The organism is Solirubrobacter ginsenosidimutans (genome assembly GCF_027587205.1).
This window is the reverse complement of sequence record NZ_JAPDOD010000046.1, coordinates 1-55,969: the sequence shown is the minus strand read 5'-3', so window position 1 is coordinate 55,969 and position 55,969 is coordinate 1. Positions and strand designations below refer to the sequence as shown.

55 protein-coding genes, 1 pseudogene and 1 riboswitch (1 of these 57 cut by a window edge) are annotated in these 55,969 nt (G+C 71.3%); of the genes and pseudogenes, 18 read left to right on the top strand and 38 right to left on the bottom strand.

Going from position 1 to position 55,969, the window contains the following annotated elements:
- On the top strand, window positions 1–497 hold the 3' portion of the coding sequence (locus OM076_RS34310; protein WP_270044674.1) for a hypothetical protein. Its footprint begins 262 nt before the window's first position; only the last 497 of its 759 coding nucleotides appear in the window; the start codon falls outside the window, past its left edge; the stop codon is at window positions 495–497.
- Here OM076_RS34310 and OM076_RS34305 read toward each other — a convergent pair.
- The 3 genes from OM076_RS34305 to OM076_RS34295 are packed head-to-tail and all read right to left on the bottom strand — an operon-like array spanning window position 412 to window position 2,875.
- Entirely contained in the window at window positions 412–1,419 is a 1,008-nt protein-coding gene (locus OM076_RS34305) for an alpha/beta hydrolase (RefSeq protein ID WP_270044673.1), read from the bottom strand. The two genes, OM076_RS34310 and OM076_RS34305, sit on opposite strands and share 86 nt — an antisense overlap.
- A complete protein-coding gene (gene glpX, locus OM076_RS34300; protein WP_270044672.1) occupies window positions 1,416–2,420 on the bottom strand; it encodes a class II fructose-bisphosphatase in 1,005 nt (334 codons plus the stop codon). Before glpX ends, OM076_RS34305 begins: the two co-directional genes overlap by 4 nt.
- The gene (locus OM076_RS34295) at window positions 2,417–2,875 is read right to left on the bottom strand and encodes a hypothetical protein (protein WP_270044671.1); all 459 of its coding nucleotides are present in this window, start codon (window positions 2,873–2,875) and stop codon (window positions 2,417–2,419) included. Before OM076_RS34295 ends, glpX begins: the two co-directional genes overlap by 4 nt.
- Window positions 2,876–2,904: 29 nt before the next feature.
- Between OM076_RS34295 and OM076_RS34290 the strand changes: the two genes are divergently transcribed.
- The 6 genes from OM076_RS34290 (at window position 2,905) to OM076_RS34265 (ending at window position 10,709) form a co-directional block, all read left to right on the top strand.
- Entirely contained in the window at window positions 2,905–3,471 is a 567-nt protein-coding gene (locus tag OM076_RS34290) for a DNA-3-methyladenine glycosylase I (protein ID WP_270044670.1), read from the top strand.
- Entirely contained in the window at window positions 3,458–4,174 is a 717-nt protein-coding gene (locus OM076_RS34285) for a dihydrofolate reductase family protein (RefSeq protein ID WP_270044669.1), read from the top strand. The genes OM076_RS34290 and OM076_RS34285 overlap by 14 nt, the downstream gene beginning before the upstream one ends.
- Before the next feature lie 10 nt (window positions 4,175–4,184).
- Complete coding sequence (locus OM076_RS34280) at window positions 4,185–5,744, top strand: Ig-like domain-containing protein (RefSeq protein WP_270044668.1); 1,560 nt, start codon at window positions 4,185–4,187, stop codon at window positions 5,742–5,744.
- A 10-nt stretch (window positions 5,745–5,754) separates the two neighbouring features.
- Window positions 5,755–6,513, top strand: a complete 759-nt coding sequence (locus OM076_RS34275; RefSeq protein ID WP_270044667.1) for an SDR family NAD(P)-dependent oxidoreductase — start codon at window positions 5,755–5,757, stop codon at window positions 6,511–6,513.
- Between the two features lie 96 nt (window positions 6,514–6,609).
- Window positions 6,610–8,898, top strand: coding sequence for an endopeptidase La (lon, locus tag OM076_RS34270; protein ID WP_270044666.1), 2,289 nt, complete (start codon window positions 6,610–6,612; stop codon window positions 8,896–8,898).
- 92 nt (window positions 8,899–8,990) lie between these two features.
- A complete protein-coding gene (locus tag OM076_RS34265) occupies window positions 8,991–10,709 on the top strand; it encodes an ABC transporter ATP-binding protein (protein WP_272598767.1) in 1,719 nt (572 codons plus the stop codon).
- A gap of 13 nt (window positions 10,710–10,722) precedes the next feature.
- Here OM076_RS34265 and OM076_RS34260 read toward each other — a convergent pair whose 3' ends face one another.
- Window positions 10,723–12,603 carry a hypothetical protein gene (locus tag OM076_RS34260; RefSeq protein ID WP_270044664.1) on the bottom strand — a complete coding sequence of 627 codons (1,881 nt, stop codon included), beginning with the start codon at window positions 12,601–12,603 and terminating at the stop codon, window positions 10,723–10,725.
- Window positions 12,600–13,922: an ATP-binding protein gene (locus tag OM076_RS34255; RefSeq protein ID WP_270044663.1), complete on the bottom strand. Its 1,323-nt coding sequence runs from the start codon at window positions 13,920–13,922 to the stop codon at window positions 12,600–12,602. Before OM076_RS34255 ends, OM076_RS34260 begins: the two co-directional genes overlap by 4 nt.
- A gap of 85 nt (window positions 13,923–14,007) precedes the next feature.
- On the opposite strand from OM076_RS34255, the gene OM076_RS34250 reads away from it, so the two are divergent.
- Window positions 14,008–14,400 carry a Het-E N-terminal domain-containing protein gene (locus OM076_RS34250; RefSeq protein ID WP_270044662.1) on the top strand — a complete coding sequence of 131 codons (393 nt, stop codon included), beginning with the start codon at window positions 14,008–14,010 and terminating at the stop codon, window positions 14,398–14,400.
- 10 nt (window positions 14,401–14,410) lie between these two features.
- Here OM076_RS34250 and OM076_RS34245 read toward each other — a convergent pair whose 3' ends face one another.
- Entirely contained in the window at window positions 14,411–17,221 is a 2,811-nt protein-coding gene (locus OM076_RS34245) for a LamG-like jellyroll fold domain-containing protein (protein WP_270044661.1), read from the bottom strand.
- A gap of 138 nt (window positions 17,222–17,359) precedes the next feature.
- On the opposite strand from OM076_RS34245, the gene OM076_RS34240 reads away from it, so the two are divergent.
- On the top strand, window positions 17,360–18,079 hold the full coding sequence (locus OM076_RS34240) for a hypothetical protein (protein ID WP_270044660.1): 720 nt from the start codon (window positions 17,360–17,362) through the stop codon (window positions 18,077–18,079).
- Here OM076_RS34240 and OM076_RS34235 read toward each other — a convergent pair.
- From OM076_RS34235 to OM076_RS34215, 5 genes are all read right to left on the bottom strand, one after another.
- Window positions 18,076–18,990, bottom strand: coding sequence for a fructosamine kinase family protein (locus OM076_RS34235; RefSeq protein ID WP_270044659.1), 915 nt, complete (start codon window positions 18,988–18,990; stop codon window positions 18,076–18,078). The genes OM076_RS34240 and OM076_RS34235 overlap by 4 nt on opposite strands.
- Window positions 18,987–19,433 carry a low molecular weight protein-tyrosine-phosphatase gene (locus OM076_RS34230; protein WP_372518114.1) on the bottom strand — a complete coding sequence of 149 codons (447 nt, stop codon included), beginning with the start codon at window positions 19,431–19,433 and terminating at the stop codon, window positions 18,987–18,989. Before OM076_RS34230 ends, OM076_RS34235 begins: the two co-directional genes overlap by 4 nt.
- Before the next feature lie 119 nt (window positions 19,434–19,552).
- On the bottom strand, window positions 19,553–20,407 hold the full coding sequence (locus OM076_RS34225) for a carbohydrate kinase family protein (protein ID WP_270044657.1): 855 nt from the start codon (window positions 20,405–20,407) through the stop codon (window positions 19,553–19,555).
- A 64-nt stretch (window positions 20,408–20,471) separates the two neighbouring features.
- Window positions 20,472–21,353 carry a pseudouridine-5'-phosphate glycosidase gene (locus tag OM076_RS34220; RefSeq protein WP_270044656.1) on the bottom strand — a complete coding sequence of 294 codons (882 nt, stop codon included), beginning with the start codon at window positions 21,351–21,353 and terminating at the stop codon, window positions 20,472–20,474.
- Window positions 21,354–21,503: 150 nt separating this feature from the next.
- Window positions 21,504–22,103, bottom strand: a complete 600-nt coding sequence (locus OM076_RS34215; protein WP_270044655.1) for a PadR family transcriptional regulator — start codon at window positions 22,101–22,103, stop codon at window positions 21,504–21,506.
- Window positions 22,104–22,314: 211 nt separating this feature from the next.
- Here OM076_RS34215 and OM076_RS34210 point away from each other — a divergent pair, with 211 nt between their 5' ends.
- Window positions 22,315–23,688 carry an ABC1 kinase family protein gene (locus OM076_RS34210; RefSeq protein ID WP_270044654.1) on the top strand — a complete coding sequence of 458 codons (1,374 nt, stop codon included), beginning with the start codon at window positions 22,315–22,317 and terminating at the stop codon, window positions 23,686–23,688.
- A gap of 38 nt (window positions 23,689–23,726) precedes the next feature.
- Entirely contained in the window at window positions 23,727–24,185 is a 459-nt protein-coding gene (locus OM076_RS34205; RefSeq protein ID WP_270044653.1) for a hypothetical protein, read from the top strand.
- Here the strand turns inward: OM076_RS34205 and OM076_RS34200 are convergent.
- On the bottom strand, window positions 24,166–24,492 hold the full coding sequence (locus OM076_RS34200; protein WP_270044652.1) for an ArsR/SmtB family transcription factor: 327 nt from the start codon (window positions 24,490–24,492) through the stop codon (window positions 24,166–24,168). The two genes, OM076_RS34205 and OM076_RS34200, sit on opposite strands and share 20 nt — an antisense overlap.
- 39 nt (window positions 24,493–24,531) lie before the next feature.
- Here OM076_RS34200 and OM076_RS34195 point away from each other — a divergent pair, with 39 nt between their 5' ends.
- Entirely contained in the window at window positions 24,532–25,503 is a 972-nt protein-coding gene (locus OM076_RS34195) for a DMT family transporter (protein WP_270044651.1), read from the top strand.
- Here OM076_RS34195 and OM076_RS45520 read toward each other — a convergent pair.
- The 3 genes from OM076_RS45520 to OM076_RS34185 form a co-directional block, all read right to left on the bottom strand.
- Window positions 25,428–25,610, bottom strand: coding sequence for a hypothetical protein (locus OM076_RS45520; RefSeq protein ID WP_272598762.1), 183 nt, complete (start codon window positions 25,608–25,610; stop codon window positions 25,428–25,430). The genes OM076_RS34195 and OM076_RS45520 overlap by 76 nt on opposite strands.
- Before the next feature lie 120 nt (window positions 25,611–25,730).
- Entirely contained in the window at window positions 25,731–26,366 is a 636-nt protein-coding gene (locus OM076_RS34190; protein ID WP_270044650.1) for a metallopeptidase family protein, read from the bottom strand.
- A gap of 9 nt (window positions 26,367–26,375) precedes the next feature.
- The gene (locus OM076_RS34185) at window positions 26,376–27,533 is read right to left on the bottom strand and encodes an acyl-CoA dehydrogenase family protein (protein WP_270044649.1); all 1,158 of its coding nucleotides are present in this window, start codon (window positions 27,531–27,533) and stop codon (window positions 26,376–26,378) included.
- Between the two features lie 49 nt (window positions 27,534–27,582).
- Between OM076_RS34185 and OM076_RS34180 the strand changes: the two genes are divergently transcribed.
- Window positions 27,583–27,798: a DUF6458 family protein gene (locus tag OM076_RS34180; protein ID WP_270044648.1), complete on the top strand. Its 216-nt coding sequence runs from the start codon at window positions 27,583–27,585 to the stop codon at window positions 27,796–27,798.
- Between the two features lie 5 nt (window positions 27,799–27,803).
- Here OM076_RS34180 and OM076_RS34175 read toward each other — a convergent pair whose 3' ends face one another.
- A complete protein-coding gene (locus tag OM076_RS34175) occupies window positions 27,804–28,454 on the bottom strand; it encodes a peptidoglycan-binding domain-containing protein (RefSeq protein WP_270044647.1) in 651 nt (216 codons plus the stop codon).
- A gap of 118 nt (window positions 28,455–28,572) precedes the next feature.
- Window positions 28,573–28,742: riboswitch (cyclic di-AMP (ydaO/yuaA leader) on the bottom strand.
- Window positions 28,743–28,795: 53 nt separating this feature from the next.
- On the opposite strand from OM076_RS34175, the gene OM076_RS34170 reads away from it, so the two are divergent.
- A complete protein-coding gene (locus tag OM076_RS34170) occupies window positions 28,796–29,977 on the top strand; it encodes an amino acid deaminase/aldolase (protein WP_270044646.1) in 1,182 nt (393 codons plus the stop codon).
- Here OM076_RS34170 and OM076_RS34165 read toward each other — a convergent pair.
- Entirely contained in the window at window positions 29,974–30,435 is a 462-nt protein-coding gene (locus OM076_RS34165) for a cupin domain-containing protein (protein ID WP_270044645.1), read from the bottom strand. The genes OM076_RS34170 and OM076_RS34165 overlap by 4 nt on opposite strands.
- Before the next feature lie 4 nt (window positions 30,436–30,439).
- Window positions 30,440–31,699, bottom strand: coding sequence for a D-arabinono-1,4-lactone oxidase (locus tag OM076_RS34160; RefSeq protein ID WP_270044644.1), 1,260 nt, complete (start codon window positions 31,697–31,699; stop codon window positions 30,440–30,442).
- A 25-nt stretch (window positions 31,700–31,724) separates the two neighbouring features.
- Between OM076_RS34160 and OM076_RS34155 the strand changes: the two genes are divergently transcribed.
- Both OM076_RS34155 and OM076_RS34150 read left to right on the top strand, forming a co-directional pair.
- On the top strand, window positions 31,725–32,051 hold the full coding sequence (locus OM076_RS34155; RefSeq protein WP_270044643.1) for a rhodanese-like domain-containing protein: 327 nt from the start codon (window positions 31,725–31,727) through the stop codon (window positions 32,049–32,051).
- Entirely contained in the window at window positions 32,029–33,867 is a 1,839-nt protein-coding gene (locus OM076_RS34150; RefSeq protein WP_270044642.1) for a PQQ-dependent sugar dehydrogenase, read from the top strand. The genes OM076_RS34155 and OM076_RS34150 overlap by 23 nt, the downstream gene beginning before the upstream one ends.
- Here the strand turns inward: OM076_RS34150 and OM076_RS34145 are convergent.
- The gene (locus OM076_RS34145) at window positions 33,864–35,201 is read right to left on the bottom strand and encodes a DUF2252 domain-containing protein (protein ID WP_270044641.1); all 1,338 of its coding nucleotides are present in this window, start codon (window positions 35,199–35,201) and stop codon (window positions 33,864–33,866) included. The genes OM076_RS34150 and OM076_RS34145 overlap by 4 nt on opposite strands.
- A gap of 179 nt (window positions 35,202–35,380) precedes the next feature.
- The gene (locus OM076_RS34140) at window positions 35,381–36,898 is read right to left on the bottom strand and encodes an NAD(P)/FAD-dependent oxidoreductase (RefSeq protein WP_270044640.1); all 1,518 of its coding nucleotides are present in this window, start codon (window positions 36,896–36,898) and stop codon (window positions 35,381–35,383) included.
- A 100-nt stretch (window positions 36,899–36,998) separates the two neighbouring features.
- Between OM076_RS34140 and OM076_RS34135 the strand changes: the two genes are divergently transcribed.
- Entirely contained in the window at window positions 36,999–37,697 is a 699-nt protein-coding gene (locus OM076_RS34135) for a response regulator transcription factor (RefSeq protein WP_270044639.1), read from the top strand.
- Window positions 37,694–39,247: a sensor histidine kinase gene (locus OM076_RS34130; protein ID WP_270044638.1), complete on the top strand. Its 1,554-nt coding sequence runs from the start codon at window positions 37,694–37,696 to the stop codon at window positions 39,245–39,247. The genes OM076_RS34135 and OM076_RS34130 overlap by 4 nt, the downstream gene beginning before the upstream one ends.
- On the opposite strand, the gene OM076_RS34125 is transcribed toward OM076_RS34130, so the two are convergent.
- From OM076_RS34125 to OM076_RS34040, 18 genes and pseudogenes are all read right to left on the bottom strand, one after another.
- Window positions 39,192–40,712 carry a glycosyltransferase family 39 protein gene (locus OM076_RS34125; protein WP_270044637.1) on the bottom strand — a complete coding sequence of 507 codons (1,521 nt, stop codon included), beginning with the start codon at window positions 40,710–40,712 and terminating at the stop codon, window positions 39,192–39,194. The two genes, OM076_RS34130 and OM076_RS34125, sit on opposite strands and share 56 nt — an antisense overlap.
- A gap of 48 nt (window positions 40,713–40,760) precedes the next feature.
- A complete protein-coding gene (locus OM076_RS34120; protein WP_270044636.1) occupies window positions 40,761–42,233 on the bottom strand; it encodes a hypothetical protein in 1,473 nt (490 codons plus the stop codon).
- A 9-nt stretch (window positions 42,234–42,242) separates the two neighbouring features.
- Entirely contained in the window at window positions 42,243–43,067 is an 825-nt protein-coding gene (locus OM076_RS34115) for an alpha-glutamyl/putrescinyl thymine pyrophosphorylase clade 3 protein (RefSeq protein ID WP_270044635.1), read from the bottom strand.
- Window positions 43,068–43,188: 121 nt separating this feature from the next.
- Window positions 43,189–44,382: a cytochrome P450 gene (locus OM076_RS34110; RefSeq protein WP_270044634.1), complete on the bottom strand. Its 1,194-nt coding sequence runs from the start codon at window positions 44,380–44,382 to the stop codon at window positions 43,189–43,191.
- The gene (locus OM076_RS34105) at window positions 44,375–45,709 is read right to left on the bottom strand and encodes a sensor histidine kinase (protein WP_270044633.1); all 1,335 of its coding nucleotides are present in this window, start codon (window positions 45,707–45,709) and stop codon (window positions 44,375–44,377) included. Before OM076_RS34105 ends, OM076_RS34110 begins: the two co-directional genes overlap by 8 nt.
- Window positions 45,706–46,395 (bottom strand): response regulator transcription factor, encoded by a 690-nt coding sequence (locus tag OM076_RS34100; RefSeq protein ID WP_270044632.1) that lies wholly within the window; start codon window positions 46,393–46,395, stop codon window positions 45,706–45,708. The genes OM076_RS34105 and OM076_RS34100 overlap by 4 nt, the downstream gene beginning before the upstream one ends.
- A 128-nt stretch (window positions 46,396–46,523) precedes the next feature.
- Window positions 46,524–47,243, bottom strand: coding sequence for a glycosyltransferase family 2 protein (locus OM076_RS34095; RefSeq protein ID WP_270044631.1), 720 nt, complete (start codon window positions 47,241–47,243; stop codon window positions 46,524–46,526).
- 603 nt (window positions 47,244–47,846) lie between these two features.
- Window positions 47,847–49,016: an ABC transporter permease gene (locus OM076_RS34090; RefSeq protein ID WP_270044630.1), complete on the bottom strand. Its 1,170-nt coding sequence runs from the start codon at window positions 49,014–49,016 to the stop codon at window positions 47,847–47,849.
- Window positions 49,013–49,726 (bottom strand): ABC transporter ATP-binding protein, encoded by a 714-nt coding sequence (locus OM076_RS34085; RefSeq protein ID WP_270044629.1) that lies wholly within the window; start codon window positions 49,724–49,726, stop codon window positions 49,013–49,015. The genes OM076_RS34090 and OM076_RS34085 overlap by 4 nt, the downstream gene beginning before the upstream one ends.
- Window positions 49,723–50,745, bottom strand: coding sequence for a peptidoglycan-binding protein (locus OM076_RS34080; protein WP_270044628.1), 1,023 nt, complete (start codon window positions 50,743–50,745; stop codon window positions 49,723–49,725). Before OM076_RS34080 ends, OM076_RS34085 begins: the two co-directional genes overlap by 4 nt.
- Window positions 50,745–51,278: a hypothetical protein gene (locus tag OM076_RS34075; RefSeq protein WP_270044627.1), complete on the bottom strand. Its 534-nt coding sequence runs from the start codon at window positions 51,276–51,278 to the stop codon at window positions 50,745–50,747. Before OM076_RS34075 ends, OM076_RS34080 begins: the two co-directional genes overlap by 1 nt.
- A 45-nt stretch (window positions 51,279–51,323) precedes the next feature.
- Window positions 51,324–52,661, bottom strand: a complete 1,338-nt coding sequence (locus tag OM076_RS34070) for a sensor histidine kinase (protein WP_270044626.1) — start codon at window positions 52,659–52,661, stop codon at window positions 51,324–51,326.
- A complete protein-coding gene (locus OM076_RS34065) occupies window positions 52,658–53,320 on the bottom strand; it encodes a response regulator transcription factor (protein WP_270044625.1) in 663 nt (220 codons plus the stop codon). Before OM076_RS34065 ends, OM076_RS34070 begins: the two co-directional genes overlap by 4 nt.
- A 45-nt stretch (window positions 53,321–53,365) precedes the next feature.
- A complete protein-coding gene (locus OM076_RS34060) occupies window positions 53,366–53,755 on the bottom strand; it encodes a DUF2203 domain-containing protein (protein WP_270044624.1) in 390 nt (129 codons plus the stop codon).
- A gap of 65 nt (window positions 53,756–53,820) precedes the next feature.
- Window positions 53,821–54,324 (bottom strand): GNAT family N-acetyltransferase, encoded by a 504-nt coding sequence (locus OM076_RS34055; RefSeq protein ID WP_270044623.1) that lies wholly within the window; start codon window positions 54,322–54,324, stop codon window positions 53,821–53,823.
- Window positions 54,321–54,794, bottom strand: coding sequence for a hypothetical protein (locus tag OM076_RS34050; protein ID WP_270044622.1), 474 nt, complete (start codon window positions 54,792–54,794; stop codon window positions 54,321–54,323). The genes OM076_RS34055 and OM076_RS34050 overlap by 4 nt, the downstream gene beginning before the upstream one ends.
- Window positions 54,794–55,150, bottom strand: a complete 357-nt coding sequence (locus tag OM076_RS34045; RefSeq protein ID WP_270044621.1) for a hypothetical protein — start codon at window positions 55,148–55,150, stop codon at window positions 54,794–54,796. The genes OM076_RS34050 and OM076_RS34045 overlap by 1 nt, the downstream gene beginning before the upstream one ends.
- A pseudogene (locus OM076_RS34040) lies at window positions 55,147–55,969 on the bottom strand (hypothetical protein); the annotation flags it as partial. The gene OM076_RS34045 and the pseudogene OM076_RS34040, both read right to left, overlap by 4 nt.

The window sequence follows — 55,969 nt, the reverse complement described above, 5'->3', positions numbered from 1 at the left end:
TGATCGCCCGCCCGCTCGTGCTCCTGCGCTTCCACGCGCCCGAGTACGACATCTCGGGCGACCGCGGGATCGTGCAGTGGCGGATCCAGGACGGCCTGCTCGTCTCCAAGCGCAACGAGGGCTACCTCGAGATCGACGTCAAGCGGATGGAGTCCGACCGCCAGGGCTACGCGCGGGTGCACGTCGAGGTCGAGATCGCGAACTTCTATCCGGCGATCGCGACGTGGGTGGCGCGCTGGGTCTACGTCCAGACCCAGTCGCGGATCCACGTGCTGGTGACGCACGGGTTCCTGCGCTCGCTGGCCAAGCTGCAGCTCGAGGAGTCCGCGGTCGGGCGCTACGCCAACCGCGACGGCACGAGCAAGCGGCCGGTCAACGTCGGCGACACGCCTTGGCAGGGCGTCGCCGCGCTCACCGTGATCGTAGGAGTGCTCGTGTCATCCCTGCGACTTCGACGAGCGCGTCGCGCGAAGAAGGGCTGGCGCCGGTGGAGTTGATGAAGCCGTGGAAGAGGCCGGGGAAGCGGCGCTGCACGGTCTTGACGCCGAGCTCGCGCAGCTTCTCGGCGTAGGCCTCGCCCTCGTCGCGCAGGGGGTCGAAGCCGGCCGTGACGATCAGGCACGGCGCTGAGTCCTTGAGGTCCGGGTGCAGGATCGGCGACCGCAGTGGGTCGCTCGGATCGCTGCCTTCCGGCATGAAGTGCCCCGTGTACCAGGTCATCAGCTCGTCGGTGAGGAAGAAGCCCTTGCCGAACATGTGGCGTGACGGGCGCTCCTGCGTGCCGTCGACGACCGGGTAGATCAGCAGCGCCAGCTCCGGGTCGAACTCGATCGCGACCGTCGCGGCGAGGTTGCCGCCGGCGCTGTCGCCGGCGACGGCGACGTGCTCGTAGCGGCTCGCCGCCCACCGGAACGCGGTGCGCGCGTCGTCGACGTAGCCCGGGAACGGCGTCTCGGGCGCCTTGCGGTACTCGACCGCGAGCACGTCGACGCCCGCGTGGCGGCAGAGCATCCGGCAGGGCGAGTCGTGGGTGTCGAGGTCGCCGACCACGAAGCCGCCGCCGTGCAGGTACACCAGCAGCGGCTTCTCGCCGGGCTCGGCGGAGACATATTTGCGCGCCGGGAGGCCTTCGACCGTCAGTTCCTCGACCGCGCCCACGGGCACCGTGCGCGTGCCGCGCGCGAGGAACGCCTCCTCGCGCGTGAGCCGGCGCGCCTGCTCCACGGTCAGCGTCTCGTCCCACACCGGCTCGCCCAGGTACTCGCGCAGCGCCAGCATCAGCTGCACGTCGGGCTCCAGCCGCTGGCCGTCGATGACGATCGGCGGCCGGCGCGACAGCCGCCGCTGGACGCGGGGAGAGAGCCGTCCCAGACGCTGGGCGACGACCGTCTCGACGCTGGCCGGTGCCCTCGCCTTCATCCCAGCCGGTAGCCCGTCAGCTCGCGCAGCTTGGTTCGGTCGTGGCGGGAGGCGATCCGGCGCACCGTCCCCGAGCGCGAGCGCATCACGAGCGACTCGGTGGTCGCGCCGCGCGTGCCCTCGTAGTGCACGCCCGCGAGCATGTCGCCGTCGGTCACGCCGGTGGCGCTGAAGAAGCAGTTCTCGCCCTTGACCAGGTCATCGTGGGTCATCACCTTGTCCACGTCATACCCCGCCGCCGCGGCTTTCTGGCGTTCCTCGTCGCCCTGCGGGCGCAGGCGCCCGATCATCCCGCCGCCGTAGCACTTCAGTGCCGCGGCGGTGATCACGCCCTCCGGCGTGCCGCCGATCCCCCACAGCAGGTCCACGGAGCGGTCCGGCGCGGCGGCCATCAGCGCGCCGGCGACGTCGCCGTCGGTGATCAGCCGCACCCGCGCGCCCGCGTCGCGGATCGCCTTGATCCCTTCCTCGTGGCGCGGACGGTCGAGCACGACGACCATCACGTCGCGCACCTCGACGCCGCGGCGCTCGGCGATCAGCTCGACGGTCTTGCCGAGCGGGCGGTCGAAGTCCAGCAGGTCGACCAACCCGTCGCCGGCCGCCATCTTCTCCATGTAGAACACAGGACCCGGGTCCCACATCGTCCCGCGCTCGGACAGCGCGATCACGGCCACGGCGTTGGGCCGGCCCTGGGCGGTGAGGCGGGTGCCGTCGAGCGGGTCGACCGCGATGTCGACGTGCGGCGGGGTGCCGTCGCCGACGATCTCGCCGTTGGCGAGCATCGGGGCCTCGTCCTTCTCGCCCTCGCCGATCACCACGACGCCATCCATGTGGATCGTGTGCAGGACGGCGTGCATGCCGTCGACGGCGGCCTGGTCGGCGGCCTCCTTGTCGCCCATGCCGACGTAGCGGGCGGCCTGCAGGGCGGCGGCCTCGGTCACGCGCACGAGCTCGAGCGCGAGGTTGCGGTCCGGCGGCATGTCTTCGCGTGGGGCGGTCATAGGACTCCTGGGGGCTTTCGTGGTCGTTCGGTGCCGCCCGCGCGCATGGCCCCGCCGACGATGATCGCCGCGATGCCCAGCAGCGCGACGAACCACCCGTACTTCAGCGAGATCTGACCCGAAGGTTCCCCGGGCCGGTCGACGAGGCCGACGTAGAGCACGAGCACAAGGGCGATCATCCCCACCACGGCGGTCATCTCACCGCGCGGCCACGAGAGCTGGTGATCGCGCAGGATGATCCAGGCCAGGATCAGCGGCGCGAGCGCCGCGGCGAGCAGCAGCCAGCGCAGGATCGGGTGCGCCTCCCAGCAGGAGAACGTCCCGCTCGCGCCGTCGAGGTTGGCGTTGCGATTGTCCGGATTGGTGCCGTACCACGGCAGGAACACACCGATGGCGAGCAAGAGGCCGCCGAGCACGGCGAGGAGTTCCCCGCGTCCGAGGCGGCTGAGGTTCATCCAATCGCGAGCCTATAACGTGCCGCGACGTGAGCGACGCACTGGCCGAAGGCCCCGACGGACTCCTGCGCTGCGCCTGGTCGGTCTCCGCGGCCGAGTACATCGCCTACCACGACGAGGAGTGGGGCCGGCCGGTGAAGACCGACCAGGGCCTGTACGAGCGGATGACGCTGGAGGCCTTCCAGTCCGGTTTGGCGTGGATCACGATCCTGCGCAAGCGCGAGAACTTCCGCGCGGCGTTCGCGGGGTTCGAGATCTCGCGGGTGGCGGAGTTCGGCGAGGATGACGTGGCGCGGCTGATGGCCGATGCGGGGATCGTCCGCAATCGCCTGAAGATCGAGGCGGCGATCGCGAATGCGCGGGCGGCGCTGGACGTGAACCTGACCGACCTGATCTGGTCCTTCGCGCCCGAGCCGCGGCCGTCGCGGCGCCGCGGCCTGGCGGAGCTCGCGGCGTCGACGCCCGAGTCCAAGGCACTGGCCAAGGCGTTGAAGAAGGAGGGCTTCCGCTTCGTCGGCCCCACCACCGCCTACGCGATGATGCAGGCCTGCGGACTGGTCGATGACCACTTCGAGGGCTGCCATGTCGTCCTTTGAGCGCCTGACCGGCGGCGGGACGTTCTCGGCCGCCGAGCTGCTGGCGGAGGCCGACCTGGCGTCACGCGCGGGTGACGCGCGCCCGTACGTGTTCTTCAACTTCGTCGAGTCGGTGGACGGGCGGGCGACCATCGACGGCAGCTCGCGGCCCCTGGGCGGCGACGGCGACCTCGAGATGCTGCTCGGGCTGCGCACCGTCGCCGACGCGGTCCTGATCGGCCCCGGCACGGTGCGCGCCGAAGGCTACGCCCGGCTGTTGTCCCCCGCGCGCCGCCCTTCGCCGCCGCTCGCGGTCCTGATCTCGCGCCGCTTCGACATCCCGTGGGAGGCGGGGCTGTTCGCTGCGCCCGACCAGCCGGTCGTGATCTACGGCCCGGCCGACGCGGGCCCGGTGCCGGACGTCGCTGCCCCGGTCGAGGTCGTGCGCCTGCAGGAGTGCACGCCGGCGAATGCGCTGGCCGACCTCCGCGCGCGAGGCGTGCGGGCGCTGTTGAGCGAAGGCGGACCGTCGCTGTTCGGCGGGTTCCTGGCCGCGGGCCTCGTCGACGAGCTCTTCCTCACGCTCAGCCCGCTCCTCACCGGCGACGGCACGCAGACCGCGATCGTCGCCGGCCCTCGTCTCGCCGCGCCGGCGCGGTTCGCGTTGTCTTGGGTGTTACGCAGTGAGGACGAACTGTTCCTGCGCTACGCGAGCGCCCGCTAGGTTTGACGCGATGGTCCGGCGACTGGCGGTCTCGATCGCACTGATCCTCCTCGCGCTGCCCGCTTCCGCGCGGGCGGCTGACCTGAGCGTCGACGCGAACAAGCTCCTGCACTACACGGGCGCCCCCGGCAAGGTCAGCAACGTGCGGTTCACCGAGGACCCGAACGGCACGGTGACCGTGCAGCGCTTCGACGGCACCGGCCGCGACGACGACCCGATCACGCTCGGGCCCGGCTGTACCGGGACCAATCCGTACGTCTGCGTGAACGTGGACAGCGCCACGCTCGACGCGGGCGACATGAGCGACCGCCTCGAGGCCGGATACCAGGACGACCAGGGCACCTTCTTCGGCCTGGAGACGATCCCGGCCATCATCACGGGCGGAGACGGCAACGACGTCCTCGTCGGCGGGCTGCGCGGCGACAGCATCGACGGCGGCGCGGGCAACGACGACATCGACGGCTTCCCCGGCAACGACCAGCTGCGCGGCGGCGACGGCAACGACATCCTGCGGCCTAACACGGGCACCGACACGATGGTCGGCGGCGACGGCATCGACACCGCGTCCTACGGCAAACGCTTCGGGGCGGCGTTCTCGCTCGACGGCATCCAGAACGACGGCGGGCCCACGGAGGTCGACGGCCCGCCCGAGAACGACCTGATCGGCACCGACGTCGAGAACGTCGAGGGCGCCGTCGTCGACACCTCGCAGACGATCACGCTCACGGGCGACAGTCGCGCCAACCGCCTGACCGCCATCTCCGGCAAGGCGGTCATCACCGGCGGCGAGGGCGCGGACGTCCTCGAGGGCGGCCCCCAGGACGACCTGATCAACGCCCGCGACGGCTCGCCCGACACCGTCATCTGCAACGGCGGCACCGACACCGTGCTCGCCGACACGCTCGACGTGATCTCGCCCAGTTGCGAGAACGTCCAGATCCAGGCGAGCCCGGGCGGCCCGTTCGACGATCACGCGCCGACGCTCGCGTGGGGCGCGCCCGGCGCGGGCGCCGCCCTCTCGGCCAACACGACGACGATGCTCTCCGTCACCGCCGCGGACGACCGCGGTCTGGCCAAGGTGCAGTTCTTCGACGACGACCGCCTGCTCTGCGAGGTCGTCGCCGCGCCGTTCAATTGCGCCTACCAGCCACGCGGGGGCGACGTGGGCCGCAACACACTGCTCGCCGTCGCCTTCGACGGCGCGGGACAGACGACGAGCGCGGTGCGCGCGGTCACCGTCCGCCGCTTCGCCGCCAAGGAGATGACGCTCACGCTCAAGCCGAGCCGCGACCGCAAGGCGCCCTATGCCTTCAGCCTCAACGGCAAGATCACGCGGCCCGACCCGGTCTCGCCCTCTCAAGGCTGCTCGGGCACGATCACGTTCAGCGCCAAGCGCGGCACCAAGCTGATCTCGTCCAAGCGGGTCTCGCTCTCGCGCACCTGCGAGTACAAGACGACGTTCTCCTTCAAGACGCGCACGGCGAGCCGCGTGCGCTTCCAAGCGAAGTTCGGTGGCAACGAGATCCTCTCGGGCATCTCGTCGAAGACCCGCACCGCCCGTCTGGGCTAGCGTCCAGCGGATGCAAATTGAAGGTTTGAACGCCCTCGTAGCGGGAGGTGCGTCGGGTCTCGGCGCCGCCACCGCTCGCGGCCTGAGCGCCGCCGGAGCCCGCGTCACGATCGCGGATCTCAACGCCGAGCGCGGCACCGCGCTCGCCGAGGAGATCGGCGCCGAGTTCATCACGACCGACGTCACGAGCGAGGCCGACGTCGCGGCCGCCGTCAAGCACGCCGCGGCCGACGAGGGCCTGCGGATCAGCGTCAGCTGCGCCGGGATCGGCCCCGCCGAGAAGACCGCCGGCCGCAAGGGCCCGCACAGCCTCGACGTGTTCGAGACCGTGATTCGCGTCAACCTGATCGGCAGCTTCAACGTGCTGCGCCTCGCCGCCGCTTCGATGCTCGACAACACCCCCGACGAGGCGGGTGAACGCGGCGTGCACATCAACACGGCGTCGATCGCCGCCTACGACGGCCAGATCGGCCAGGTCGCCTACTCGGCGTCCAAGGGCGGCATCGTCGGCCTCACCCTCCCGGCGGCGCGCGACCTCGCCCAGTCCGGCATCCGCGTCTGCGCGATCGCGCCGGGTCTGTTCGACACGCCGCTGCTCGCGGGCCTGCCCGAAGAGGTCCGCACCTCGCTCGGCGCGACCGTCCCGTTCCCGCCCCGCCTCGGCCGCCCGGACGAGTACGCGGCGCTCGCGCTGCACATCGTCTCCAACACGATGCTCAACGGCGAGGTCATCCGCCTGGACGGCGCCCTGCGTATGGCGCCAAGATAGAATCTCAGTCGAGGTCGCAGAGATCTGTTGAGTCCTGGGTGTGCGGCTGGTACTCTTACGGAAAGTAAGTACCGAGAGAAAGTGAAGCCGCACACCATGCCATCCCTCCTGCTCGTCCCGCTGGACGACACGGTGGTCTTCCCCACCATGGATGTGACGCTTCCCGTCCGCGTTGGCGACGAGGAGCGGGTCCTGCTGATCCCGCGTCACGACGGCGAATTCGCCAAGGTCGGGACGATCGCGGAGGTCACGGACCACATCCGCCTTCCCGGCGGCGGCCGCGCCGTCGCCCTCTCCGGCGTCGCCCGCGGCGTTGCCGGGGCCGCGCACACCGATGAGCTCGGGCGCCTGATGATCGAGGTCGTCGAGCACACCGACGACAAGCCGGTCGACGGCCGCACCCGCAATCTGGAGCGCGAATACCGCGCGATCATCGAGGAGATCCTCGAGACGCGCGGCGCCGACGATCGCATCGCGCAGTTCCTGCGCGCGATCGCCGAGCCGGGCCCGCTGGCCGACACCATCGGCTACTCGCCCGACGTCAGTTTCGAAGACAAGGTCCGCGCGCTCGAGACGCTCGACGTCGCCGACCGCCTGCAGATCGTCGTGGAGCTCCAGCGTGAGCGCCTGACCGAGCTGCAGCTGCGCAAGAAGATCCGCGAGGACGTGCAGTCCGGCGCGGACAAGCAGCAGCGCGAGTACATCCTGCGCAAGCAGATGGAGTCGATCCAGCGCGAGCTGGGCGAGGACGGTGCCTCGGTCGCCGAGGAGTACCGCAAGAAGATCGCGGAAGCCGGCATGCCGGAGGCCGTCGAGGAGCAGGCCACCAAGGAGCTCGGCCGCCTGGAGCGCATGGGCGAGCAGTCCGGCGAGTCCTCGATGATCCGCACCTACCTCGACTGGCTGATCTCGGTGCCGTGGAGCAAGCGCTCCGACGAGAAGCTCGACCCCAACGCCGCGCGCGAGGTGCTCGACGCCGACCACGCCGGCCTCGAGGACGTCAAGGACCGCATCACGGAGTACCTGGCGGTCAAGAAGCTGCGCGAGGAGCGGGGCATCAAGGAGGACAAGCGCTCCGGCGCGATCCTCACGCTGATCGGCCCGCCCGGCACCGGCAAGACCTCGATCGGCGAGTCGATCGCCCGCGCGACCGGACGCGAGTTCGTCCGCATGTCGCTCGGCGGCGTCCGCGACGAGGCCGAGATCCGCGGCCACCGGCGCACGTACATCGGCGCGCTACCGGGCCGGTTGGTGCGTGCGTTGCGTGACGCGGGGACGATGAACCCGGTGATCATGCTCGACGAGGTCGACAAGGTCGGCGCCGACTGGCGCGGAGACCCGTCCGCGGCCCTGCTCGAGGTGCTCGACCCGGCCCAGAACCACGAGTTCCGCGACCACTACCTGGACGTGGAGCTGGACCTGAGCCAGGTCATGTTCATCGCGACCGCCAACGTGGCTGAGACGATCCCCGGGCCCTTGCTGGACCGTATGGAGGTCATCCGCTTCGACGGCTACACGATGGCCGAGAAGACCGCGATCGCTCGCGGCTACCTCTGGCCGCGCCAGCGCGAGCGCAACGGCCTGCTCGAGGACGAGGTCAACGTCTCCGACGCGATCCTGACCCAGGTGGCGCAGGAGTACACCCGCGAGGCGGGCGTGCGCAACCTCGAGCGCGAGCTCGGCACGATCCTGCGCAAGACCGCGACGCAGATCGCGTCCGGGAAGGCCACGGCTCCCGTCGAGATCACGACCGAGATCATCCGCGACGCGCTCGGCCGTCAGAAGGTCTTCCAGGAGGCGGCGCTGCGCACGGCCGTCCCCGGTGTGGCCACGGGCCTCGCGGTGACCGGGACGGGCGGCGACGTGCTGTTCGTCGAGGCGACCGCGATGAAGGGCAAGGGTGAGGGTTCCCTCGTCCTGACCGGCCAGCTGGGCGACGTGATGAAGGAGTCGACGCGGATCGCGCTCTCCTACATCCGCGGCCACGCGGAGGAGCTCGGAGTCTCCGAGGACGCCTTCACCGACCGCGAGTTCCACGTCCACGTGCCGGCGGGCGCGATCCCGAAGGACGGCCCCAGCGCCGGTGTCACCATGACGACCGCGCTGACGTCGCTCCTGACCGGGCGCCCGGTCAAGCACACGGTCGGGATGACCGGCGAGGTCACCCTGCAGGGCCGGGTGCTGCCGATCGGCGGCCTCAAGCAGAAGATCCTGGCCGCGCACGCCGCGGGGCTGACGACGGTGATCCTGCCCGAGCGCAACCGCGGCGACCTCGACGACGTGCCCCAGGACGTCCGTGACGTCATGTCCTTCCATCCCGTCATGAGCATCGACGAGGTGCTCGAGCTGGCTTTGGAGCCTGCGCCGAATACGGTGGCTGTGTGACGGCAGCCTTCCGGCGCTATGAGGGCGGAGGCGATTCCCCGGGAGGGCGTCGCCTCCAACCCCCACCCCCTGGCAAGCCTAAGACGCCAGACCTGACGCGCCGGATCGTTCGGCTCTTCCGGCCCTACCGGGGCCGGCTGGGGATCGTCCTGTTCCTGATCGCCGTCTCGGCGATCCTCTCGATGATCTCCCCGTTCCTGCTGCGGGACGTGCTCGACCACGCGATTCCCGACAACGAGAACGACCTGCTGTTCGTCCTGGTCGGCGGGATGATCGCCATCTCGATCGCGACCGGGGTGCTGGGCGTCGGCCAGACCTGGCTCACCAACCTGGTGGGCCAGCGGGTGATGCACGACCTGCGCACGCAGGTCTACCAGCACCTGCAGAAGCTCTCGCTGGCGTTCTTCACGCGGACGCGGACGGGCGAGATCCAGTCGCGGATCGCGAACGACATCGGCGGCGTGCAGAGCGTCGTCACCTCGACCGCCGCGTCGATCGTCTCCAACGTGACGACGGTCATCGCGTCGGTCGTCGCCATGTTCCTGCTGGACTGGCGGCTGGCGGTGTTCTCGCTGGCGCTGCTGCCGTTCTTCGTGTTGCTGTCGCGCCGGGTGGGTGCGCAGCGGCGCAAGATCACGACGGTCAAGCAGGGCGCGATGGCCGACATCTCGTCGCTGGTCCAGGAGTCCCTGTCGGTGTCCGGCATCCTGCTGGGCAAGACGATGGGCCGCGGGCCGGAACTGACGGAGCGCTTCGAGCGCGAGTCGGCGAACCTGGCCGACCTCGAGGTCCGCTCGCGGATGGCCGGCCGCTGGATGATGGCCGCGATCCAGACGTCCTTCGCGGTCATGCCCGCGCTGGTCTACCTGTTCGCGGGCCTGGCCCCGGGCGCGGCCTCGATCGGCACGATCGTCGCGTTCACCACGCTGCAGACGCGGCTCTTCTTCCCGGTCCAGTCCTTGTTGTCGGTGGCCGTCGACATCCAGACGTCGGTCGCTTTGTTCGACCGCGTCTTCGAGTACCTCGACCTGCCGGTGGACATCACGCCGGGGACGCGAACGCTGGACCATGTCCGTGGCGAGGTGCGCTTCGACGGCGTCTGGTTCCGCTACGGCGACGAGTGGACCTTGCGCGACGTCGACATCGTCGTCCCGCCGGGCACGCGTACCGCATTGGTGGGCGAGACGGGCGCGGGCAAGACGTCGTTGGGCTACCTCGCCGCGCGCCTGTACGACCCCGAGCAGGGCGCGGTCCTGATCGACGGCACCGATCTGCGCGAGCTGACCTTCGACGCGCTCGCCGACACCGTGGGCGTCGTCTCCCAGGAGACCTACCTCTTCCACGCGTCGGTGCGCGAGAACCTGCGCTTCGCGCGGCCGGACGCTTCGGATGCCGAGATCGAGGACGCGGCGCGGGCGGCGCAGATCCACGACAAGATCGCGGAGCTGCCCGACGGCTACGACACGGTCGTGGGCGAGCGCGGCTTCCGGTTCTCGGGCGGTGAGAAGCAGCGGATCGCGATCGCCCGCACCATCCTGCGCAACCCGCCCGTGCTGGTCCTGGATGAGGCGACGTCCGCGCTGGACGTCGCGACCGAGCGCGCCGTGGGCGAGGCGCTGGAGAAGCTCGCCGAGGGCCGCACCACGCTCGTCATCGCGCACCGGCTCTCGACCGTCCGCGACGCCGACCAGATCGTGGTGTTGGACCGCGGCGAGGTCGCCGAGCGCGGCACCCACGAGGAGCTCCTGGCGCTGGGCGGCAAGTACGCCGCGCTGGTCGCTCGCGACGAAGGCTCCGCGGTCGCGACCTGATCGCTCGAGCGATCTAGAATTCTCTGGCCAGAGAGGGGTCCGGCTCGTCCATCTGCGCGGCGGCGTCCGCCGCCAGCGGCGCGAGCGCCTCGAAGTCGCCGTCCGGCGCCGCGAGCACGAGCCTGCTGAGGATGGTGTCCAGCGCGGTTGGGTTCTCAGCCGCGAACGGCACCAGCCGCCGGATCAGGCGCGCACGCGCCAACGGCGAACGACCGGTCTGAGCGAGGATGCCGGCCGCCAACCGCGCCGCCAGCTGCGGGATGAAACGCGAGTCGGGCACGGAGACCTCGCTATCGCGCTCCAGCGCGCGGTCCACTGGAAGGTTTTGGTTGAGTCGCCGGATCGCGCTCGGCGTCGTCCGATAGACGAACTCCGCGAGCGCCGGCAGCGTGTCGGCGGTCCTCATCGCGTCGGGGATATCGAGGCGCTCGCCCGCCCCTCGGTGCCGATAGACCTCGCCGACGATGTGGATCGGCGAGAACTCGGCGGTGAGCGAGTCGGCGATCAGGCGGTCGACGATGGGCTCGAAGTCGGTTGGGCCTGGCCACCAGCGGTGTCGCATGGCGTTCACGCGCGCAGTGGTGCGCGCGCAGAAGGGCGGCTCTTGGATGTTGTGCGCAGCGGTGAGCGCGGCGTCCAAGGCCGGAGCCACCGGGCCGCCACAGAGAGCGTTGGACTCCGCGAGGGTGAGGCTGACCGGCGCCTGGAACCCGGCGAAGCCGCTCGGCAACTGCGTGCCCCTCGCAAGCAACGCTTGCGCTTCGTGCGGCTTTCGGAGGGCGACGCAGTAGGCCTCGGCGAGCGCCGCCAACCGCCGCTGATGGCTGCCCCACGAGTCGGATCGCCAGCGGAGCGCTGCCAAGACCTCGGTTCGTCCGAGGGCTTCCTGCTCGCGGTCGCGTAGCTCGACTCCCCGCCTGGCGTCGACGGCGATGGCGAGCCCTTCCTGGAAGACGATTGCGGATCGCCCTAGCGCCGCCGTCGCGATCGTGCGAGCAAGGTCCCGCGCGCGGTACGAGTCCGGATGTCGCAGCACCGCGCCAAGGAGCGCCCACAGAGAGCGATTGCGGTACTCCGCGTACGGATTCGCGGCGTGGATCGCGATGTACTCGTCGAGCAGCGCACCTCCGGCCACCCAATCGTGGGCGGCCGTCGCCACCAGGATCGGACCCTGGAGCTCCGCGAGATACTCCGGAGTCGTTCCGGGCCGTCCCGACGCCTCCAGCGGCTCGAACCCGGAAATGTGCGATTCATTGGCCGTGGCGCCCCCGAGTCGACTGACGATCTCCTGTGAGACCTCCAGTGATGGCGGGGCTGGAAGGCCGGCCGGCCCGACAACCGGGCCGCCGAGCACAGCGTGCACCTGGTCGTGCAGCAGCGAGAGCAGCAGATCCGGCTGCAACTCAGCCCTGACGCGCGTACGCAGCTCGTCCGCCCGGTCACGTTCATCTGCGGGCGCGAGCCACGCGATCAACAGCCGGATCGCCTGCGCCCAGTGATCGTCAGCCTGGAACATCGCGAGGCGACGCTCGGCCTCCCGCAAGCTCCCCTGCTCCGCGAGCGCGAAGATCGAGTCCGGCCGTAGCCACTCTCGCCGGAAGCTCTCTTGCGCGAGCGCGACTTGCACCAGCGGCGAGAGCGCCACGGCGTGCTCCGACGCCGCAATGCTCGCCAGGGCGGCCCGCAGGATCTGTTGGAGGCCGGCTGGATCGGCGGTCGCGTCCTGGTGTGCCCGCTGGTAGCCGGCGTTGGTCACGAGCGCGGCGAGCTTGGCCGCGAACTCGTCGGCGCGGCCGGCCGCCGAGACCGCGAGCTCGTCGCCGAGATGTCCCGCAAGGTGCACGAGCGCGTAGCGCCGGCGATGTTCGTCCCAGCGCTCGCAGGACTCGATCAAGCGGTCGCGGTACTTCCGTCGCGCCGCTGCGTTGATGCGATGGTCCGAGAGTACGTGGCGAAGCGCGAGTGGCAGAGCGTGTAACCGTCGTCCGCGTCGCCGATCAACAGCCGCCGGACACCGTCGAGCGCGGTGTCGACGCTGTCCCAGGCGAGCGCGTCGTCCTCGCTGATGTCCGTCAAGTCGTCGCGCGTGAGCGGCCCACGCGCAACCAGGAGATAGCCGAGGAGATCGGCCACGCCGGGCACGCCTACGACCGTGACGACGTCCTTCCACCACTCGTCGAAGTACGCCTTCAGCCCGGTCGGCTTTTTCCGCAGCGCCTCGACCGAGAGGATCCGCCGTTCGCGGATGTCGTCGACGAGATGGCGGACGTAGAACGGATCGCCCTCCGAGACCGTGGTGATCGCGTCGAGCGCCGGGGGCTCGCTCGCCCAGGCGGCGTCCGCGCCTCCGGCGGCGGCGACGATTTCGCGGATCTCCGCTCTCCCAAAGCGCGTGAGCGAGACTTGGCTCACTGCCTCGGCGGGCAGCTGGAGCTCTTGCACCCAGTCGTGCTCCGCCGCCTCGCGTGCCGAGAAGACGACGACGACCTGCTCCGGCAGATCGGGCGGAAAGAGGTCAGGAGCGATCCAGCCATCGGCCTCGTCGAGCCCATCGATAACGATCACGAGGCGCCGCCCTGCGGGCGGCTGCTTCGCCAGGAGACCCAGATATCTGGCGCGCAGGTCGGCGGACCCGGACACCAACGCGCGGCGGTCGTCGTGGGCGGCGGCCAGCTGCTGGCACAGGTTGCCGAGTCCGAAGGTCTCGTCGGCGAGGCCGAAGACACGGCTGATGAACGTCGACACGACGGTCGGCCCTGCGCCATTGCTCGCCTCGAACTGCCGGACGAGCTCGACGAGCAGCGCCGTCTTCCCGTAGCCGGACATGCCCGTGACGAAGACGTACGGCCTCGACCTCGTCTGGATCACGTCCCGGACGAGTCCCATCTCCTTCTCGCGACCGGCGACGAACTCGTGACGGCGCAGCAGCGGGGCGAGCCGAGGCCGGTACGGATCGGCGGCTATCCGGTCCGCATGCTGACCAAGGTTGACGTTCTCAGCTTGCGCCACGATCACGAGCTTGTCGATGTGCCCACCCGTGATCTGCTGCTGCACCACTGGCGGCGCGCTGCCCTGGTTGCGCTCCATCCATGTCCGCAGGAGCGGGACCTCCGCCTGCGGCGTGTCTTCGAGGCGATCCAGCAGCCGGCGGCCCTCAGGGTCGCCGTTCAGCCACCCGCGTACGACGCGGCCGGTCTCATCGTTCTGGTCCACGAGCGTTCTCGCGGAGCATCTCGCCGTTGCCTCCAGCACGCAAGTCGCACCGTTACGATAAGCCCGACCGATCGAGAGGAGTCACGTGGATCCCGCAACCATCGCCCTCGCGGCCGCATCGCTGATCGCCACCAAGATCGCCGAGCGCATCGGCGAGGGGACGGGCGACGGCCTCGCCGGCGTCGCGACGAGGCTCCTCAAGCGAGTGAAGGACCGCTTCGCGGGCGACGCCGAAGTCGACGAGGCGCTGACGCGTTTGGAACAAAAGCCCGGAAGCGAGGCACGCGCCCAAGAGGTCGCCGAGGTGCTCGAGCCGCGGCTGGAGGCGAACCCGCAGTTCGCGAAGGAACTGCAGGAGCTGCTTGACGAAGCCGAGAAACGGGAGGGGAACACCCAGATCGTCACGAACATCCTGGGCAACGCCCGTGTCAACAAGGTGACGAACATCGGCGTGGCCGGGGACGTCACGATCAACTAGTTCTAAGCGCTCAAGTCTCTTTGGATTTGCCGCGGTAGCGCGTCACGCGTGCGCCGCCCCTGACCCGCTTCGCCGCGCGCGCCTTCTTGGGTGCGGCGGTGATCGGGGTGCGCATGTCGGTGGCGATCTGCGCCGGGGTCAGCGCGCCGGCGTAGACGCGGATCTCGTCGAGGCGCCCCTTGAACCACTCCTTCCAGACGGCGTTGCCGCCGAAGCGCAGTGGGTAGGTGCCGCCTGCGAGCGCGCCCTTGGCCGCCTGGGTCCCGGCCAGGACGCCGTTGACGTAGCGGCGGATCGTCGTGCCGTCGTAGGTCATCGCGACGTGGGTCCAGCGCTTGAGCTTGGGCGCGGCGCCGCGGGCGAACTTCGTCCCCACACCCGCCTCGTCCTGGTAGAGCGACCAGGACGCGCCGCGTGCCGTCTCGCGCAGGGCGAGCGAGCCGCCGCGGCGGGTCGGGTACACCCACGCCTCGACCGTCACCGCCGTGCTGAGCTTCGGCGCCTTCACGGTCACCCAGTCATCGACGCCGTCGAAGTCGAGCGCGTTGCCGTACTTGCCGCCGCTCACCCGCAGGGGACCGGCGAGCGTGCCGCTCGGGACCTTCGTGCCTGTGGTCTCGTCGAAGCCCCACGCGGCGACGGGCTTGGGGGCCGCGGTCGCGGTCGGTCCCGGGGTCGTGGTCGGGGCCGGTGAGACGGTCGCGACCGGCGGTCCCGCGTACGTCGCCGTGTATGTCACGGCGCCGCCGTCGGGCGCGGTCGCGCCGTGCACCCGGTCGAGGCCGTCGCTCCAGCCCGTCCAGTTGAACACGCCCTGCGGCGAAGGCGCGTTGAGCGAGATCGCCGAGCGCGCCAGCACGGTGCGGGTGAACGGCGCCGGGAGCGACTCGCTGCCGAACGCGAGGTTCAGTCCTGGCGGCGAGCTCGCGAGCGTGACGTCCGCCGTGCGCGGGTTCAGCCGTACGGTCTTGGTCGTGCGCAGGTTGTCGGCGTCGGTCGCGGTCAGCGACAGCTCGAGGTAGGACGGGTAGTCGTGATCGGGCGCGACGAAGGAGCCCGCCGGACCGATGAAGTTCTGCAGCGCGTGGGTGTGGCACTCGTTCGCGTCGATCCGCGAGCAGTGACGCAGCAGCAGTGACCACACCAGCGTGCCGTCGCTCGCGCTACCGGAGAACGCGATCCGGTCCCCGACCGCCCACGTCGTCGTCGACGCGGGCGCGTTGATGGTCACGACCGGGGGCGTGCCGACGGTGATCGTCTTGCTCGCCACCCCGGTCAACCCCGTCGGGTCGGTCACGCGCAGCCGAACGGTGACGATTCCGCGCTTGGTGTACTTGAAGTACGGAGCCGGTGCGATCGAGTCGTCGTACGAGCCGTCGCCGTCGAGGTCCCACGCGTAGTCGAGCGCGCCGCCCTCCGGGTCAAACGACCCAGTGCCGTCGAAGGCCACGGTCAGCGGCGGGTCACCGGAGTCGGGCGTCGCGACGATCTGGGCGGACGGTGCGCTGTAAGCGATCCGGCGAATCGTGCCGCCCTGGAGATCCGCGTAGTAGAGCGCCCCGCCAGGGCCTTCGGTGAGATACACCGGGCCGGGCGCACCGCCCGCGAACAGCTCTCGTTTGGCCGGATCCGGCTGGCCGTTGGCACCGAGCGGCATGACCCAGAGGCAGTTGCGCGCATAGTCGCCAAAGAACAACGCGCCGCGGTATTTCTCCGGGAACTCGGTCCCCGAGTAGAAGCTGACGGCGGAGATCGACGAGTCGCCGGGAGCGCACCCGTCGCCGTCGACCACGTTGTCCGCATGCTTGTAGGTGAAGTACGGCGCCGACGCCGAGCCCTCCGCGTAGAGCGAGGTGCACGTATTCACGTGGAGCGCCTCATACGCCGGCTGCGGGTCCTTGCCCTCGTAACACGGCCAGCCAAAGTTGCGGACGGTGCCGTCGGCCGGGATGCGGTTGAGCTCCTCCGATGTCGTCCAGCCGACGTCCCCGGCCCAGATCTCGCTCGTGCCCGGGCGGAACGTGAACCGGAAGGGGTTGCGGAAGCCGTATGCGACGATGCTGGACCGCCCGTTGAAGGTCGGATGGGCCGGATCGATGCGCAGGATCGCGCCGTCCGGAATCATCGGCTGCCCGGCCGGGCGCCGGTACGCCTGCGCACGCAAGGCTCCTCCCTGGGAGTCGGGCGGGCCGATGTCCCCCGTCGGGTTGGGCGGGTCGCCGCACACATTGCCGATCTGGCCGAAGTCCTCGTAGTCGAAGTGGGCGCCCTCGCCCGCGCTGAGGTACAGCATCCCGTCGGGACCGAAGGCGAGCGTGCCGATCGAGTGGCTCGGGAACTGCTGGCAGAAGTCCTCGAGGAGGATGGTCTCCTTGCCGGTCGCGCTCAGCCGCGAAAGCCGCGCGTCGATCTTGCAGCCGGGCGGGGCGGTGCCGCCGTCCGGGCAGCTGTCGCCCCAACCGGTGTCGTGCGAGTAGAGGACGTAGATGGTGCCGTTCGGGGCGATCGCGAGGCCGAGCAGACCGCGGTCCCAGAAGTCCTGCACCTCGGCGCTGAGGTCGGCGAAGACGGTCGGCGTGGGGTCGTCGACGTCGTCGAAGGTGTAGATCACGCCCGCCTTCGTCGCCACGAACACCCGGCCGTTCGGCGCGAAGCGCACGACGGTCGGGTTGCCGAGCCCGCTCCACATCGTCGTCTCCGTGAAGCCCTCCGGCAGCGACGTGACGAGCTTGGGCGCAACCGGCGCGCCGAACGGCCCAGCGGTTGCGGGAGCGACGAAGAGGGCGAAGAAGACAGCCGTGAGCAGGACTGCCCGGTGCACAAGCGGAGCCTAGGGGCGTCCGTGAGATAACGGATCGTACGTCCGGCTACTCGGCGCTGCACCGTTGTCCGGTAAGTCACGGATCGAACGTCCGCCGAGTTTCCTTGTCGGCGCGTCGCGGGCTCGTACGGTAGGCGCGTGCGCCGCCCCTCAGCCGCCATGCTCGTCGCGCTGCTCGCGCTCTTCGTCGCCCTCGGCGGGCCGGCGCAGGCGAAGCACTTCATCAACGGCAAGGACATCCGCCGCGGCACCGTCGCGAGTGCCCAGATCAAGGACCGCTCGCTCGCGGAACTCGACCTAAGCCCGACGGCGATCCGCGCGCTGCAGGTGACGCCGGACGGCTCGATCGGCGCCAACAAGCTCGTCCCGGGAGCGATCGGCGGGCTGCAGATCGCCGACGGCACCGTCTCCGGCACCGACCTCGTCGACGGCACCGTCACGGCCGCGGACATCGCCGACGGCGCGATCGGCTCCGGCAGGCTGGCCGACAGCTCGGTCACGGGCGCCAAGATCGCCGACGGCACGCTGACCACGGCCGACATCGCCCGCTTCAGCGGCGCGTTCCGGATCCTGGCCGACGATCTGGGCGTGATCAAGGCACACGAATGCTGGAGCCGCGAACCGCGCGGGCTGGCGCCGGAGGCCGCCGGCGCCGACATCTCCCAGGACGCGCTGCTGGTCGTCCCGCGTGGGTCCTTCAACGGGCAGACCTTCAGCTTCAACTACCGGACGTCCGCACCCAATCCGAACGACCCGGGTGCCGCCAGCCGGTTCGTCCTGACGCTGTGCAACCGCACCGACGTCGACGCGGCACCGGCTTCGGTGGCCTTCAGCTACATCATCTTCGATCTCCCCTAGGCGTACTTGCGGGCGACCCGTTCGGCGGATGCGGGATACCCGCCGCCGAAGAGCGCCGCGTGCACGAGCAGCGGGAAGAGTTGGTAGAGCTCGACCCGGTCCTGGTGGCCCGGCGCCAGCGGGTGGCGCTCCTCGTACGCGGTGAGGAACGCTTTCCCGGGCGAGCCGAACAGGCGCAGCATCGCCAGATCGACCTCCCGGTGACCGCCGTAGGCCGCGGGGTCGATCAGCCACGCGCGCCCGTCGCGCCCCCACAGGACGTTGCCGCTCCAGAGGTCGCCGTGGAGGCGCGCGGGCGGCTCGGGCGGTCCGGCGAGGTCCTGCAGCCGCGAGCACACGCTCTCGACCGCCCTGTTGCCGAAGCGGGTGAGGCCGGCGTGCGGGAGCAGCGGAAGCAGGCGCCGCTCGGCGTAGAACGTCGGCCAGTCGGGGGTGGGTTCGTTGGGGAGGGAGAGCGAACCGAGACGAAGCGGCGTGACGGCGGCGGGCGGAGCGCCGCCGGAGGCGCGCGCGGCATCGCTGCCGGAGGCGCGCGCGGCATCGCTGCCGGAGGCGCGCGCGGGCGGCGCGCCGAACGTCTCAGCGCCCGCCGCGTGCACCGCGGCCAGGCCCGCCCCGAACGCCGCCGGGTCGCCGCGCCCGCCCTCGTCGACCCAGTCGAGGACCAGCACGTCGTCGGCGACGCCGAGCACTTCGGGCACGCGCAGCGCGCCCGGTTCGGCGAGCCAGCGCAGGCCGGCCGCCTCCGCCGCGTACTCGCCTGCCGCCACGTCCCCGCGGGTCTTCACGAAGCCGAACGACTCGTCGGCGAACTGCACGCGGAACGCCTCGTTGATGTCTCCGCCGCCGACGCGCTCGACCCGCCGCACCTCGCGGCCGGTCGCCTCGCGCACCGCGGTCTCGAGGCTCACCGCAGGCTGTCGAGGAGGCCGCGGCAGGCGGCCTCGACCTGATCGAGCACCTTCTCGAAGCCGTCGGGGCCGCCGTAGTAGGGGTCGGGGACGTCGAGGTCGGCGGCACCCGCGCTGGCCGGATCGAACTCGCGCAGCAGCCGCGCCTTGCCGGCCACGTCACCGTCCGAGGAGAACGTGCGCAGCTCCCGCAGGTTCTCGTTGTCCATCGCGAGTAGGAGGTCGAAGTGCTCGAAGTCGCGCGGGCGGACCTGGCGGGCAGCACCCTCCAGCACGACGCCGCGGGCGGCGGCGGCCGCGGTGGCGCGGCGGTCGGGCGAGTCGCCGGCGTGCCAGGAGCCGGTCCCGGCGCTGTCGATCTCGAACTCCCGCTCGAGCCCCGCCTCGCGCACGAGCCGCCGCATGACGCCCTCGGCCGTCGGCGAGCGGCAGATGTTGCCCATGCACACGAAGAGGATGCGGTTCAAGGGCGTCCCATGCTAGGAGTTCGTTGAAGAATGGTCGGTCCGACCGATGTGGTGCAGCCGCCGCGGATGCGCCGCAGCGGGCGCACCGGAATTCTTCAACGGGCTCCTCCGGCAGGGCGCCCACCCTCTTGGGCAACCGCTTGCGCGGCGAGCCGCGCGCCGGCCTCCAGCGCGAGCCGGCGATCGCCAGGCCAGACGCTGAGGAAGCCGGCGGCGAACGCGTCCCCCGCGCCTGTGGTGTCGACCACTTCCTCCACGCGCACGGCGGGGACGGCCACGTTGCGCGCACCGTCGCTCCAGCGCGCCCCGTCACGGCCGAGCTTGACCGCGAACTCCTTCACCCCCGGCAGGTCGCCGCCGAGCGCCGCGAGCTCGTCCGCGTTGGGCAGCAGGAGATCGACGGGTCGAGCGCGGTGCAGGAATGCCGGGTCGTCGATCAGCAGCGCGGCGCTGGCCGGGTCGACGGAGATGAGCATGCCTGCGTCGCGGGCGCGATCCATCGCGGTCAGCGCGGCGGGGCGCGAGCCGGGGCGCATCAGCGAGTAGCCGGAGACGTGCAGGATCGAGCCCTCCACGAACAGGTCCTCGGGCAGGTCGTCGGATGACAGAGCGGTGTTGGCGCCCGGGTCGGGGAGCATCGTCCGCTCGCCCCCGGGCGCGACGAGCACGATGCACGTGCCGGTGGGGAGCGACGCGTCGACGCTCACGCGGAGGTCGACTGCGTCCATCGCCCCGAGTGCGGCCTTGGCGGCGTCATCGTCCCCCACCCGCGCGACGAGCGCGACCTCGACGCCCGCCCGCGCCAGCCACGCCGCCGTGTTCGCCCCCGCGCCACCGGGACGGAGGCGGATCCGGGCCGGTGTGTCGCTCGCGATCGCCAGCGGCGCGTCGTGGACGGCGACGACGTCGAGCATCACCTCGCCGAGAACGACGACGCGGCGGTCGGTCACGGCGCCACCCGCGGAATGCCCGAAACCCGCGGGCGGTCCTTCAGAGCACGGTTGCCGGGCTCGCTCACGCCGCGGCGATCTCCGCCGCCAGGGCGGCGTTGCGCAGCACGAGGCGCACGTTCGCGCGTAGCGACTCACCCTCGGTCTGCGAGTGGAAGCGCTCGAGCAGGAACGGCGTCACGTCGCGGCCGGTCACGCCCGCCGCCGACGCGGCGGCCAAGCCGTCGCGCAGCACGCGCTCATGCAGGTCCGGGTCCATCTGCTCGTCGAGCGGGTTCGCGACCACCACGGCGCCGGGCGCGCCGACGTCCAGCCGGGCGCGCAGCACAGCGGCGGCTTCGGCGGCCGAGTCGACCCGCCAGGTGACCGGCAGGCCGGAGGACGTCAGGTAGAACGCCGGGAACGTGTCGGTGCGGTAGCCGAGCACGGTGACGTTCAGCGTCTCCAGCCGCTCCAGCGTCGCCGGGAGGTCGAGGATCGATTTCACGCCCGCGCAGACGACGCAGATCCCGACCCGCGCCAAAGTGCCCAGATCGGCCGACTCGTCGAACGTGTCCGCCGCGCCGCGATGGACGCCACCGAGCCCGCCCGTGGCGAACACGCGGATCCCGCCCCGCTCGGCGAGGTGCGAAGTCGCAGCGACCGTCGTCGCCCCGTCGCCGCCGCGGGCGATCACCGGCGCGAGGTCACGCACGCCGCACTTGGCGATGCCGTCGGTGTTGGCCAGCGCGTCGAGCGCCGCCTCATCCAGCCCGACCCGCACCTGCCCGCCGAGGATGGCGATCGTCGCCGGCACCGCGCCCTTGGAGCGCACCACGCCCTCGATCTCCCGCGCCACGCGCAGGTTGTCCGGCCGCGGCAACCCGTGGGCGATGATCGTGCTCTCGAGAGCAACGACAGGACGACCCTCGTCGAGGGCCGTCCGGACTTCTTCGTGCACCAGCATCGCCGCGCCAATTTAGGGGGTCAGACCCCTCAACATTGGATTTGGCTCTGCAGCGCGGTTTGAATTGTTGAGGGGTCTGACCCCCTCGAAGGGGTGCGCGGCCGCCGGCCCGTCCCGGGGAGTGGGGCGGGCCGGCGGGGGAGCGCCGCGTTAGGCGGTCGCGTCGGGCGGCGGGGTGTCGCCCGGGTCGTCCTCGGCGAGGATCTTGTAGAGGGCGCGGCGGGTGTCGGCGAGGATCTTGCGAGCCTCGTCGGTGTGGCCGGCGGCGGCGACCTGCATGGCCGCGGCGCCGACCTGGAACATCAGGCCGCGGAGGTCGAAGACCCCCTCGTCCATGCCGCCCGTGGCGGCCTCGAACGGGTTGCCGAGCTCTTCGCGGTTGTTGGCGACGTAGTCGCGGCCCTCCGCGGTGAGGTCGTAGGCGCGCTTGCCCTCGGTCTCGGCGGCGTGGACCAAGCCCTCGTCCTCGAGCTGCTGGAGCGCCGGGTAGACGGAGCCGGGGCTCGGCTTCCAGACGCCCTCGGTGCGCCGCTCGATCTCCTGGATGAGCTGGTAGCCGTTCTGCGGCTGCTCCTCCAGCAGGAGGAGCATGGCCGCGCGGACGTCGCCGCGCCGGGCACGCCCGCCGCGATGGCGGCCGCGGCCGCCGGGACCGAACGGTCCGCCGCCCGGCCCGCCCGGACCGGGGCCCCAGAACATGGCTTTGAACTGCCGGGGATCGCCCCAGGGGCCGCCACGGCCGCCCGTCATGAGCGCGATCCACTCCTCCCAGCCGCGGGGACCGCGGTGGTGGTGGTGATGGTGCTGGTGGTGACGGCGTGGACCGCCCCACTCGGATGCTTGTGCAGCATGCATATCGGAGTCCTTCCTTAGTCGATCTATTCCGATGCGTCAACGATATATCGCGATAGTCACTCTGTCAAGGGGATCTCAGAACATCCAGGTTTCGTACGCTCAGTAAGTGGCCGACTCCCCTCCAACCTCGCGCATCGCGCGCACCCGCCGGTTCGGCGGCCTCGTCGCCGGGCAGGGCATCAGGTGGGCCGGCACCCAAGCTGCCAACCGGCTGCGCAGCGACGAGAAGGCCGACGCGGCCACCGGTGAGCGCGCCGCCGCGACCGCCCGCGAGCTCGTCAAGCAGCTCGGCCAGATGCGCGGCGCGGCGATGAAGATCGGCCAGGTGCTCTCGACCGTCGACTTCACCGCGATCCCGGAGTCCGAGCGCGAGGAGTTCAAGCAGACGCTCGCCACGCTGCGCGACGACGTCCCGCCGTTGCCCTTCAACAAGGTCGAGAAGCTGCTCAAGGACGAGCTGGGCGAGAAACTCTCAGACGTCTTCAGCGAGTTCGATGAAGAGGCGTTCGCCGCGGCCTCGATCGGCCAGGTGCACAAGGCCACCACCACCGAGGGCAAGCGGGTGGCGGTCAAGATCCAGTACCCGGGGATCGCGGAGGCGGTCGAGACCGACCTGCGCAACATGCAGATGGTCTTCCCGCTCGTGAAGCGTCTCGCCCCCGGCCTGGACGTCAAGGCCCTGGCGACCGAGCTGCGGGAGCGCATCGCCGACGAGCTCGACTACGAGGTCGAGGCGCAGAACCATCGCGCGATGGCCCGCGCGTGGCGAGATCACCCGTTCGTGCACGTCCCGGCCGTCGACACCGGCCGCTCGCGTCGCCGCGTGCTCGTCACCGAGCTCCTGATCGGCCGCCGCTTCGAGGAGATCAAGCGCCTCCCCGAAGCCGAGCGCGACCGCTTCGGCGAGATCGTCTTCCGCTTCTTCTTCGGCACGCTCAAGCACCTGCGGCGCGCGGCGGGCGACCCGCACCCCGGCAACTACCTGCTGCTCGACGACGGCCGCGTCGGCTTCCTCGACTTCGGCCTGATGCGCGTGGTCGACGCCGACTACCTCGAGGGCGAGCGCGCCCTCGCCCAGGCCGTCGAGCGCGGCGACGCGCAGGCCGTCTTCGCCGGCCTCTCGACCCTCGGCTATCTCCCCCAGCCCGACACGTTCGACCCCGAACGGCTGCTCGCGCAGATCCAGACCGCCGGCGAGTGGTACCTGGAGCCAGGCTTCCGCCGCCTCACCCCGCAATACGTAGGCGACCTCCTGGACCGCAGCTCGAGCCCCCGCTCGGCCTTCTTCGAGGAGATGCGCCGCGAGACGATCCCGCCGCAGGCGCTGCTGATCCGTCGCATGGAGGGCCTGGTGCTCTCGACGCTGGGCGAGCTGCGCGCCGGCGCCGACTGGTCCGGCCTGGGCAGCGAGTACTGGGGCGACGCGCCGCCGAGCACCCCGTTGGGTGTCCAGGACGCGCGTTTCTGGGGGTTAGCCTGATTAACCCGGGCGGCCGGCGTCCCTAACCTGCGCCGACCATGCTCGCCGCCGCCTTCACCTCGATCGCCCTCCTCCCCGGCCTGCTCACCGGGACCGTGGACACCGTCAAGACCCAGACGCCGCTCCCCGTCCTGCTGCCGAACAACTTCTACAGCGACTTCGACCCGCTGTATCCCTACGGCGGCGGGACCAAGAAGTCGTACGACATCGGCGTCGCCGCCGCGCCCGACTGCAACGGCGCGAACGCGTGCTTCGCCGCCAGCTTCAGCGGCGAGAAGGGCGGCTCGCCCTATGGCCGCGGGAAGGTCACGCTGGCCAAGGGCCGCCACGGCCGCTACCAGCCGCTGGGCTGCGGCGCGTCGTGCTCGCCGCCGTCGATCTCCTGGAAGGAGCGCGGCGTGACCTACACGATTCAGGCGAAGGTGGTCGGCAAGCAGACCGACCGCGCGCTGCTGGTGAAGATGGCCAACGAGGCGATCACGCAGGGACCGCGGTAAGCGCCTCGCGCTCGGCCGCGGCCAGCACCGCACCCAGCAGACCCGGGAAGCGCTCGTCGACATCGTCGCGGCGCAGCGACACGTGCCGGTGCGTGCCCTCGGCCCGCGTGTGGGTGATGCCCGCCTCGCGCAGCACCCGGAAGTGGTGCGAGCGGGTGGCCTTGGAGACGCCCAGCTCGAACGTGCCGCAGGTGCGCTCGCCCTCGGCCGCCAGCCGGCGCACGATCGTCACGCGGATCGGATCGCTGAGCGCGGCCATCACGGCCGCAAGCGTCATGTCGTCGACATGAGGTTCATCGGAGTGCATGTTCGACGATCATCGTACAACCTGATAACGTCCGGATCAATGTTCGAAGATCGTCGAACTTCCGACTTCCTCCCCTCCCTCACCGCCGCCGTCGCCTGGGGCGCGATGTTCCCGATCGCCGCCGCGGCGATCACGCACGTCGACGCCTTCCACCTGACGGCGATCCGCTACCTCGTCGCCACGCTGATCTTCCTCGGTCTGCTGCTCGCGTTCGAGGGCCGCGCGGCCCTGAAGACCGACGGCCGCGGCAAGGAGCTGTTCGTGCTCGGCACGCTCGGCTTCGCCGGCTTCAACCTCCTCACCTACGTCGCGCTCGAGCACACCCGCCCGCAGGACGCGTCGCTGATCGTCGCCACCTCCCCGCTGATGACCGCGCTCGCCCTCTGGCTGACGACCCGCGCCAAGCCGTCGCGCGCCACGCTGGGCGCCATGGCCGTCGCGCTGTTCGGTGTCGTCCTCGTGATCACCCACGGCAAGCCGTCCTCGCTGATCCACGGCGACGGCCGCGCGGGCGACCTGCTGGTGCTCGTCGGCGTCGCCAGCTTCGTCGCCTACACACTGGGCGCGCGCCGTTTCAGCGACTTCTCCCCGCTGCGCTACACGGCGCTGAGCGCGACCGGCGGCACGATCACGATCGTCGCCGTCACGACGCTCCTTACGCTCACCGGCACCTACCCGATGCCGGGCGTCGGCGACGTCGGCGACATCTGGCTGCAGATCGTCTACATCATCCTCGCGGGCGCCGTCCTCGGTGTCCTGGCGTGGAACGAGGGCGTGCGCCGGATCGGCGCCGCCAACGGCGCGCTGTTCATGAACCTGGTGCCGGTCGTGACCTTCGCGGTCGAGATCGGGCGCGGGTACCGGCCCGGCACGGTTGAGATGTTCGGCGCGCTGCTGACGATCGCCGCGCTGGTCTTCGCCAACCTCGCCGGCCGTCAGGCGATCCGTCTGCCGTCCAGGCTCGCGTGGGCGGCGACGCGCGAGGCGAAGGCCGCGAAGTCGCTGCCGTAGAGCGCCTGCGGGCCGTCGCAGAGCGCGACGGCCGGGTCCTGATGGACCTCGACGATGATCCCGTCCGCGCCGACCGCCGCGACGGCGCGGGCGAGCGGCTCGACCAGGCGCGCGAGATCGGCACCACACGATCCACACCCGGCATGCCCTCGTGCACGCCGGTCGTCTCCAGCATCGACCGGACGGCGGCGATCTCGCGCTCGCCGGCGTCCGGTGTCATCACATCATCACAAGCCGAGTTCTCGCACGCCCAGCTCGTCGGCGCCGAGATGGTGGGCCAGCTCGTGGCGCACCGTGCGGGTGACCTGGTCGCGCAACAGGTCCGGGTCGTGCCCGAAGTCGCGCAGCAGGGTGTCGCGGAAGATGATGATCCGGTCGTGGTAGTTGTCGCGGGCGACCGTGTCGCCCTGGTAGAGCCCGTAGGCGCCCGCCTGGCGGCCCTTGTCGGACACGACGACCGGGACGCGGTCCAGCGCCTTGATCAGCAGGTCCGGCAGGTCGTCGAGCGCCTCGCGCACGAGCGTGTCGAAGTCCTCACGGTCGTACGGGTCGAGCTCCATGAACTCGCCCTCGTCGGGCTCGACGGCGAGGTTGTCGCGGGCCAGCTCCTCCGCGCGGATCACGAGCCGCTCGAAGTCGGCCTCGTCCTCGGGGTCCTGATAGTTGGCGAGCTTGCCGACGATCAGGCCGATGATCAGCGCCGCGACAGCGGCACAGACCGCGACGACGGAGAGCACCTCCAGCGCGCGCAGCCAACCACGGTTCGACAGCCCCTGGAGCAGGGTTGCCGCGGTCATGGCCACGGCGAGGCACAACACCGTGGTGAAGGCGATCCGTCGCCCGGTCGGCCAGCGCGAAAGCATAGGTCCAGGCTACCTGAGCGACCTTGCGATCACGACTCGCTGGATCTCGTTGGTGCCCTCGTAGATCTGCGTGATCTTCGCGTCGCGCATGTAGCGCTCCACCGGGTACTCGTTGACGTAGCCGTAGCCGCCGAGCACCTGGACGGCCTCGACCGTCACCCACATCGCCGTGTCGGACGCGAACAGCTTGGCCATCGCGGAGTACTTGCCCGCGTCGGGCTCGTGCCGGTCGATCTTCGAGGACGCGCGGTACAGCAGCTCACGCGCCGCGGCGGTACGCGTCTCCATGTCGGCGAGCTTGAACTGGATGCCCTGGAACTCGGAGATCGCCTGACCGAACTGCTTGCGCTCGTTGGCGTAGGCGACCGCGTGGTCGGTCGCGCCCTGGGCGATGCCGACGGCCTGCGCGGCGACGCCGAGCCGCGAGTGGTCAAGCGTGCCGAGCGCGACGTTCATGCCCTTGCCCTCGACCCCGATCAGGTTCGACGCCGGGATCCGGACGTCGTCGAAGATCGGCTGGCCGGTGGGCGAGCCCTTGATGCCGAGCTTGTGCTCGACCTTGCCGACGCTGAAGCCGGGCCGGTCGGCCTCGACCACGAAGGCGCTGATCCCGCGCGAGCGGGCCGCGCTCGGGTCGGTCTTGGCGAAGACGATGTAGAAGTCGGCGATCCCGAGGTTCGAAATCCAGTTCTTGGTGCCGGTGACGACCCACTCGTCGCCGTCCTTGACCGCCTTGGTGATCATCCCGCCGGGGTCAGAGCCGGCCTCGGGCTCGGAGAGCGCGAACGCCGGCGACCACTCGCCGGACGCGCACTTGGGCAGGAAGCGCTGCTTGAGCTCGTCTGAGCCGAACAACTTGATCGGCAGCGTGCCGAGGTCCTGGAGCATCAGGATCAGGGCGGTGGAAGCGCAGGCTTTCGCGACCTCCTCGATCGCGACGCTGAGCATCAGCGCGCCCGTGCCGGTCCCGCCGTAGGCCTCCTCGAACGGCAGGCCGAGCAGATCCTGCTCGGCAAAGAGCTTGCGGAGGTCCCACGGGTACTCCGCCTTCGCGTCGATCTCGGCCGCGCGAGGAGCGACACGCTCGCGCACGATCTGACGGATGGTGTCGCGAAAATCGACCTGATCCGGGGTCAGGGCGTACGCGTCAACGGCAGTTGTCGGCATCCCCTTGAGCTTAGTTTGCCGGGCTCACGGGGCGGGGAGGCCAAGTCTCGTGGAACTTGGAACCTCACTCTTCTTGATCGCCGTCGGGGCGATCCTCACGTTCGCGATCAACGCGACCGTGTCCGGCATCGACATCGCCACCGTCGGGATCATCTTGATGATCGTCGGCGTCGTTGGCCTGCTGATCTCACTGCTTTATTGGGGACCTCGCCGACGGGCCGTCGTTACTGAACGACCCGTCGTGCGTGACCGCGAGTACCTCTAGCTGAGCTAGAGACCTTCCGGGTGGCGGGCGGTGTAGCCGTCGCCCGGGCGCATCTCGGTGCTCCACTTCGGGCCGTTGCCACCGTTCCAGCCGGTGTCGAATCGCAGGCCGGCGACCACGAGGTAGGAGTGCCCGCTGTTGGCGTAGCTCGTGATCCACGTACCGGGGCCCGCTTCGCCATACGACATGAACTCCGTCGAGTCCATCGGGCGGCTGACCAGGTCCGCGCCGTGAAGTGCGTATGACTCCGAGCCCGAGCAGTCGTAGCCCGAGTCTTCCCAATCCCCGTGGCCGCCGCCGTACTTGTACGGCTTGCCCACGATCTTGTTCGCGGCGGCGATGACCGCCGCGACTTCAGGCGGCGCGCCGGCCGGCGCGACCGCGAGCCCGTCGGACCCCAACGTGGCCTTCGCCGTAGGCGCCGCGACGGGCTGCACGCCTCCGGTGTTCTGCAGTCCGGCCTGGTCCTGGGCGACCTGGCCCCGCAGTGTGGCCGCGTCTTCACGGGTCATACGACCGTTGACCGGCAACGACGACTTGCGCTCCCACGTCCTCACGCGGCTCGTCGTGTTGGGGCCGTACTGGCCGTCGACCGTGGTTTTGACGCCGGCCTTCGTGAGGAAGTCCTGGAGGACGCGTACGTCCGTCCCACGCATCCCTTGGCGCAGGTCCCGTTCCCCGAAGGTGATCCGGCGAGCGTCTGCCTGGGCTACAGGCAGCGCAAATACAGCTATAAGCAAGCCCGCGCAGAGCGCGCGACAGCGTGACAAGACGATCTCCTCTTTCCGACCGCCTACGGGGTTAGCTGTCGGGCTCGCGCGGAAAGCGTCGCGCTACGCCGCATACTGCGGCGATTCGCCCCCGGAGCAGTGACCCCTGCTCCAAACCTTGGTTCCCCCGCCCGCTCGTGGCGTCAGCCAGTTGCGGTTCGGCGTTATGTCCCGTGTTCCGGCCGGGACTGTAGCTGATCTCGCAGCGGATAGCCTCCCCGATTCGGGTGAACTTTCTCCAGACCCCTCTCCAAAGCCGGTTCAATATCGCCACCCACCAGCTCGATCCACCCTTTGCGGTGATCGATCTGGACGCCTTCGACGCCAATGCCGCCGACCTGCTCCGGCGCGGCCATGGGGTCCCGTTGCGCCTGGCGTCGAAGTCCCTGCGTGTGCGCGCTCTACAAGACCGTGCGGTGGCTGCCGGGTTCACCGGCACGCTGTGCTTCACCCTGCCGGAAGCGCTCTGGTTGGCCAAATTCGGGTCTGATGATCTGGTGGTGGCCTATCCCACGGTGGACCGGAAAGCGTTGCGTGAGTTGGCGCACAGTTCGGCCCGCGAGCGGGTCACCGTGATGGTCGACTGCACCGAGCACCTGGACGCGATCGCGGCCGCGGGCGGGGGTCCGGTGAAGGTCTGCATCGACGTCGACGCCGGTTGGCGGATCGGTCTTATGACGATCGGAGCGAAGCGCTCGCCGCTGCACGATCCGGTCCATGTGACAAATCTTGCAAGCGAAATCGTCTCGCGAACGGGACTGATCCTCGACGGGGTGATGTCCTACGAGGGGCAGATCGCGGGCGTCGGCGACCGTCCGCCCGGGAAGCCGCTAATGCAGCTCGCGCTCCCGATCCTGCAGGCGCTGTCCGCGCGGGAGTTGGCGCGCCGGCGGGCGGAGATCGTCGCGGCGGTGCGGGCGATCGCGCCGCTGCGGTTCGTCAACGGCGGCGGGACGGGGTCGATCGAGCGGACCGCCGCCGAGCCGGCCGTGACCGAGGTCGCCGCGGGCAGCGGGCTGTTCGGTCCGACGCTCTTCGACACCTACCGCGCGTTCAAGCCCGCGCCCGCCGCGTGGTTCGCGCTGCCGGTGGTCCGCAAGCCGTCCCCGAAGCTGGCCACCGCGCTCGGTGGCGGGTATCCGGCTTCGGGCGCCGCGGGCCGCGACCGGCTGCCGCGCCCGCTGCTCCCGCCGGGGTTGAAGCTCGATTCGCGCGAGGGCGCGGGCGAGGTGCAGACGCCGCTGGTAGGCAAGGCGGCCGCCGCACTGAAGGTCGGCGACCGCGTGTGGTTCCGCCACGCCAAGGCGGGTGAGCTGTGCGAGCGCTTCGACGTCGTGCACCTGATCGCCGGCAACGAGATCGTGGACACCGTCCCGACCTACCGCGGCGAAGGCCAGACCTTCCTCTAGGACAGCTCGCCGTCGTAGTAGTCGAGGTTCTCGCCGAGGCGGACCATCGCGCGCTCCCGGCCGTTGCCGACCTGCATTTTGTTCGAGTCGGGATAGACCGTGTACCAGACCTCGTCTTTGGTGGAGAGCATCAGGAACCGGGTCACCTCGCCCGAGGCGTTGAAGATCTTGTGCGCGCCTTCGGGGCCGACCGGGAAGGCCGCCGTGTCGCCCGGATCCAGCACGTCGGTCCCGTCCGGGTGGCGGACGCTCGGGTGACCCTCGAGCACGACGATCCACTCCTCGTCGCCCTCGTAGTGATACGGGCACAACGCCTGCCCGGGCGGCAGCTCGTAGACCGAGCAGCCGATCCGGCTCGCGCCGATCTTCGGGCCGAACCGGTCGCACCCCGCGCGGAAGCCGTCGGGGTCGTCCGGGTCGTAGTCGAACGCCGGCTTGAAGATGTTGTGCGTCTTCATCGCGTCATCCCAGCACGTCGCGCAGCCATGCGTTGGCGAACCGGCCCTCCGGGTCGAAATCGGCGCGGATGCGCTGGAAGTCCTCCCAGCGCGGGTAGCGTGCGGCGAACGCCGTGTGGTCGAGGAACGAGCGCTTGCCCCAGTGCGGGCGCCCGCCGAGCTCCGACAGCGCCGCCTCGACCTCCCGGAACGCCGGCTCGTACTCCATGCCCTGGAAGACGTGCATGGCGACGAACGCGCTGTCGCGGCCGTGGGCGGGTGAGAGCAGCGCGTCGTCGGCCGCCGTGAAGCGCAGCTCGATCGGGAAGCTGACCGCGTGGCGCTCGAGCGCGGCCCGGGCCGCCCGGACGGCCGCGACGGCGTGCTCGCGCGGGACGCCGTACTCCATCTCCTCGAAGCGCACGAGCCGCTCGGAGGCGAAGATCGCGTACGACCAGTCCACCCGCTCGCGCTGCGAGGCGACGGCGGAGGCGAAGCGGTTCAGGCGCGGGATCGTGCCCGGGAAGCGCTTGGCGATCTCGTTGAGCGCGCGGAAGGCGTGGTTGTCCATCACGACGTCGCTGACGTACGCGCTCGTCTTGCCCGGCCGGTTCGGCGGGTCCTCCGTGCGGTCCAGCGTGCGGGTGAGCGCGACGCCGGCGTGCGGGAACGTCCAGAACTCGAAGTGGTCGTGGGCGTCGGCGCGCTCCTGCAGCTCGTCCAGGACGGCCTCGAGCGGTTCGGGCTTGTCGGTGTGACGGAGGCGGAACGCGGGCACACAGCGCAGCGTGACCGCGGCGATGACGCCCAGTGCACCGAGGCTGACCCGCGCGGCTCGCAGCTCGTCGCCGCCGTCGACGGTGTGTTCGCGGCCGTCGGCGCCGATCAGCTCGACGCTGACGACTTGCCCAGAGAGGTTCGGGAGCTTGGTGCCGGTGCCGTGGGTGCCGGTGGCAAGGGCGCCCGCCAGCGACTGCGCGTCGATGTCGCCGAGGTTGGGCATCGCCAGACCGCGTGCGTACAGCTCCCGCGAGAGCGCCTTGAGGCGGATGCCGGCCTCGACGCGGACGAGACCGTCCTCGGCGTCGAGGACGCGGTCCAGCGCGTCCAGGCGCAGCAGCGTGCCTTCGGTGACCGCACCCGCGCTGAAGGAGTGGCCGGCGCCCGCGACGCGGATCGGCCCGGGCGCCGTGGCGATCAGCTGCGCCAGCTCGTGGCGTGACCGCGGCGCCGCGATCTGCTGCGGAGTGGCGCGTTGGGAGCCGGACCAATTGACCCATTCCACGCTGTCGGAAGGTACCGTGCGCGTGATGGATGTCTCGCCCGAGCGGGTGGCCGAGCTGCAGCGGGAGGGGTCGATCCAGCTGATCGACATCCGCGAGGACTACGAGTGGGAGGCGGGCCGGATCCCCGGCGCGCGGTTCTTGACGATGGGCGAGTTGACCGCGCAGGCCGAGACGATCCACCGCGACACGCCGGTGGTCTTCTACTGCCGCGTGGGCGGGCGCTCGGCGATGGCCGCCAACGCGTTTCGCCGCGCGGGGTATGACGCGTACACGATGAGTGGTGGGCTGGTCGAGTGGGCCGCGCAGGGCCGGCCGCTCGAGCCTGACGATGGGCACGTGGCGGATCACTGACGTTCGCGCGGGCTGGCTCGCGCTGCTGTTCGCCTTGGCGTTCGCCGCCCCGGCGCAGGCGGCGCCGTCGCTGGTGACGCTCGGGACGTTCTCGACGCCGACGTACGCCGCCGCGCCCGCGAGCGAGCCGTCGCGGGTGTTCGTGACCGAAAAGGGCGGTCGGGTGCGGCTGATCGTCGACGGCGTCGTCCAGACGGCGCCGTTCCTGGACCTGACGTCGAAGACCCGGTCCTCCGACAGCGAGCGCGGGCTGCTCTCGATCGCCTTCGCCCCCGACTACGCGACCTCGGGCAAGTTCTACGTCTACCTGACCGCGGTCTCGCCGGTGGGTGAGATCCAGGTCTGGGAGTACCGGCGCTCCGCGGCGAACCCCAACCTCGCCGACCCCGATTCCGGACGGCTGCTGATCGCCATCCCGCACACCGATGCGGCCAACCACAACGGCGGCACGGTCGCCGTGGGGCCCGACGGCAAGCTCTGGCTGGCGACCGGCGACGGCGGAGGGAGCAACAACCAGTACGGCCACTCGCAGGACGACGGGTCGCGGCTCGGCAAGCTGCTCCGCCTCGATCCGGCGGCGCCCGCGACCGTCGAGCAACTCGCGCGCGGACTGCGCAACCCGTTCCGCTTCTCGTTCGCGCCGGACGGGACGATCATCATCGCCGACGTCGGCCAGGGCCTGTGGGAGGAGATCAACGTCGGCCTCGCCGCCAACTACGGCTGGCCGTGCCGCGAAGGCGCGCACGCGTACCGCAGCGACCCGGGTTGCAATGGCGTGACGACCACCGACCCCGTCGTCGAGAAGAGCCACTCCCCGGATGGCTTCTGCGCGATCGTCGGCGGCGTCGTGGTCCGCGACCCGGGCCTCCCGTCGCTGGCGGGGAGATACATCTACGGCGACAACTGCTCCACGGCGCTTCGCTCGGTCAACCTCTCGGCGCCGGCGAGCGACGCCACGGCCGGCCTCAGCGTGGGCGGCCTGGCGGGCATCGGCGAAGACGCCTGCGGCCGCGTCCTCGTCGTCTCGCTCAGCGGGAGCGTCTCCCGGATCACCGACGGCACCCCGACGCCGTGCACGACCGTCACCCCGACGCCCACGCCGACGCCGACCGCGACGGCCACGCCAACAGTGACCGCGACGCCGACGGCCACCGCGACGGCAACGGCCACGCCCACCGTCACGGCCACGGCGACGGCGACCGTCACTGCGACGGCGACGGCAACCGCGACGGCAACGCCGACCGCGACCGCGACCGCAACCGCGACGGCAACGCCGACCGCGACCGCAACGCCGACCGCGACCGCTACGGCCACCGCCACGACAACGCCAACGCCAACGGTCACGGCCACGCCAACGGCCACCGCCACGGCCACCGCCTCACCGTCGCCGACCGCGACGGCGACGGCAACCGCGCAGCCCACCGCCACCGCCGAGCCGACGGCGACCGCCACCGCCGAGGCGACCGCCTCACCCACCCCCGAGGCGACGACGACGCCGTTCTCGGCGCCCGCGCCCGGGGTCTTCCCCCTCGCCGACGTGCGCCCGTGCGCGGTCTCCATGCGCGTCACCGGCCTGAACTCGCTCGCCCGCCGCGGCTATCTGTCCGTCGCCCTGCGGACCGACGAGGCCTGCCGGGCGACGATCAGCGCCACGGGCTTCCGCGGCACCACCGCGCGGCTCGTGCCCGGCACCCGCCTCGTGGTCAAGCTGCGGCGCACGACGAGCCGCGCTCGCACCGTCGCGGTCCGGATCGAGGCCAAGGACGCCGCCGGCAACACCCGCCTGCTCAACCAGAGCGTGCGGGTCAGCCGTTAGTCGGACTCGACGCCGCGGATCATCCCGTTGCGGAACGCGTCGACGAAGCGGCGGTGGTCCTCGCGCGCCAGCCGGCCGTAGTCCGCGCCCCACGCCGCCAGCGACGCGGCGAACTCGTCCTCGCGGTCACCGATCACCGCGCTGATCTTGGCCTCGACGTTGACGTCCACCAGCGGATGCTCGTTGCCGACGTCTGAGACGCAGTGGACCTTCGCCGTCGCCCGCCCCAGGTCGCGCACCAGCGGGATCAGCTCGTCCATCTCGGTCACGGCGTCCCAGTTGAGGTCGGCCTCGTAGGGCGAGAGCTCCTTGATGACCTGGCCGACGCCGTCGAGCGAGCACCAGCCCACCCACGGGTCCGCGTGGGCCTGCAGCGCGCCCTGGGAGACCGCCGTGCGGTGGCCCTCGTGCTCGAAGTACGCCCGGATCCGCTCGTCGCGCACGATCCGCGACACCGCGGGCGTCTGCGCCTGCTTCATCGACAGGACGACGTCGTTCTCCAGCGCCTGCGTGCGCCCCTCGACCAGCAGGGTGTACGCGCGCAGCCCCGCCGAGCCGATCCCGAACCCGCTGCGCCCGACGATGTCCTTGACCTCATACGAGATCGAGTGCTGGCGCTTGGCCTCCGGGATCGTGTCCAGGTACTCCGCGTAGGCGCCGAGCACCGCGTCCTTCTCGGCCTGATCGAGCTCCCGCGCCTCCGGCACCAGCGCGAGCCGGCGATCGCCGTCCTCGATGGCCGTCATCACGTCCAGCAGGTTCAGGCGCGTCGCCAGCCGCGCCGTCTGCAGCACCGTCCGCAGCGGCCCCTCGGTGTTGTCCAGGGTCAGCCGGAAGTCGCGATCGACCTCCGAGGTGGCGAACAGCCGCACCGTCTGCACGTACGCCCGCGCATACGTCTCGATGAGCCGACCGATGCTCGCGTCGCTCAACGCCTTGCGGAACCCGAGCAGCGCCACCGACGCGGCCATCCGCTGCAGGTCCCACGTGTAGTGCCCGAGGTAGGCCTCGTCGAAGTCGTTGACGTCGAAGACGAGCACGCCGGCGGAGTCCATGTAGGTCCCGTAATTCTCGGCGTGCAGGTCGCCCTGGATCCAGACGCGCGATGTGGCGTCGTCCACCCATGGGTCGTCGAGCCGCGCGACATCGGAGTAGAACAGCGCCGCGCTGCCGCGGTAGAACGCGAACGGATCGGCGGCCATCTTGCGGAACTTGCCGCGGAAGGCGCGCGGGTCGCGCTCGATCAGGTGCTCGAAGGCGTCGACGAGGACCGCGACGATGTGGTCCTGGCGCGAGGCGTCAGACGCGTCGGCGAGGTCGGAGAGATCGGGCATCGCGACCCATCATGGCCGCCCCTTAACGAGAAACGGCCACGTCATTGACGTGGCCGTAAATCGGCGAATCCTTCCGCTGCCCCCTCCGTGAGATGCAATCTGTCCGAACGCCCTCCGTAAGCGTTTGATCAGAATGGCAGCGCTCTGGACGGCAGCCAATCGGACATATGTCCGTCCGCCTAAGCGGCGGCCTCCTCGTGCAGGGGCTCGCGCTCGTACTGGGTCGACGGAACCCGCTTATACGGCTGCTCCGGCTCCTGATGCTCCTCGTGGTACGCCGACTCGGCGTTGATCGACCACAGGTCATGCTTCGAACCCGTCATCACGTTGTCCACCGCGCGCATGGCGGTGAGCATCGAGTGGTCCGAGTTGTTGTACCGGTGCAGGCCGTTGCGGCCGACCTGCTGGATGTTCGAGATGCCGGCGAGCCAGTTCTTGATGACGTCGACGCGCTCGGAGTAGTCGGCGTCGTACATCGGGTAGGCCTTCGGGACGCGCGTGACGAACCCGCGCTCGACCTTCGCGGCCTTGGCCAGGCCGAGCTGCTCGATCTCGCGCTTGGCGAGCTCCACGAGGTCCTCGTCGGAGGACTCCCACAGCTCGTCGCCCTTGAAGCAGAAGTACTCCATGCCGATCGAGGCCTTGGACTGGTCCGGGACCATCCACGGCGACCACGAGCGGAAGTTCTGGATGCGGCCGACCTCGACGCTCGGATCGTGGATGTAGATCCAGTTGTCCGGGAAGAGGTCCTCGCCGTCGATGATCAGCGAGATCGTCAGGAAGTCGCGGTAGCGCAGGCCCTGCGCCGCGGCCTGGACCGCACCGCTCGCGGCCGCGCCGGACAGGCCGACCGTCGCCCGCAGCGGCAGCGACGAGATGACCTCCGACGGCTCGATCCGCTCGCCGCCGGCCTCGAGCGCGACGATCTTGCCGTCACGGACCTCGAGCTTGGTGACGGGCGAGTTCATCCGGACCTCGCCGCCGTTGGCGATGATCTCGTCGGCCATCGTCTCCCACATCTGCCCCGGGCCGAAGCGCGGGTAGTGGAACTCGTTGATCAGCGACTTGATCTTGTTGTCGCCGTTGCCGAAGAACGCGGTCTTGGCGGCCGTGAAGAACGACAGGCCCTTGATGCGCTGCGCGGCCCACTCGGCGCGCACCTCGCTGGCCGGCACGCCCCACACCTTCTCGGTGTAGGACATGAAGAAGTGCTGGTAGAGCCGCTTGCCGAAGCGGTTGGATACCCACTGCTCGAGGTTGTCCTCGCGGCCCTTGGGCGTGACCGCGGCCCAGGCGTAGGACAGCAGACAACGCGTGAGCTCGACCGGGCCGAGCTTCTTGATCACGTCGCGACCGTTGAGCGGGTAATCGAGGAACTTCCCGCGCCAGTAGATCCGCGACATGCGCGGGCGCTTGAGGAACTCCTCCTTCATCACCTCGTGCCAGAGGTCGTCGACCTCTTTGACCTTGGTGAAGAAGCGGTGGCCGCCGAGATCGAACCGGTATCCGTCACGGACTTCGGTCTTGGCGATGCCGCCGACCTGGTCCTCCGCCTCGAACACGATGACGGGGCGCCCCTCCTTCGCAAGGAGGTATCCAGCCGTGAGGCCGGCGGGGCCGCCGCCAAGGACGGCGACCGGCTTCTCAGGCCGGGATCGACGCGGTGCGTCGGTCGGCGTGTAGTCAACGGTGGACATGGGCATCACCTTGCCCAGATCCCGAGCGTTTCCCGCGCGTTGCTAAAGGCCGCTAACAGGCCTTAAGCCCAGGAGCTCACAACCTCTAACCTCTCCGGCCGTGCAGGCATCCACCGCTTTGGACATTCTGCTGGTCGACGACGACCGCCCGTTGCGGGAGATGCTGACGCGCTCCTTCGAGCGCGAAGGCCATCGCGTGACGGCCGTCGGCGACGGCGAGACAGCGCTCGACGCAGCGCAGGAGCGATCGTTCGACGTTGTGCTGCTCGACGTCGCGCTCGGCGCCGGCCCCACGGGCTACGACGTCGCCCGCATGCTGCGCAGCCGGCGTGACGTGGTGCCGATCATCATGCTCACCGCGCTGGACTCGGAGGCCGACGCGGTCCAGGGCCTGGAGGCGGGCGCGGACGACTACGTCACCAAGCCGTTCGGCCTCGCCGAGCTGCGCAGCCGCATCCGCGCCGTCCTGCGCCGCGCGCAGGGCCGCGTCGTCGAGGGCAACCTGCGCGTCGGCCCGGTCATGCTCGACCGTGACCTGCGGCGCGTGACGATGGAAGAGAACCCGGTGCGGCTCACCTTCAGCGAGTTCGAGCTGCTGGGCTGCCTGATGTCGCGTCCCGGCTACGCGTTCAACCGCCAGGAGCTGCTGCGCGCGATCTGGGGCGACTCCGCCTACCGCGATCCGCGCGCGATCGACGTCCACATCCGCCACCTGCGCGAGAAGCTCGAGCCCCGCCCGGAGGAGCCGAGCCTGATCCTGACCGTCCCGGGCCAGGGCTACCGCTTCCGGGAGGCATGATCCGCGCTGCACTGCGAGGGCTCCGCGGGAGGCTGCTGCTCTCCCTCGTGCTGACGAGTGCGGTGACGCTGGTCGTGGCGGCGGCGATCACGATCGGACCGCTGCAGTCACGGCTGCGCGACCAGAGCGAGTCGGCCCTGCAGGAAACGACCGAGGCGACGCAGGGGGACTTCGAGACCGCGCTGACGAAGACCAAGAAGGTCGATCCGAAGCTCGCCAAGCTCCCGGTCGAGCAGGGCGGCGGGTACGTCAATGCGGAGAAGGAGCGCCGTCAGCGCCGCGCCACGGAGCTCTCCAGGCTGGCCTTCGAGCTTCGCGAACGCACGAACGGAGCACGCGTCCTGGTCACCGACCTCAGCTTCACCGATGCCGCGGGCACGGACTCTCCGGCGTTCTTCGTCGACACCGACTTCCAGAACACCCCGGACGAGAGCGCGCTACGCCTCGCGCTCCAGGCCACGAACGAGAACATCTCGGAAACCCAGATCATCGACGACGAGCTGACGTTCGCGATGCCCGTCTTCATCAACGGGAAGATCGCCGGCGTCGTCGTCTCCCAGCGCAATCTGACCGAGGTCTCCACCACGGTCCGGCTCGTGCGCAACGCGCTCTTCACGGCCGCCGTGATCAGCCTCGCGGTGGCGATCGGGCTCGGGCTCGCGCTGTCGAGCACGCTGACGCGGCGTCTGAAGCTGCTGCAGCGCGCCGCGCTCCGGATCACGGCCGAGGGGCCCGAGGCGCCGGCGCCGACCGACCGCGGCCGTGACGAGGTCGGCGATCTCGCCCGTGCCCTGGGCCGCATGCAGGAGGAGCTGCGCCGGCAGGAGACGGCGCGGCGCTCGTTCGTCGCCACCGCCTCGCACGAGCTGCGCACGCCGCTGACGATGCTCCAGGGCACGATGGAGCTGCTTGACGAGGACCTGCGCGAAGGCGGCGACCTGCAGGACGCGCAGGAGCAGGTCGAGAGCGCGCGCGGCGAGCTGCGCCGGCTCTCCGTGCTCGCGACCGAGCTGCTCGATCTCTCCCGCCTCGACGCGGCGGTGCAGCTGCGCTCCGAGCCGGTCGAGCTGGGCGAGATCGCACGCGCGGTGGCCGCGGAGTTCTCCCTGCGGGCCGGCGACCGCGGCGTCGAGCTGGAGGTCGACTCCCCCGGGCCGTGCTGGGCGCGGGCCGATCCGGCGGCGTGCGCGCGGGTCGTCCGCATCCTGATCGACAACGCCCTGCGCTACGCACCGCGCGGTGCGCCGATCGAGATCAACGCCACCCACGTCGGCCACCGCGTCGCGGTGCGCGTCTCCGACCGCGGGCCGGGCGTCCCGGAGGACGAGCGCGAGCACGTCTTCGAGCGCTTCCATCGCGGGAAGGCGACCAGCGTGGAGAGCGGGTTCGGCCTCGGCCTGGCGATCGGGCGCGAGCTGGCCGAGCGGATGAACGGGACGCTCGAGCTCTCGGACGCCCACGAGGGCGGCGCCTGCTTCGTGCTGACGCTGCCGGCTAGCCCGTCTTCACCATCACCGTCGCCTGCACCGGATTCGGCCGCGGCGGCGTGAAACCCGTCGGCTGAATCGCGGTCACGTGCAGCCGCGGGTCGTTGGACAGGAACTGCGACCACTCCTTGGAGCGGATCCGGACGAGCGCCGTCCAGGGGGCGCTCCAGCGGTTGAGCGTCCACGTGATCGGCTCGACCAGCACGACCCGCGCGCCCACCGGCAGCGCGTCGATGACGGGCTTGAGGTCCTTCTCCGGCGTCGTGGCGTCCAGGCGTTTGACGCCGTCGCGCCAGTCCCACACGCCCAGGTCCTTCTGGGCGCCGGTCAGCGTCGCGTACTTCAACCCGGGCGGCAGGTAGTAGTGCAGGACCGGGATCGTCTCGGGCTGCGTGGAGATGATCAGGTCGCCGGGGCGCAGGCTCGGCGTGATCACGTGGGTGATCGCGCGGACGTTGGACTTCTCCACAGGGGCGGCGTCCTGGTACCACATGATCACGACCAGGACGAGGCCGACGATGCCGAGCCGGCGCGCGCCCGCCAGGCCGCCGGCGGCGAGCAGCAGGAACGGGGGCAGCGCGGCCGCCAGGTAGCGGTTGGCCCAGGCGGGTGAGGATTGCGACAGCAGCCACGCGATCGTCGGCGTGAGCACCGCGATGATCGCCAGGCACAGCGCCGCCCGGGCGTACTGGCTCAGCGGGCGCCGGGCGAGCGCGATCAGCCCCGCGCCGGCGCAGATCAGCAGGACGATCTGCGGCATCCGGCCGAGCAGCACGCCCGGCACCCCCAGCAGCGAGTCCAGCGCGGGGGCGTCGGCCCACGGCGCGCCGGTGTGCGCGGCCTGGTAGAGCGTCGTCGGGACCCACGGCAGGTAGAGCACGAACAGCCCGCCGAAGCCGAGCAGGCCGTCGCGCAGGAGCTCGCGCCGGCGCGGCTTGTCGGCCAGGATCCACAGCAGCGCCCACGCGACCGCCGCGCTGATCGTGAAGAAGATCGGCCAGTTGTGCGTGTACAGGGCGACCGCGACCGAGACCGCGAACCCGGCGATCCAGGGTTTTCGGTTCTCGGTGTCGAGCGCGTACGCGCGGATGAAGCAAGCGGTCGCCGGGATGATCAGCAGCGCGACCATCGAGTACATCCGCGCTTCCTGCGCGTACTGCGCCAGGAACGGGTTGAACGCCATCAGGATCGCGGCGAACCAGGCGGCCTTGAACGTCCCCCAGATCGCCTTGCCCGCCCAGAACCCGACCGGGATCGCCAGCAGCGCGAACAGCAGGCTCAGCCCTCGGACCCCCGCCTCGCTGCGCCCCGCGATGCCGAGCCAGAAGTGCAGGAGCATGTAGTACAGCGGCGGCGAGCCGTCCTGGCGCAGCGCGAACGGGATGTCGGAGAGCGGGCGGTCGGCGATCCCGACCGAGAGACCCTCGTCGATCCAGAACCCGATCCCGAGCTCGGTCGTGCGCAGCATCAGCGAGACCGCGACGAGCGCGCCGATCCCCGCGGGGACCGCGACGCGCGCGCCGGTCACGGCACGCGCCTTGACCGTCCACTCGGTTCTTGATGCGAGCGTCGACATCTACTTGGCGGCGGCGCAGCTCGAGCCGATGACCCACTTCCGGGTCTTGGCGATCGTCGGGAAGCGCGGGTCGCGGGACAGGGACGAGAAGCTGGGCGCGATGGTCGTGCCGGGCGGGAAGGCGAAGATCTCGGAGTCCATCTCGTGCAAATGCATGTACCACGCGACGGCCTGCGTCTGGAAGGCCCCGGTGTACACCGTGCCGCAGGACTTCAGCTTCGCCTCGCCCCCACCCGCCTTGATCGCCTCCGGGACGGTGCCGTAGAGGTCGGCCTCGGCCTTGATCCGCTGGCCGGCGAGGTCGAGCTCGTTGATGTCCTCGATCACGAACGGCGCCGACGCGGCGGCGATCGCGAGCGCGAGCGCGGATGCCGCGATCACGCCCCAGCGCGCCGCGGTCGACCGCACCAGCCACACCCACCCGGCTCCGGCCAGCACGCACACCAGCGCGGCAGGGAGCGCGATGTAGCGCAGGTTGCCCGCGAAGCCCGCCTGGGTCATGCCGGCGACGGCGATCATCAGCACGGTGCCGATCGCGGCCATCGCGAGGATCAGCCCGTCCTCGCGGCGCTTGATGAACGCGTACAGCGCGGCGCAGAACGCCAGCAGCCCGCCGATGTAGACCGGCGGCGTCAGCACCGACGCGCTGCGATTGAAGACCTCGATGAACGGGTGCGCGGCGAAGGCCGCCGAGTCCGGGTTCGGCTTGCGCGCGCGGGCCGCCGCACGCAGGAAGTCGCCTGAACCGAGGTATTCCGGCACGAACCAGAGGATGCCCAGGGCGAGGCCTCCACCGATCACGAGGATCGTCGTCTTGACCGGGAGCCGGTTCTTGGCGTGCCAGTCCGCGGCGATCAGGTACAGCCCGTAGAGCGCGATGAACGGCCACACCTCGGGGCGCAACAGCGCGGCGGCGAGGCCGAGCAGGAACGCGTCGCGGCGGCGGCCGTCGAGGTGGCGCTCGATCGCCCACAGGCAGACCGCGACGAGGATGCCCTCCGAGTTGCCGCGGAAGAAGTTGCGGATGAACTCGTCGGCGAGGATCAGCGAGCCCGCCGCGATCAGCCCCGCGACCGGCCCGGCGAGGCGCTTGCCGAGCCGGAACGCCATCGCGAAGGCGAGGATCCCGCCGGCCCGCGCCACGACGAGCCACAGCAGCGGCGCGCCGTCGTCACCCGCGAGGCTGAAGGGCGTCGTGAAGATGACCGGCAGCGGCTTCCAGCTCGGTCCGGTCTTCGTGACGAGATCCAGGTGCGCGATCTCGCGCCCCCAGATGATCCACGCCCACGGGTCATACGTCGGAACGGACGGCCACAGCAGGCTCAGCCCGGCAAGCGCCAGGCAGCCGAGCACCAGCAGCCGCCACGGGCGAGCCCGCGCCGGTGCCATGTCAGCGGTCTCGGGAGGCGGCGCGAGCCGCTCGAGCATGCGCGATGCACCCGGGGCCAATGCGGTCAGGGGCGCAAACGCCACAGCGTGCTCTTACCCAATGCCGAGGGCGGCGGCGATCCCCGGGTCCGGCTCCACCGACATGTCGACGGGCTCGGTGGGGGTGCCGAACCAGGCGAGGCCCTTGTCGAACGCGCCGACCGGCATGCCGGAGGCGTCGACGAGCTCCTGCGCGCGGCGCTCGAGCAGCATCCGGTCACCGGAGACGAACAGCCGCTTGGCGGCGAGCGTCGTCGCGTCGTCCTCGACCAGGTACAGCCCGTCGGGCTCGAGCGGGTAGATGTCGGCGGCGCCGAGCGCGGCCAGCAGGTCGTAGCGCATGGGGCGGGTGAAGCCGGGGAGCGCGAGGCGCTCGAAGACCCGCCCGAAGCGCCGCTCCGGCGTCCAGATCTCCTCGCCCGTGAAGGCGGCCTCCTGCGAGCCGGCGCGGCCGACCCAGGCGCGATAGGCGGCGGCAGTCTTGGCCTTGGCGGCGGGGAGCGCGTCGAGGTTCTCGGTGTCCTCCCACGCGGGACGCACCTGCTCGATGATCTCGGTCCGCTCGGGGGCGAGCGCGAGCAGGAAGGCGAGCCAGGTCGCCTGCTCGATGTCCGGCGTCTCGTCGATCACCGTGTACGGTCCGGGCGGCTCGAGCCGTGCCGCGGCGATCGTCACCGCGACGGCGAGGCGTTCGGCATCGGCCGTCGCCTTCATGCCCTGGACGAGTGGGTTGCGGTACCCGTCGTCGGCGGCGCGCTGCAGCTGCCGCGTGACGAGACGCTTCGAGGAACGGGCGCCCGAGGATCCGGACGCCGCCGACTTGGCCCGGGGCTTGGGCGTCGACGTGGCTCCCGGTCTGCGCACGGTGACGTGACGCACGGGAGTTGCCTCGCGAAGTTCGCGGGCGCAGATCGGGCACTTCGAAGTGAGCCGATTATGACGGCAGAACATGCCTGGCATTCCGAGAGATCACGCTAGCGGCTCTGGGCATTAAGAGCGCTCATCGAGCTGTTGGGATGATCGAGCCTTGACGTGAGGGCGCGAGGACGACGCTGCGGCGGCGCATCCGCTCCCCGCGGGGCCGGTCGGGCGCGAGGGTGAACCGCTGGGTCACCGCCCGGATGACCTCGCGCATCTCCAGCAGCGCGAACGCGGCACCGAGGCAGCGGCGGGTGCCGCCGCCGAACGGGATGAAGCTGTAGGGCTCCTCCGATGCCGGTCTCGTCGGGTCGAACGTCGTGCCCGCGCGGCGGTGGGCGAGGTAGAGGCAGGCCGCGACGTAGACGTCCTGGGGCAGCGTGTAGGCGCCGATGCGGTACGGCTGCAGGGTCTTGCGAGCGGTGATGGAGAGGACCGGGCGGGTGCGCAGCACCTCGCGGATCGCCGCGTCGAGGCGCGCGTCGTCGCTCAGGTCGGTCTCGGGGTGGCGGGCGAGGCGCTCGAGCGCCCACGCGAGCGCGGTCGCGGTCGTCTCGTGCCCGGCGGCGAGCAGCGTGACGAGCTGGTCGCGCAGCTCCTCGCGGGTCGCCCCCGAGGCCTTGAGCATGTCGAGGATCGAGTCTCCGCCGCCCGCGCTGTCGATGCGCGCGTAGATCAGCTCGTCGATGCGCTCGACGGCGCGCGTGAAGCGCTGATGCGGGCCGAAGAGCGACATCCAGACCAGGTCCGGCATCGAGCCGGTGAGGTCGAGCGCGCGGCGCAGCGCGTCCCGCAGCTCGAGGTCGCGGCTGCCGAAGATCACCCGCTGGATCACCTCCAGCGTGATCGCCTGCATCCGCGGGAGCGTCTTGAGCAGCTCGCCCGAGCGCCAGGTGTCGAGCTCGGCGTGGGTGATCTCGGCGACCGTGTCCTTCCAGCGCTTGAGCGCCTCGCCGTGGAAGGGCGGGAGCATCAGGCGGCGCTGCCGGAGGTGCTCCTCGCCGTGCAGGATCAGCACCGAGCGCTTGCCGGTGAAGGGCTCCAGGAAGGCCGAGGCGTCACCGCCCTGGAGCACGTCGGGCGGTGCGGAGTAGATGCGCTTGATCTCCACCGGGTCGCTGACCAGGACCAGCGGCGCGTCGCTGTAGGCGGTGCGCAGCGTGAACGGCTCGCCATAGCGGGCTTGGGCGCGGCGCAGCAACGCGGTCGGGCGGACGATCCACTCGACGGTCTGCAGCGCGCTCGGCTCCCGTGGGCCCGGTGGGAGATCACGCATGCGGCAGTATCAGCACGAAACGGGCGCCGGCGGGCTCGTCGCCGCCGGGTGCGCCCGGCTCGAGCTTGAGCTCCCCCCGCATCCGGCGGGCCAGCTCGGCGCCGATCGCCAACCCGAGGCCGAAGCCCGGCGCGGTGGTGTTCTCGCCGCGCTGGAAGCGCTGGAAGATCGCCTCGCGCTCGGTGTCGGGGATGCCCGCGCCGCCGTCGAGGACGCGCAGCTCGACGTGACCCTTGACGGCGGCCGTGCGGACCTCGACCGGCGCCGGGGCGGGCGCGTAGCGCAGCGCGTTGTCGACCAGCAGGCGGACGATCCGGGCGACGCCCTCGGGGTCGCCGAGTGCCCAGCAGGCCTCGTGCGGCGGGACCCACGTCGGCCGCTCGCTGCCGAACTCGGCCGCGACCGCGCGCGAGAGCTCGCCCAGCTCCACGGGCTCCGAGCGCAGCTCGATGCCGGCGTCCAGGCGCGAGAGGTCGAGCAGGCCCTTGCTCAGCCCGCTCAAGCGCTTGGCCTGCGCGAGCGCCTCTTGAACGTCCTGGCGCATGCGCTCCGGATCGGGCTCGTCGACGGTCAGCTCCAGCAGCGTCTGCAGCGAGGCCAGCGGCGTGCGCAGCTCGTGCGAGGCGGTGGCGACGAACATCCGGCGGGCGTCCTCCTGCTGCGCCAGACGTTGCTGGAGGCCGGCGAAGGCCCGCGCCAGCTCGCCGAGCTCGTCGCGGCCGGTGTCGACCTCCGCGGGCGCGAGGATCGGGTCGGCGGCGAGCATCGCGTTGCTCAGCCCGCGCAGGCGCCGCAGCATCCGGCCGCTCAGCGCGAAGCCCCCGATCAGCGCGAGCGCGAGCCCGGCGAGCGCGGCGCCGGCGAAGGCGTCGGCGACGACGGAGTAGGTGCGCCCGACGTCGCCGAGATGGCGTCTGAGGGCGAGCGCGGCGGGCTTGCCCTCGAAGCGGATCGGGATCGCGGCCTGGGCGAGCCCCTTGCGGACGTCGCGCTCGCTGCGGCGGGTCGTGAGGGCGCGGCGGGCGTCGGCGAGGCTGCCGCGCACGTCCGGGTCGGTCTCGCCGCGGACGCCGGACGTGTCGATCAGGATGATCTGGGCGCCGGTCGCGCGGGCGAGCGCGCGCAGCAGCCGATTGGGGCTCTGATGCGGCTTGAGGCGCTCGAACCCTTGGCTGGCCGCCTCGGCGCGGAGGGTCAGCGTGCGGGCGGCGTCGTCGCGCAGGCGAGCTTCCAGCGGCGGGAGCAGGGCGAGCGCCGCGACGGCCAGGGTCGTCGCCGCGGTCGCGAAGAGCGCGAGCACGAGCCGGGCGCGCAGCCCGGGTCTCAAGCCGCGAGCCGGTATCCCGCTCCTCGCACGGTCACGATCAGCTCCGGCCTGTCGGGCGTTGCTTCGAGCTTCTCGCGCAGGTGCCGGACGTGCACGTCGATGCCGCGCGGGTCGCGGAAGGCGGAGTCGCCCCAGATCGCGCGCATCAGCTCCTGCCGGTTGAGGAGGCGCCCGGGCGCCGCCATCAGCGCCGCGATCACCTCGAACTCGGAGAACGTCAGGCTCACCGGCTGGCCGTCCTTGCGCAGCTCGCGCGCGCCGCGGTCGAGTTGCAGCGGGCCGGTGCTGAGGACGTCTTGGGCGCGCGGGCCCGCCCGGCGGAGCACGGCGCGGATGCGGCTGCGCAGCTCGGCGAGCCCGACGGGCTTGCCGACGTAGTCGTCCGCGCCCGCCTCCAGGCCGAGCACGGTGTCGGCCTCGCTGTCGAGCGCGGTGAGCATGATGATCGGGACGGTGTTGTGGCGTTCTCTGAGGACGCGGCAGACCTCGTACCCGTCCGGGCCCGGGCCGAGCGCGACGTCCAGGACGACGACGTCGAAGCGCTGCGTCGACGCCCGGTCGATCGCGGCCCGGCCGTCGGCGACCGCGAACGTCGCGTGGCCCTCGCGCTGGAACGAGCGGGCGAGGGTCTCGCGCAGCGTCGACTCGTCGTCGACGATGAGGATCTCGAGCGAGCCGTCGTGCATGTGTGTGGTCGTGGGTACCGGTGCGCGCTGAGGCGAGGATGAGCCCTGGCGCGCCCGCACCCGCCCGGCGCCGCCGCCCACCCGGAGGCGGACGGCGGCAAGACGGGCGTGGAGCGGACGCTGACCCCTCACGCGAGCGTGCGCCGCAGGCGCAGCAGCTCTGCGGACGCCCGGACCACGACTCGTGGCCGCAAGCCGCTCTGGCGGCCTGCGTTGCGCGGGAGGTGCCGCACGCCGCGCTCGCAGATCCGCGCGCCGTGGGCGCGTGAGCGGGCGAGCAGCTCGGCGGAGATCGCGGCGCCGGAACTCGTCAGCTCCAGCTCTTCGAGCAGGTCGCGGCGGACGAGTTTGAACGCGCAGTCGACGTCGCGCACCTGCAGGTGCAGCAGGTGGGTGACGAGACGGCCCCAGACCGCGGCCGCCGCGCGGCGCCGGCGCGAGTCGTTGCGCTGCCTGCGGAACCCGGCGATCAGATCGTGGTCGACGGCGGGTGGCACGAAGCCCGCGAGGTCGACGAGGTCGAACTGCAGGTCCGCGTCGGTGAGCAGGACCCAAGGCTGCTGAGAGGCGGCGATGCCCGTCCGCAGCGCCGCGCCGTAACCGCGGTTGCGAGGGTGCGCGACGACGTGGACGTGCGGGTCGCCGGCCGCCAGCCGCGTGGCGACGGCGTTCGTGGCGTCGCGGCTGCCGTCGTCGACGACGATCACCTCGTAGGCGTGCGCGTTCATCCTCCCCGCCCGGCACGCCATCCGCACCGCGGCGGCGACGTTGGCCTCCTCGTCGTGGCACGGCAGGACGATCGAGACGCCGGGGAGCGCGGCGGCGGTGGGTGAGACGACGGCGGTCATGGCTCTACCGTGCGCGCTCGCCCGTTGGAAGCGGCGGGACGTGTCGTTGGAATCAGGTTGGTTCATCGCCGCGTCCGCCGGCGACCACGCTCACCCTGCCGCGAGCTCCCACCAGGAAGAAGACGGCCGCGGCGCCTCCGGGGGGGTATGGGGGAGGCGCCGCGGCCGGTATCGCCAACCGTCGGTGGGGTCAGGAGGGAAACCGTCGGCTGCGTGCCACCCACTTCACCAGCGGGCGCGTTGGGATTGTGTTGGGACGCCTTGAGGATCCCTCAACCTGCGCTGTGCCAATCGCCGTGGTCGACCATGCGCGTTTGAGCGACAAATCCCGGGTTTCGATCAGGTTCGCACTGGTCGAGTTGGCGCGTTGGTGGGGTGCGTCCGGAATGTTTCCCCACAGGCAACATTCCGGACGCACCCCCTTCGCGCATGACTTCGTTGCTCGCCGAAACCGATCACCGGAAGGCCCAGCGCGGATCGGGGTGTCAGCACCACGCCCGTAACTGTCGGTATCCCACGATTAAGGGGTCAGACCCCTCAACATTGCGAAGCACGCTGCAGAGCCAAAAGAATTGTTGAGGGGTCTGACCCCCCCTTAAACCGCTAGGTGCCGCGGAGGGCTTCCGTGGGTGAGAGGCGGGCGGCGCGCAACGCTGGGTAGAGGCCCGCGACGCCACCGGCGACGACGGCCACGATCACGCCGCCCGCGAGGGCGATCGTGGGGACGGCCGTGGTCCAGCCTTCGTGGGTGGCGTAGCCGAGGGTGACCGCGGCGCCGAGCAGCGTGCCCGCCGCGCCGCCGAGGCCGGCGAGCAGCAGCGACTCCGACAGGAACTGCACGCCGACGTCGCGGCGGGTGGCGCCGAGCGCGCGGCGCAGGCCGATCTCCGAGCGGCGCTCGAGGACGGAGATGACCATCACGTTGGCGATCCCGACGCCGCCGACGAGCAGGGCGACGGCACCCAGGCCGAGGAAGAGCGAGGTGAAGGCGGTCTTGGCCGCGGCCCTCGCCTCCAGCGCGTCCGACGGGCGCGAGATCTGGACCTCTTCCGGGCGCTGCGGGTTGGCGGTGCGCCCGAGCAGGTTGCGCACGGCCTCGACGCGGTCCTGGTCGACCCGCACGAACACCGTCGAGGCGTTGCGATCGGCATCGAAGAGGTCGGCGGCGGCGTCGAAGCCGATCAGCGCGGCGCTGTCGAGCGACGGCGCCAGCGTGGCCGGATCGAGGATGCCGACGACCGTGAACCAGCGCCCGCCTAGCCACACCCGCGAGCCGGTGTCGTCGATCCCGAGCGTGTTCGCCGCCTCCGAGCCGAGCACCACCGCCGGGTAGCGGCCGGTCGCGGCGTTCAGGAACGTGCCGCGGTGCATGGTGGCGCCGACCGCGGCGCGCAGCGACGGGTCCGCCGCCGCGACACCGATGCCGCCGGTCTCGGCCTCGTCGATGTAGGGCGAGCGGCGCACGGTCTTCCCGCTCACGGCCGCGATCGCCGCGACGGACTCGACGCCGTCGACGCGCCGGAGCATCGGGGCCGCGGCCTCCGGCAGCACCGAGTCGTCGCCCATGAAGGACTGGCCCGGCGCGACCTGCAGCAGGTTGGTGCCGAGCCGGTCCAGTTGCGCCAGCAGGTCGCTCTTGGAGGACTCCGAGATGCCGAGCACCGCCACCATCGAGGCGACGCCGATCGCGATGCCCAGCGCCGACAGGGCCGCTCGCGCGCGGCGGGTGCGCAGGCCGAGCGCGCCGGTGCGGAAGACGTCGGCGGCGGTCACGCGACCAGCTCCCCGTCGCGGATCTCGGCCCGCCGGGGGAACGCGTCGGCGATCGCCAGGTCGTGCGTGATCGTGACGATCGTCGACCCACCCGCGTGCAGCTCCTGCAGCAGCGCGAGGATGCTCGCGCCGGTGCGGGAGTCCAGGTTGCCGGTCGGCTCGTCGGCGAACAGGATCGCCGGGCGCCCCACGAGCGCCCGCGCGATCGCGACCCGCTGACGCTCGCCACCCGAGAGTTTGGAGGGCGAGTGGGTGAGCCGGTGCTCCAGCCCCACCGCCTCGAGCGCCTCGCGCGCTCGGGCGCGGCGTGCGGACTGCGCGGCGCCGGTGTAGAGCAGCCCGGTCGCGACGTTGTCGAGCGCGCTCATCCCTTCGAGCAGGAAGAACTGCTGGAACACGAACCCGATCTCGCGGGCGCGCAACGCCGCGAGCGCCCGCTCCCCGAGCTTCGCCGTGTCCTGGCCGGCGACGTGCACCTCACCCGCGGTCTGGCGCTCGAGCGTCCCCATCACGTGCAGGAGCGTCGACTTGCCCGACCCGGACGGCCCGACGACGGCGACGGCCTCGCCCGAGCGGACGGTCAGCGAGACGCCGCGCAGCGCCTCGACGCCGCCGGGATAGGCCTTGCGGACATCGACGAGCCGGAGCACGGCATCGGCGCGGCCGTTCGCGGCGGCGGCGGCCGGCTCGACGTCCGGCACGACGGTCATAGCGCCGTCACCACCTTGTCGCCCTCGTGCAGCCCGTCGCCCTCGACCTCGACGAGGTCGTCGGCGTAGAGGCCGGGCGTGACCCGCACCATCCCGCGCCCGACGACCTCGACCGCGTACCCGCCGCCCTGGCGGGCGAGCAGCGCCTTGACCGGCACGGCCAGCGCGCCGCGCCGGCGCTCGACGGCGAAGCCGACGTCGACCGGCGCCTGATCGAGGTTCCCCACCCGCCCGGACACGTGGACGGTCACGCTGATCGTCGTGTCGTCGCCGTGCTTGGTCGCGACCTTGCCGACCGCCGCGATCCGCCCGCCGACCGACTGCCCGGACGGCAGATCGACGGTCACCCGATCACCCACGCGCGCCAACCGCTGCCGCGCGGCATCGAGGTCGACGGTGACCACCCGCGCGGTCGAGGCGAGCTCGCCGAGCGGCTTCCCCGGCGCCACCTGATCGCCCACGACCGCCTTCGCCTCACCCACCCGCGTCGGCCCGGAACGGAACACGACCGCGCCGCGCGAGAGCTTGCCGGTGTCGTCGAGGTCGCGGTCGCGCTGGAAGTCCTCGACCGCGCCGGTGGTCTCCCACGTCCAGTCGCCGTCGACGTCGCCCGGGTCATAGCCGAGCGCGCGCAGGTTGCGCTCGAGCTGCTTGACGTCCGCGCCGTCGGTCATCCCGGGCGCGAAGTCGCGCCACGCCGGGAGCGTGCCGTAGAAGACGAACGCGGCGGGCTTGTCGTCGAAGTCGTAGAGCGAGTGGCCGCGGGTGACGATCGAGCCCGGCTCGCGCAGCCCGGTGAGCACGCCCGCGGCGGCGGACGCGAGGGTCCCGGCGTCGTCGTAGCCGAGCGTGCCGGAGATGCTCTCGCGGTCCACCAGGTCGGTGCGCTCGACGGTCGCGGTCGCCCGCGCGGGTGACGGCTCCGCCGCGCGCACGGGGTCCTCGCCGCCGGTCGCCACCACCACGGCGCCCGCCGCGACCGCCACGGCCGCGGCGCCGCCGGCCAGCCGGCGCTTCATCACTTCTCGCCTCCGCCGGCGCTGGTCGTGCTGGGGCCGCCCATCGGCAGCGTCGACTCGCACGCCTTCTGCGCCGCCTGGAACTTCGGCGAGTCCGGATTGAGGCCCTTGCCGAGCCGGATCCGCGCGCCGCCGCTGGTGTCGAACTGCGGGTCCGGGAAGTCGATCCCGTGCTCGCGCATGCAGCGGGCGTTGGCCAGCGCGGCCTTCTTGAACTCCGCCTTCTGCGAGTCGGAGATGTCGGGCGCCTTGACCTTGTCGCGGTACTTCGCGCACGCCGCCTCGGCCTTGCGCATCGTGTCCGGGTTGGTCTTGCTCATCTTCTGCGTGACCCTCCCGCCCTCGAACTGCGGGTCGGGCATGTCGACGCCGTTTTCGCGCATGCAGCGCGCGAAGTCGAGCATCGCCTTCTTGTTGGCCGTCTCCTGGCTCTGACTTGGCTTGGCTCCGGCCGACGTGGGGGTGTCCTCGGCGCCGCAGCCGGCGAGCGAGGCGGTCGCCGCGACGGCGACGAGGAACAGGCGGGTCTTCATGAAAGACATCTCGCCGGTCGGGCATGAGACCGGCTTCAGCCGAACCTAGGGATTTGCTGAGAGGACCGGCAGCCGCAGCCGCAGCAGCGCGCCGCCGCCCTCGGCGGCCTCCGCGGCGACGCTCCCGCCGTGCCCTTCGGCGACCTGGCGCACGATCGCCAGGCCGAGGCCGGAGCCGGGCCGCCCGCGGGCGGAGTCGCTGCGGAAGAAGCGGTCGAAGACCTGGTCGCGGTCCTGCTGCTCGATCCCCGGACCGCGATCGCGCACGGTCAGCTCGCCGTCGCGCAGGCGGACGTCGATCACCGAGCCGGCGGGGCTCCACTTGGCGGCGTTGTCGAGCAGGTTCGCGACGGCGCGGTCGAGCCGGGCGGGAACGCCGAGGACGAGCGCGGGCTCCAGCGCGGTCGCGAAGGTCACGGCGTGCGCGTGCCGGCGGGCCCGCTCGACCGCGGCGGCGACGAGCCGGTCGAGCCGCACGTCCTCCACCGACGGCTCCTCGGGCTCCTCATCGCGGGCGAGCTCCACCAGGTCGCCGACGAGCGCGCTCAGCTCCTCCAGCTGTGCGACGAGGTCCGCGCGCAGGCGGTCGCGGTCGCCGGCGTCCGGCGGGCCGCCCTTGGCCAGGACCTCGAGGTTGGTGCGCAGCGAGGTGAGCGGCGTGCGCAACTCGTGCGAGGCGTCGGCGACGAGCTGGCGCTGCGCTCTCTGGCTGCGCTCGAGCGCTTCGAGCATGGTGTTGAAGGAGGTCGCCAGGCGTGAGACCTCGTCCTCGCCCTGCGTCTCGATCCGGCGCGAGAGGTCGCGGGTCGACGCGACGTGCTCCGCGGCCTCGGTCAGCGTCGTCACGGGACGGATCGCCGTCCGCGTCGCGAGTCTCGAGAGCACGACCGCGAGGACGATTCCCGCGAGCGCGAGCAACCCGAGCGCCAGGCGCAGCGTCGAGAGCGCGTGGTAGGTCTCGTTCAGCGGGCGGGCGAGGAAGATCGCCAGCCCGTCGCCGCCGCGCGAGATGTAGACCCGCCAGGGGTCACCGCCGATCTGGCGATCGGCGAAGAACGGCGGCTTGGAGCCGTTGGCCACCGCCTTGAGGTCGGGATCGTCCGGCGAGAGCGCGGGCGGCAGCGCCTCGCGCCGCGAGATCCTGACCACCTGCTTGTACACCGGTGCCGCGGCGGTCGTCAGCAGCTGGTCGCCCGTCGCCACCGTGCCCGGCCCGGGTTCGGCCATCGTGACCGCGCCGAGCGTCGCCTGGTCGCGCAGCGAGCTGTCGACCTGGCCGTGCAGCGTGTCGGAGACGATCCAGTAGGCGAGACCGGAGCCGAACACGACCACGACCGCCACCGCGGCGGCGCAGGACAGCGCGAGCCGTCTGCGGAAGCTCACTTGTCGCGCAGGACGTAGCCGACGCCGCGCACCGTCTGGATGACCCGCGGGTCGCCGAGCTTGCGGCGCAGGTAGCCGACGTAGACCTCCAGCGAGTTGGAGCTCGGGCCGAAGTCATAGCCCCACACGTGCTCGAAGATCTGCGTTCGCGTCAGCACCTGGCGCGGGTGGTTCATCAGCAGCTCCAGGAGCAGGAACTCTGTGCGGGTGAGTTCGATCAGGCGGTCGTCGCGGTGCACGGTGTGCCCGGCCGGGTCGAGCTCGATGCCCGCGTAGCGCAGCGTGTCCTCGACGGGGCCGCCGGTCCTGCGCAGCAGCGCTCGCAGCCGCGCGCCCAGCTCCTCCAGCGCGAACGGCTTGACGAGGTAGTCGTCGGCGCCCGCGTCGAGGCCTTTGACGCGATCGGGGACGGCGTCGCGCGCGGTGAGCATCAGCACCGGGGTGCGGTCGCCGGCGGCGCGCAGTCTGCGGCAGACCTCGAGCCCGTCGGGCTCGGGCATCAGGACGTCGAGGACGATCGCGTCCGGCGGCGTGTGGGCGAGCGCGTCGAGCGCCTCCGTCCCGTCCGCGGCGACCTGCACGCGGTAGCCGTCCATGCGCAGCGCCCGGTCCAGCGCGTCGCGGACCGAGGGTTCATCGTCCACCACGAGGATGCGCACAAGCACATCCTCTGGGAATTAACTGAGAACCGGGTAAGAAGGCGCTTACAGCCAGGGATCGAGCGGGAGGCGGCTCGGATAGCCGGTCTCCGCCGCGTGCCAGTGGCCGACTTCCTGCTCGTCGGCCTGCCAGCACAGGTACACCTCGCGCCCGTCGCGCAACGCGGGGAAGTCGATCAACCCCGCCTCGAGGTCCCGGACCAGCAGGTCCAGCTCCTCCAGGTGCTCGAAGCCCAGCGTCGCGGCCACGGCGGCCTGCGCGCGAACGAGTCCCGGGAACGCGCCGCCGACCACGTCGGCGAGCGTCGCGAAGCCCGAGTCGAAGCCCTCGTCCTGGAGGACGCGCTTGGCGTTCTGAAGGCGGCGGACCGTCACGCGGACCTCAGGGAGGAGCGCGTTCGCCTGCTCGGCGGTGTAGTGGCGCTGGTGCAACATCCTGGCCATCCTCCTACCCGTAATCGGCAGAGTCAGACGTCTCTATTCCCCGACTGCACGAAGGTCTAGTCGCCGAAGGCTTCGGCGAAGCTGAACGCGCCGCGGATGTGCGGTTCGTACGCGGGGAGGGCGAGCGCCAGCCACGCCTCGGGCGCCGCGTCGTAGGTGGTGGTGATCCCGAATGTCGCTTCGGCGGGGCGAAAGCCGAAGCGCGGGTAGTACGCCGGATGGCCGAGGAGGGCGATCAGCGGGTACTCCGTTTGGCTCGCGCGCTCGATCACCTCGCGCATCAGCGCGCTGCCGATTCCCTGGTTCTGATGGGCCGGGTCCACGGCGATCGGGCCGAGCGCGAACGCGAAATACACGTCGACGAGCCCGTGGCTGATCATCACGTGCCCGAGGATCGCGTCGTCGTCGGATATCGCCACGAGGCACAGTTCGGGGACGTGGGCGTAGGCGGCGCGGAGAGCTTCGACGACGTCGGCCTCGTACTCGCCGGGCGCGAACGCCCTCCGGTGGAGCTCGCGCAGCGCGGCGAAGTCCTCCGGTTCCTCCGGGCGGATCCTCACAGCTCGTACTGCTCGTCGCCCGCCTGCAGGACGACCCGTTCGCCTTCGCGGGCGGCGAAGGTGATCGGGAGGGACGGGTCGTGGGTGGGGAACTCCGCGGTCGCGACGGTCAGGCCACCGAAGGCCTTGGCGAGCGCGAGCGTGATCTCCGCCAGGTGATCGACGGTCCCCAGCGGCGCGGCGAGCTCACCCGTCGTCGTGTCGATGTGGATGGCGGTCGCCGGCGTGGGCCGGATCTCCGGGAGCGCGCGCGGGGGCACGGGGACGGCCGCGGTCGCCGGGATCTGGGTGACGGTGTCGCCCTCGGTGATCTCCACGCCCTCGGGGGTGGAGTCGAGCATCGCGGTCTCGCCGTCGGGCGTGTGCAGGAGCAGGACGACGCGGGTCGCGTGCGCCTTCTGCAGGAACGCGCGGGCGGTCGCGATCTCCTCGCCGTGGCGGGCGAGGGCGATGAGCGCGGTGGGATCCACTACGCGGCGGCCGCCGCGCCGGCGTGGCGCGCTTCGACTTCATGTGGGTTGTTCGCGTACCCCCCGCGGACGTAGCTCCACCACATCTTCAGCCGGTGGTCCTGGTCCTGCCACACGTGGCACAGCTCGTGGGCGATCAGGCTCGGCGAGGTGTCGCTGAGCGGGTGCTTGAGCAGGATCAGCGGGCCCATCTCGTAGCCGTCGAAGCGGTTGAACCACGGCAGCTTGAAGAGCCACGGCACGTGCAGGATGCGGACGTGGTCGATCTTCACCGGCTTGGGATAGAAGTCGAGCTGGTCGAGGGTCGCTTTGGCGCGTGTGAGGGCGGCGCGTTCTTGTTCGGTCCGGCGGATCACAGGTCGATCAGGGGTGAGATGTACGCCGCGACCGCCTCGTCGGCGAGCGTCGAGGCGTCCGTGGGCACGGCGGCCTGCCGCGCCTCGATGTGGTCGGCGGCTTCTTTGAGAACGCCCGCTCCGACCGGCAGCCCGAGCGCGAGCAGGGTCTCGACGGCCTCCTGCGCCGTCGGGTCGTCCTGGCGCACCAGTGCTTTGAGCTCGTCGATCGGCGGGCGGGCGACGTCGATCGCGGCGAAGCGCCGCAGCACGGCCTCCCCACGCGGCGGGGAGCCGTTCCAGGTCGCGACGATGCGCCAGCCGTTCGCGGGCGCGGCCTCCTGACCATCGACCGTGACCGGCACGCCGGCGAGCAGTGTGGAGAGCGGCTTGAGCGCCGCGTCGAGATCGGCCTGATCGAGCTCGTCCGCGATCACCCACCGGCCCCGCGCCGCGGCGTCGGTGACGAGCGGGTGCGCGGGCGCGCCGGTGACGACGGTCGCCCCCTTCGCGTGTCCCGCCTGCGCCGCGGCCCGCGCGATCGCGAGCGCCAGCGTCGTCTTGCCCGACCCCCGCGCCCCGGTCAGCACCAGGTGCTTGCCGGCATTGAGCGCGGCCGCGGCGTTCGCGTAGACCCCATCGGCCAAGCGCAGCCCGGCCGCCTCCGCCGCGGCGCGGATTGCCCACGCCTCGACGAACGCCTCGCGCGCCCCGGCCGACGGCCGCGCTGCGACGGGCACCGCCGACGACGGTGTGGCCGAGGGCGGGGCGGCGGACGGCACGACGGGCGCGGCCGCCGCCTCGGCGGGCGGCGCCACCGAGGGCGGGGCGGCAGACGGC

What these genes read in the sequence shown, in the direction of transcription:
- OM076_RS34280 (WP_270044668.1), top strand. Translation starts at nt 4,185, where the DNA reads ATGGTCCGGCGACTGGCGGTCTCGATCGCACTGATCCTCCTCGCGCTG.
- OM076_RS34060 (WP_270044624.1), bottom strand. Translation starts at nt 53,755, where the DNA reads ATGTTGCACCAGCGCCACTACACCGCCGAGCAGGCGAACGCGCTCCTC.
- OM076_RS34215 (WP_270044655.1), bottom strand. Translation starts at nt 22,103, where the DNA reads ATGACGGGCGGCCGTGGCGGCCCCTGGGGCGATCCCCGGCAGTTCAAA.
- glpX (WP_270044672.1), bottom strand. Translation starts at nt 2,420, where the DNA reads ATGACCGCCCCACGCGAAGACATGCCGCCGGACCGCAACCTCGCGCTC.
- OM076_RS34285 (WP_270044669.1), top strand. Translation starts at nt 3,458, where the DNA reads ATGTCGTCCTTTGAGCGCCTGACCGGCGGCGGGACGTTCTCGGCCGCC.
- OM076_RS34185 (WP_270044649.1), bottom strand. Translation starts at nt 27,533, where the DNA reads ATGCCGACAACTGCCGTTGACGCGTACGCCCTGACCCCGGATCAGGTC.
- OM076_RS34150 (WP_270044642.1), top strand. Translation starts at nt 32,029, where the DNA reads ATGGGCACGTGGCGGATCACTGACGTTCGCGCGGGCTGGCTCGCGCTG.
- OM076_RS34075 (WP_270044627.1), bottom strand. Translation starts at nt 51,278, where the DNA reads ATGAAGACCCGCCTGTTCCTCGTCGCCGTCGCGGCGACCGCCTCGCTC.
- OM076_RS34230 (WP_372518114.1), bottom strand. Translation starts at nt 19,433, where the DNA reads ATGGGCAACATCTGCCGCTCGCCGACGGCCGAGGGCGTCATGCGGCGG.
- OM076_RS34100 (WP_270044632.1), bottom strand. Translation starts at nt 46,395, where the DNA reads ATGCACGACGGCTCGCTCGAGATCCTCATCGTCGACGACGAGTCGACG.
- OM076_RS34140 (WP_270044640.1), bottom strand. Translation starts at nt 36,898, where the DNA reads ATGTCCACCGTTGACTACACGCCGACCGACGCACCGCGTCGATCCCGG.
- OM076_RS34175 (WP_270044647.1), bottom strand. Translation starts at nt 28,454, where the DNA reads ATGCGTGGGACGGACGTACGCGTCCTCCAGGACTTCCTCACGAAGGCC.
- OM076_RS34085 (WP_270044629.1), bottom strand. Translation starts at nt 49,726, where the DNA reads ATGACCGTCGTGCCGGACGTCGAGCCGGCCGCCGCCGCCGCGAACGGC.
- OM076_RS34305 (WP_270044673.1), bottom strand. Translation starts at nt 1,419, where the DNA reads ATGAAGGCGAGGGCACCGGCCAGCGTCGAGACGGTCGTCGCCCAGCGT.
- OM076_RS34130 (WP_270044638.1), top strand. Translation starts at nt 37,694, where the DNA reads ATGATCCGCGCTGCACTGCGAGGGCTCCGCGGGAGGCTGCTGCTCTCC.
- OM076_RS34275 (WP_270044667.1), top strand. Translation starts at nt 5,755, where the DNA reads ATGCAAATTGAAGGTTTGAACGCCCTCGTAGCGGGAGGTGCGTCGGGT.
- OM076_RS34205 (WP_270044653.1), top strand. Translation starts at nt 23,727, where the DNA reads ATGCTCGCCGCCGCCTTCACCTCGATCGCCCTCCTCCCCGGCCTGCTC.
- OM076_RS34095 (WP_270044631.1), bottom strand. Translation starts at nt 47,243, where the DNA reads ATGACCGCCGTCGTCTCACCCACCGCCGCCGCGCTCCCCGGCGTCTCG.
- OM076_RS34200 (WP_270044652.1), bottom strand. Translation starts at nt 24,492, where the DNA reads ATGCACTCCGATGAACCTCATGTCGACGACATGACGCTTGCGGCCGTG.
- OM076_RS34220 (WP_270044656.1), bottom strand. Translation starts at nt 21,353, where the DNA reads ATGCTGGTGCACGAAGAAGTCCGGACGGCCCTCGACGAGGGTCGTCCT.
- lon (WP_270044666.1), top strand. Translation starts at nt 6,610, where the DNA reads ATGCCATCCCTCCTGCTCGTCCCGCTGGACGACACGGTGGTCTTCCCC.
- OM076_RS34190 (WP_270044650.1), bottom strand. Translation starts at nt 26,366, where the DNA reads ATGCTTTCGCGCTGGCCGACCGGGCGACGGATCGCCTTCACCACGGTG.
- OM076_RS34165 (WP_270044645.1), bottom strand. Translation starts at nt 30,435, where the DNA reads ATGAAGACGCACAACATCTTCAAGCCGGCGTTCGACTACGACCCGGAC.
- OM076_RS34110 (WP_270044634.1), bottom strand. Translation starts at nt 44,382, where the DNA reads ATGCGTGATCTCCCACCGGGCCCACGGGAGCCGAGCGCGCTGCAGACC.
- OM076_RS34145 (WP_270044641.1), bottom strand. Translation starts at nt 35,201, where the DNA reads ATGCCCGATCTCTCCGACCTCGCCGACGCGTCTGACGCCTCGCGCCAG.
- OM076_RS34195 (WP_270044651.1), top strand. Translation starts at nt 24,532, where the DNA reads ATGTTCGAAGATCGTCGAACTTCCGACTTCCTCCCCTCCCTCACCGCC.
- OM076_RS34080 (WP_270044628.1), bottom strand. Translation starts at nt 50,745, where the DNA reads ATGAAGCGCCGGCTGGCCGGCGGCGCCGCGGCCGTGGCGGTCGCGGCG.
- OM076_RS34295 (WP_270044671.1), bottom strand. Translation starts at nt 2,875, where the DNA reads ATGAACCTCAGCCGCCTCGGACGCGGGGAACTCCTCGCCGTGCTCGGC.
- OM076_RS34155 (WP_270044643.1), top strand. Translation starts at nt 31,725, where the DNA reads ATGGATGTCTCGCCCGAGCGGGTGGCCGAGCTGCAGCGGGAGGGGTCG.